Origin of the sequence: Pseudomonas fluorescens, assembly GCF_002022275.1 — a bacterium.
GTDB lineage: Bacteria > Pseudomonadota > Gammaproteobacteria > Pseudomonadales > Pseudomonadaceae > Aquipseudomonas > Aquipseudomonas fluorescens_AJ.
Genome location: NZ_MSDF01000010.1, coordinates 1 through 57,025 on the forward strand (window position 1 = coordinate 1; position 57,025 = coordinate 57,025).

General features: G+C 59.7%; 56 protein-coding genes and 1 tRNA gene (1 of these 57 cut by a window edge). 25 read left to right on the forward strand and 32 right to left on the reverse strand.

Features of this window, described 5'->3' with window-relative positions:
- Positions 1–282 precede the first annotated feature (282 nt).
- The 3 genes from BFW87_RS04850 (at position 283) to BFW87_RS04860 (ending at position 3,545) form a co-directional block, all read left to right on the forward strand.
- The gene (locus BFW87_RS04850; protein ID WP_078738832.1) at positions 283–747 is read left to right on the forward strand and encodes an LTXXQ domain protein; all 465 of its coding nucleotides are present in this window, start codon (positions 283–285) and stop codon (positions 745–747) included.
- Between the two features lie 64 nt (positions 748–811).
- Positions 812–2,155 (forward strand): sensor histidine kinase, encoded by a 1,344-nt coding sequence (locus BFW87_RS04855; RefSeq protein WP_078738833.1) that lies wholly within the window; start codon positions 812–814, stop codon positions 2,153–2,155.
- Between the two features lie 40 nt (positions 2,156–2,195).
- Positions 2,196–3,545 (forward strand): CoA transferase, encoded by a 1,350-nt coding sequence (locus BFW87_RS04860; protein ID WP_078738834.1) that lies wholly within the window; start codon positions 2,196–2,198, stop codon positions 3,543–3,545.
- 172 nt (positions 3,546–3,717) lie between these two features.
- Here the strand turns inward: BFW87_RS04860 and BFW87_RS04865 are convergent, their stop codons facing one another.
- Entirely contained in the window at positions 3,718–4,581 is an 864-nt protein-coding gene (locus BFW87_RS04865) for a DNA-3-methyladenine glycosylase family protein (RefSeq protein ID WP_078738835.1), read from the reverse strand.
- Complete coding sequence (arcD, locus tag BFW87_RS04870; protein WP_078738836.1) at positions 4,578–6,005, reverse strand: arginine-ornithine antiporter; 1,428 nt, start codon at positions 6,003–6,005, stop codon at positions 4,578–4,580. Before arcD (BFW87_RS04870) ends, BFW87_RS04865 begins: the two co-directional genes overlap by 4 nt.
- Positions 6,006–6,453: 448 nt before the next feature.
- Here arcD (BFW87_RS04870) and arcD (BFW87_RS04875) point away from each other — a divergent pair, with 448 nt between their 5' ends.
- The 12 genes from arcD (BFW87_RS04875) (at position 6,454) to BFW87_RS04930 (ending at position 20,871) form a co-directional block, all read left to right on the forward strand.
- The gene (arcD, locus tag BFW87_RS04875) at positions 6,454–7,881 is read left to right on the forward strand and encodes an arginine-ornithine antiporter (RefSeq protein WP_078738837.1); all 1,428 of its coding nucleotides are present in this window, start codon (positions 6,454–6,456) and stop codon (positions 7,879–7,881) included.
- Between the two features lie 24 nt (positions 7,882–7,905).
- The gene (gene arcA / locus BFW87_RS04880) at positions 7,906–9,162 is read left to right on the forward strand and encodes an arginine deiminase (RefSeq protein ID WP_078738838.1); all 1,257 of its coding nucleotides are present in this window, start codon (positions 7,906–7,908) and stop codon (positions 9,160–9,162) included.
- 11 nt (positions 9,163–9,173) lie between these two features.
- On the forward strand, positions 9,174–10,184 hold the full coding sequence (locus tag BFW87_RS04885; RefSeq protein WP_078738839.1) for an ornithine carbamoyltransferase: 1,011 nt from the start codon (positions 9,174–9,176) through the stop codon (positions 10,182–10,184).
- A 156-nt stretch (positions 10,185–10,340) separates the two neighbouring features.
- Positions 10,341–11,270 (forward strand): carbamate kinase, encoded by a 930-nt coding sequence (gene arcC / locus BFW87_RS04890; RefSeq protein WP_078738840.1) that lies wholly within the window; start codon positions 10,341–10,343, stop codon positions 11,268–11,270.
- Between the two features lie 18 nt (positions 11,271–11,288).
- The gene (locus BFW87_RS04895; protein WP_027605557.1) at positions 11,289–11,651 is read left to right on the forward strand and encodes a DUF5064 family protein; all 363 of its coding nucleotides are present in this window, start codon (positions 11,289–11,291) and stop codon (positions 11,649–11,651) included.
- A 172-nt stretch (positions 11,652–11,823) separates the two neighbouring features.
- Positions 11,824–13,332 (forward strand): sigma-54-dependent transcriptional regulator, encoded by a 1,509-nt coding sequence (locus BFW87_RS04900; RefSeq protein WP_078738841.1) that lies wholly within the window; start codon positions 11,824–11,826, stop codon positions 13,330–13,332.
- Between the two features lie 389 nt (positions 13,333–13,721).
- Positions 13,722–14,105 (forward strand): glycine cleavage system protein GcvH, encoded by a 384-nt coding sequence (gene gcvH / locus BFW87_RS04905; RefSeq protein ID WP_078738842.1) that lies wholly within the window; start codon positions 13,722–13,724, stop codon positions 14,103–14,105.
- 10 nt (positions 14,106–14,115) lie between these two features.
- Positions 14,116–16,965, forward strand: coding sequence for an aminomethyl-transferring glycine dehydrogenase (gene gcvP, locus BFW87_RS04910; RefSeq protein WP_078738843.1), 2,850 nt, complete (start codon positions 14,116–14,118; stop codon positions 16,963–16,965).
- Between the two features lie 174 nt (positions 16,966–17,139).
- Positions 17,140–18,516, forward strand: coding sequence for an L-serine ammonia-lyase (locus tag BFW87_RS04915; RefSeq protein WP_078738844.1), 1,377 nt, complete (start codon positions 17,140–17,142; stop codon positions 18,514–18,516).
- Between the two features lie 39 nt (positions 18,517–18,555).
- A complete protein-coding gene (gene gcvT, locus BFW87_RS04920; protein ID WP_078738845.1) occupies positions 18,556–19,680 on the forward strand; it encodes a glycine cleavage system aminomethyltransferase GcvT in 1,125 nt (374 codons plus the stop codon).
- Between the two features lie 394 nt (positions 19,681–20,074).
- Positions 20,075–20,287: a cold-shock protein gene (locus tag BFW87_RS04925; RefSeq protein WP_007253000.1), complete on the forward strand. Its 213-nt coding sequence runs from the start codon at positions 20,075–20,077 to the stop codon at positions 20,285–20,287.
- 95 nt (positions 20,288–20,382) lie between these two features.
- Positions 20,383–20,871: an RDD family protein gene (locus BFW87_RS04930; protein ID WP_078738846.1), complete on the forward strand. Its 489-nt coding sequence runs from the start codon at positions 20,383–20,385 to the stop codon at positions 20,869–20,871.
- A 136-nt stretch (positions 20,872–21,007) separates the two neighbouring features.
- Here BFW87_RS04930 and nadA read toward each other — a convergent pair whose 3' ends face one another.
- The 6 genes from nadA to BFW87_RS04960 all read right to left on the reverse strand — a co-directional run bounded on the left by nadA (position 21,008) and on the right by BFW87_RS04960 (position 27,600).
- Positions 21,008–22,066 carry a quinolinate synthase NadA gene (gene nadA, locus BFW87_RS04935; protein ID WP_078738847.1) on the reverse strand — a complete coding sequence of 353 codons (1,059 nt, stop codon included), beginning with the start codon at positions 22,064–22,066 and terminating at the stop codon, positions 21,008–21,010.
- A 236-nt stretch (positions 22,067–22,302) separates the two neighbouring features.
- Positions 22,303–23,742: a lactate dehydrogenase gene (locus BFW87_RS04940; protein WP_078738848.1), complete on the reverse strand. Its 1,440-nt coding sequence runs from the start codon at positions 23,740–23,742 to the stop codon at positions 22,303–22,305.
- 267 nt (positions 23,743–24,009) lie between these two features.
- Entirely contained in the window at positions 24,010–25,296 is a 1,287-nt protein-coding gene (locus tag BFW87_RS04945; protein WP_078738849.1) for an OmpP1/FadL family transporter, read from the reverse strand.
- A 138-nt stretch (positions 25,297–25,434) separates the two neighbouring features.
- Positions 25,435–25,917, reverse strand: a complete 483-nt coding sequence (locus BFW87_RS04950; RefSeq protein WP_078738850.1) for a RidA family protein — start codon at positions 25,915–25,917, stop codon at positions 25,435–25,437.
- Positions 25,918–26,343: 426 nt separating this feature from the next.
- A complete protein-coding gene (locus BFW87_RS04955; protein WP_016973255.1) occupies positions 26,344–26,574 on the reverse strand; it encodes a hexameric tyrosine-coordinated heme protein in 231 nt (76 codons plus the stop codon).
- A 36-nt stretch (positions 26,575–26,610) separates the two neighbouring features.
- Entirely contained in the window at positions 26,611–27,600 is a 990-nt protein-coding gene (locus BFW87_RS04960) for a catalase family peroxidase (protein WP_078738851.1), read from the reverse strand.
- A gap of 151 nt (positions 27,601–27,751) precedes the next feature.
- Here BFW87_RS04960 and BFW87_RS04965 point away from each other — a divergent pair, with 151 nt between their 5' ends.
- The 5 genes from BFW87_RS04965 to pstB all read left to right on the forward strand — a co-directional run bounded on the left by BFW87_RS04965 (position 27,752) and on the right by pstB (position 32,236).
- Complete coding sequence (locus tag BFW87_RS04965) at positions 27,752–28,372, forward strand: helix-turn-helix transcriptional regulator (protein ID WP_078738852.1); 621 nt, start codon at positions 27,752–27,754, stop codon at positions 28,370–28,372.
- A gap of 148 nt (positions 28,373–28,520) precedes the next feature.
- On the forward strand, positions 28,521–29,537 hold the full coding sequence (pstS, locus tag BFW87_RS04970; protein WP_078738853.1) for a phosphate ABC transporter substrate-binding protein PstS: 1,017 nt from the start codon (positions 28,521–28,523) through the stop codon (positions 29,535–29,537).
- 82 nt (positions 29,538–29,619) lie between these two features.
- On the forward strand, positions 29,620–30,588 hold the full coding sequence (gene pstC, locus BFW87_RS04975; RefSeq protein WP_439848374.1) for a phosphate ABC transporter permease subunit PstC: 969 nt from the start codon (positions 29,620–29,622) through the stop codon (positions 30,586–30,588).
- Positions 30,585–31,457, forward strand: coding sequence for a phosphate ABC transporter permease PstA (gene pstA / locus BFW87_RS04980; protein WP_078738855.1), 873 nt, complete (start codon positions 30,585–30,587; stop codon positions 31,455–31,457). Before pstC ends, pstA begins: the two co-directional genes overlap by 4 nt.
- The gene (gene pstB, locus BFW87_RS04985; RefSeq protein WP_078738856.1) at positions 31,457–32,236 is read left to right on the forward strand and encodes a phosphate ABC transporter ATP-binding protein PstB; all 780 of its coding nucleotides are present in this window, start codon (positions 31,457–31,459) and stop codon (positions 32,234–32,236) included. The genes pstA and pstB overlap by 1 nt, the downstream gene beginning before the upstream one ends.
- Positions 32,237–32,353: 117 nt before the next feature.
- On the opposite strand, the gene BFW87_RS04990 is transcribed toward pstB, so the two are convergent.
- From BFW87_RS04990 to BFW87_RS05075, 18 genes are all read right to left on the reverse strand, one after another.
- A tRNA-Lys gene (locus BFW87_RS04990) sits at positions 32,354–32,429 on the reverse strand.
- Between the two features lie 63 nt (positions 32,430–32,492).
- Entirely contained in the window at positions 32,493–33,170 is a 678-nt protein-coding gene (gene queC / locus BFW87_RS04995) for a 7-cyano-7-deazaguanine synthase QueC (RefSeq protein ID WP_078738857.1), read from the reverse strand.
- A gap of 1 nt (position 33,171) precedes the next feature.
- Positions 33,172–33,819: a 7-carboxy-7-deazaguanine synthase QueE gene (gene queE / locus BFW87_RS05000; RefSeq protein WP_078738858.1), complete on the reverse strand. Its 648-nt coding sequence runs from the start codon at positions 33,817–33,819 to the stop codon at positions 33,172–33,174.
- 165 nt (positions 33,820–33,984) lie between these two features.
- Positions 33,985–34,821: a tol-pal system protein YbgF gene (gene ybgF, locus BFW87_RS05005; protein WP_078738859.1), complete on the reverse strand. Its 837-nt coding sequence runs from the start codon at positions 34,819–34,821 to the stop codon at positions 33,985–33,987.
- A 6-nt stretch (positions 34,822–34,827) separates the two neighbouring features.
- Positions 34,828–35,328 (reverse strand): peptidoglycan-associated lipoprotein Pal, encoded by a 501-nt coding sequence (gene pal / locus BFW87_RS05010; protein WP_003209827.1) that lies wholly within the window; start codon positions 35,326–35,328, stop codon positions 34,828–34,830.
- A gap of 55 nt (positions 35,329–35,383) precedes the next feature.
- On the reverse strand, positions 35,384–36,664 hold the full coding sequence (tolB, locus tag BFW87_RS05015) for a Tol-Pal system beta propeller repeat protein TolB (protein ID WP_176159710.1): 1,281 nt from the start codon (positions 36,662–36,664) through the stop codon (positions 35,384–35,386).
- Positions 36,665–36,681: 17 nt separating this feature from the next.
- Positions 36,682–37,755 (reverse strand): cell envelope integrity protein TolA, encoded by a 1,074-nt coding sequence (gene tolA / locus BFW87_RS05020; RefSeq protein ID WP_078738861.1) that lies wholly within the window; start codon positions 37,753–37,755, stop codon positions 36,682–36,684.
- Positions 37,755–38,207, reverse strand: coding sequence for a protein TolR (tolR, locus tag BFW87_RS05025; protein WP_161630238.1), 453 nt, complete (start codon positions 38,205–38,207; stop codon positions 37,755–37,757). The genes tolA and tolR overlap by 1 nt, the downstream gene beginning before the upstream one ends.
- 23 nt (positions 38,208–38,230) lie before the next feature.
- Positions 38,231–38,926: a protein TolQ gene (gene tolQ / locus BFW87_RS05030; RefSeq protein WP_003209819.1), complete on the reverse strand. Its 696-nt coding sequence runs from the start codon at positions 38,924–38,926 to the stop codon at positions 38,231–38,233.
- Position 38,927: 1 nt separating this feature from the next.
- Positions 38,928–39,383 (reverse strand): tol-pal system-associated acyl-CoA thioesterase, encoded by a 456-nt coding sequence (gene ybgC / locus BFW87_RS05035; RefSeq protein ID WP_078738862.1) that lies wholly within the window; start codon positions 39,381–39,383, stop codon positions 38,928–38,930.
- Between the two features lie 139 nt (positions 39,384–39,522).
- The gene (gene ruvB / locus BFW87_RS05040) at positions 39,523–40,581 is read right to left on the reverse strand and encodes a Holliday junction branch migration DNA helicase RuvB (protein WP_078738863.1); all 1,059 of its coding nucleotides are present in this window, start codon (positions 40,579–40,581) and stop codon (positions 39,523–39,525) included.
- Positions 40,582–41,193, reverse strand: coding sequence for a Holliday junction branch migration protein RuvA (ruvA, locus tag BFW87_RS05045; protein WP_003175802.1), 612 nt, complete (start codon positions 41,191–41,193; stop codon positions 40,582–40,584).
- A gap of 66 nt (positions 41,194–41,259) precedes the next feature.
- A complete protein-coding gene (ruvC, locus tag BFW87_RS05050; protein ID WP_078738864.1) occupies positions 41,260–41,784 on the reverse strand; it encodes a crossover junction endodeoxyribonuclease RuvC in 525 nt (174 codons plus the stop codon).
- 172 nt (positions 41,785–41,956) lie between these two features.
- Complete coding sequence (locus BFW87_RS05055) at positions 41,957–42,703, reverse strand: YebC/PmpR family DNA-binding transcriptional regulator (RefSeq protein WP_078738865.1); 747 nt, start codon at positions 42,701–42,703, stop codon at positions 41,957–41,959.
- Between the two features lie 136 nt (positions 42,704–42,839).
- Entirely contained in the window at positions 42,840–44,615 is a 1,776-nt protein-coding gene (gene aspS / locus BFW87_RS05060; protein ID WP_078738866.1) for an aspartate--tRNA ligase, read from the reverse strand.
- A gap of 107 nt (positions 44,616–44,722) precedes the next feature.
- Positions 44,723–44,944 (reverse strand): FmdB family zinc ribbon protein, encoded by a 222-nt coding sequence (locus tag BFW87_RS05065; RefSeq protein ID WP_010208103.1) that lies wholly within the window; start codon positions 44,942–44,944, stop codon positions 44,723–44,725.
- Positions 44,945–45,110: 166 nt separating this feature from the next.
- Positions 45,111–45,443 carry a ribbon-helix-helix domain-containing protein gene (locus BFW87_RS05070; RefSeq protein ID WP_078738867.1) on the reverse strand — a complete coding sequence of 111 codons (333 nt, stop codon included), beginning with the start codon at positions 45,441–45,443 and terminating at the stop codon, positions 45,111–45,113.
- A gap of 181 nt (positions 45,444–45,624) precedes the next feature.
- Positions 45,625–46,098: a Dps family protein gene (locus BFW87_RS05075; protein WP_003193874.1), complete on the reverse strand. Its 474-nt coding sequence runs from the start codon at positions 46,096–46,098 to the stop codon at positions 45,625–45,627.
- 407 nt (positions 46,099–46,505) lie between these two features.
- On the opposite strand from BFW87_RS05075, the gene BFW87_RS32445 reads away from it, so the two are divergent.
- Positions 46,506–47,108, forward strand: coding sequence for a cold-shock protein (locus BFW87_RS32445; protein WP_003193875.1), 603 nt, complete (start codon positions 46,506–46,508; stop codon positions 47,106–47,108).
- A 61-nt stretch (positions 47,109–47,169) separates the two neighbouring features.
- Here the strand turns inward: BFW87_RS32445 and BFW87_RS05085 are convergent, their stop codons facing one another.
- The gene (locus BFW87_RS05085) at positions 47,170–47,376 is read right to left on the reverse strand and encodes a SlyX family protein (protein WP_024077152.1); all 207 of its coding nucleotides are present in this window, start codon (positions 47,374–47,376) and stop codon (positions 47,170–47,172) included.
- Positions 47,377–47,379: 3 nt separating this feature from the next.
- Positions 47,380–47,805, reverse strand: coding sequence for an HIT domain-containing protein (locus BFW87_RS05090; RefSeq protein WP_078738868.1), 426 nt, complete (start codon positions 47,803–47,805; stop codon positions 47,380–47,382).
- A 732-nt stretch (positions 47,806–48,537) separates the two neighbouring features.
- Between BFW87_RS05090 and BFW87_RS05095 the strand changes: the two genes are divergently transcribed.
- Positions 48,538–49,809 carry an OprD family porin gene (locus BFW87_RS05095; RefSeq protein WP_078738869.1) on the forward strand — a complete coding sequence of 424 codons (1,272 nt, stop codon included), beginning with the start codon at positions 48,538–48,540 and terminating at the stop codon, positions 49,807–49,809.
- 191 nt (positions 49,810–50,000) lie between these two features.
- Here the strand turns inward: BFW87_RS05095 and BFW87_RS05100 are convergent, their stop codons facing one another.
- Together BFW87_RS05100 and BFW87_RS05105 are read right to left on the reverse strand one after the other, a co-directional pair.
- Positions 50,001–50,843: a mechanosensitive ion channel family protein gene (locus tag BFW87_RS05100; protein WP_078738870.1), complete on the reverse strand. Its 843-nt coding sequence runs from the start codon at positions 50,841–50,843 to the stop codon at positions 50,001–50,003.
- A gap of 136 nt (positions 50,844–50,979) precedes the next feature.
- Positions 50,980–51,465, reverse strand: coding sequence for a YajQ family cyclic di-GMP-binding protein (locus BFW87_RS05105; RefSeq protein WP_076017433.1), 486 nt, complete (start codon positions 51,463–51,465; stop codon positions 50,980–50,982).
- 123 nt (positions 51,466–51,588) lie between these two features.
- Between BFW87_RS05105 and BFW87_RS05110 the strand changes: the two genes are divergently transcribed.
- Genes BFW87_RS05110 through BFW87_RS05120 form a run of 3 tightly spaced genes read left to right on the forward strand, consistent with a single transcriptional unit; the run spans position 51,589 to position 55,170 of the window.
- Entirely contained in the window at positions 51,589–52,506 is a 918-nt protein-coding gene (locus BFW87_RS05110) for a putative 2-dehydropantoate 2-reductase (protein WP_078738871.1), read from the forward strand.
- Positions 52,507–52,552: 46 nt separating this feature from the next.
- Complete coding sequence (locus BFW87_RS05115; RefSeq protein WP_078738872.1) at positions 52,553–54,589, forward strand: sensor histidine kinase; 2,037 nt, start codon at positions 52,553–52,555, stop codon at positions 54,587–54,589.
- A gap of 2 nt (positions 54,590–54,591) precedes the next feature.
- Positions 54,592–55,170 carry a cob(I)yrinic acid a,c-diamide adenosyltransferase gene (locus BFW87_RS05120; RefSeq protein ID WP_078738873.1) on the forward strand — a complete coding sequence of 193 codons (579 nt, stop codon included), beginning with the start codon at positions 54,592–54,594 and terminating at the stop codon, positions 55,168–55,170.
- 118 nt (positions 55,171–55,288) lie between these two features.
- Here BFW87_RS05120 and BFW87_RS05125 read toward each other — a convergent pair whose 3' ends face one another.
- Together BFW87_RS05125 and argJ are read right to left on the reverse strand one after the other, a co-directional pair.
- Positions 55,289–56,233, reverse strand: a complete 945-nt coding sequence (locus tag BFW87_RS05125) for a Nudix family hydrolase (RefSeq protein ID WP_078738874.1) — start codon at positions 56,231–56,233, stop codon at positions 55,289–55,291.
- 20 nt (positions 56,234–56,253) lie between these two features.
- Positions 56,254–57,025, reverse strand: partial view of a bifunctional glutamate N-acetyltransferase/amino-acid acetyltransferase ArgJ gene (gene argJ / locus BFW87_RS05130; protein ID WP_078738875.1) — the 3' portion only. Its footprint extends 446 nt past the window's final position; 772 of the gene's 1,218 nt are visible here — the last part of the coding sequence; its start codon lies off the right edge, out of view — the gene reads right to left on this strand; the stop codon is at positions 56,254–56,256.

A 57,025-nucleotide genomic window follows, 5' to 3' on the forward strand; every position in this document is an offset into this window, starting at 1 on the left:
ATTCAAGCCGGAGTGAGGGCACACCGAGCCTAGGCGAGGTGCCGAGTGGTGGGGCGAGGACCTTTTGGTTACTTTTGGGTCCTTCCAAAAGTGACCCGCTGTAAGAGCGGAACCAATAGCCGCCGTTACCGCAGAAATGGATATGTCCTCACCCCAAAAGTTTTGTCAGCCCCCACCAACCCCCTCTTTACCCAAGCTTTACCCTCCCCTGACCGCCGCTGACCTCTATCTCCTTAATCTACTCACATCCGGACTCACCGGAATAGAGACAGGAGAATCACCATGCGCAAGACCCTTATCGCTCTGATGTTCGCCGCTGCCCTGCCTACCGTTGCCATGGCCGCAATGCCAGATGGCCCAGGCCCAATGGGCGGCCCTGAAGGCCACATGATGGGTGGCCCGGGCCACGGCGGTGAACACGGTCCGCGCGGCAAAGGCGGCCCCTTCAGCCAACTGGACCTGAGCAAGGAGCAGCGCCAGCAAATCGGCAAACTGATGGGCGACCAATGGCACGCTCGCAAAGACCTGGTCAAAAAGTACCTGGACAAACTGCCAGCCGCCGACCAGAAAGCCATGCAGGATGAAATCGCTGCCGGCAAACAGAAAACCCAGGCCGATATCCGTGCCGTGCTGAAACCCGATCAACAGAAGCAATTCGACGAGATCGTGAAGAAACAGGCCGAGCGCCGTGCCGAGTGGAAGGAATTCCAGGCCTGGAAAGCCCAGCAACCGCAAAAAGCGCAATAATGATCTAGCGTTCTCGCAGCCCAGTGGCCACCGCCGCTGGGCTTTTCCTGTTTGAGGGTTTCCTGTGCGTTCATTGTTCTGGCGGATCCTGGCCAGTTTCTGGCTGGCCATCGCCCTGGTTGCCGGGTTGTCGATTCTGCTTGGGCACATGCTGAACCAGGATGCCTGGATTCTCAGCCGCCACCCGGGCCTCAACAACCTGGCGCAAGAGTGGACGCAACTCTATGACGCCCAGGGTGAGGACGCCGCCCAGGAATTGCTGCAGCAGCGCAAGCGTCAGTACCACATTGACGTGCAAGTGCTGAACGAAAGCGGCGACCCCGTAGTGCGCGGCACTTTCCCGCGCCGCGCTGCCGCCTTTGAAGCCCGGCAAAATGACAGCCAGGACGGCCACTTGCCCTGGCGGCGCCTGACCGCCGAGTACACCAGTGAAAAAACCGGCGACACGTACCTGCTGATCTACCGTATTCCTCACCCCGAACTGGATGCCTGGCACCGCAGCAGCCTGGCATGGCCGCTGAGTGCGCTGGCGATTGCCTTGGTGGTACTGACCCTGTTCAGCCTGCTGGTGACGTTGTCGATCACCCGCCCCCTCAGCCGCCTGCGCGGTGCGGTGCATGACTTGGGCCAGACCACTTATCAACAAAACAGCCTGGCGCAGCTGGCCAACCGCCGTGATGAATTTGGCGTGCTGGCCACCGACTTCAACCGCATGGGCGCGCGCCTGCAAAGCTTGATCGGCAGCCAGCGCCAGCTGTTGCGTGATGTCTCCCATGAACTGCGCTCGCCTCTGGCCCGCCTGCGCATCGCGCTCGCCCTGGCCGAGCGCGCCAGCCCCGAAGAACGTGAAAGGCTCTGGCCGCGCCTGACCCGTGAATGCGACCGCCTGGAAGCGCTGATCAGCGAAATCCTGGTGCTCGCCCGCGTGGATGCCGACAACGCCAGCGCCGAAGAGGTTGAACTCAACCCGCTGCTCAAGACCCTGCAAAAGGACGCCCAGCTCAGCGCTCCCGAACAGCTTGTACAGTTGACGGCGGAACCCGAGCTGCACCTCAAGGGCTGGCCGACCATGATCGAACGCGCGGTGGATAACCTACTGCGCAATGCCCAGCGCTTTAATCCGCTGGGCCAACCGATCGAGTTGCAGGCTCAGCGCCACGGCGAACGTATTCTGATCAGCGTGCGCGACCACGGCCCCGGCGTTGAGGCCGAGCACCTGAGCCAGTTGGGCGAACCGTTTTACCGCGCCCCGGGGCAAGTTGCACAGGGCCACGGCCTGGGTCTGGCCATTGCCCGTCGCGCGGCGGAACGCCATGGCGGCAGCCTGATCCTGGCCAACCACCCGGACGGCGGTTTTATCGCCAGCATCGACTTGCCGTTGGAACCAGGAGTTGTCACAGCGGCGTGATGATCTTCTATAGTGGCCCTTCTCTTACGGAGGGCCTTTGATGACTGACCTGCTGACACCCATCCAAGCCGAACTCGATTTACCCAACACCCCACTCAACGTGACCGAGGTCGGCGCTCTGCCCTCGACCTTTGCCGTGACCGAACTGGCGAGCGCCAGCATCGGCGCTGCGGGCCAAGCCGTCGCCGAGTTGATCAGGCAACAGACCGGACGCTTACCGGCAGTCACGGTGGATCGGCGCCTTGCCTCCTTCTGGTTTTCGTCCTCGATTCGCCCGGTGGGCTGGCAAGTACCACCGCTGTGGGACCCGGTGGCCGGCGACTACGCCAGCGCCGATGGCTGGATTCGTTTGCACACCAATGCGCCCCATCACCGTGCCGCTGCCGAGCGCGTGCTGGGCAAGGTTGCCGACCGCACCGAGATGGCGAGCAAAGTCACTGCGTGGAATGCCGCAGAACTGGAGCAGGCGATCGTCGACGAAGGCGGTTGCGCAGCGCAGATGCGCACGTGGCAGGCCTGGCAAACCCACCCGCAAGGCTTGGCGGTGAATGCCGAGGCCTTGGTGCAGCGCCAGACGTTTGCAGCGCTTGCCGACAAACCCTGGCTCGGCTCGGTGGCGCGCCCGCTGGCCGGCATCAAAGTGCTCGACCTGACCCGCGTATTGGCCGGCCCCGTGGCCAGTCGCTTCCTCGCCGGGCTAGGCGCCGACGTGCTGCGCATCGACTCGCCCGACTGGAACGAACCGGGAGTGGTGCCCGAAATGACGCTGGGCAAGCGCTGCGCCCGCCTCGACTTGAAAAGTGCCGACGGCCGACAGACTTTCGAAAGCTTGCTCAAAGACGCCGACATCCTGTTCCACGGCTACCGCGCAGACGCATTGGAGCAATTGGGCTACACCTCGACCGAACTGCAAGCCCTCGCCCCCGGCCTGATCGATGTGAGCCTCAACGCCTACGGCTGGAGCGGCCCGTGGCGCAATCGGCGCGGCTTCGACAGCCTGGTGCAGATGAGCAGCGGGATTGCCGACGCGGGCATGGCCTGGAAGCAGGCGGATAAACCGGTACCGTTGCCGTTGCAGGCGCTGGACCACGCGACCGGGTACTTGATGGCGGCGGCGGCGATTCAGGCGCTGAGCGAGCGGTTGAAAAGCGGGCGCGGCGGATCGGCGAGGTTGTCGTTGGCGCGGACGGCGAAGTTGTTGGTGGAGGCCGGGCAAGTGCCGCAGCAGCCAGCCTTGCGGGAAGAAGAGCCAAGTGATCAAGGGTTAGTGGTTGAACAAACACCCTGGGGCCAGGCGCATCGCTTACTGGCTCCGTTAACGATCAGCGGGACGCCGTTGCAATGGGATTTAGCGGCGGGGGAATTGGGGTCACACCGGGCGCAGTGGTGACCTGACAACCGCCATCGCAGGCAAGCCAGCTCCCACATTTGACCGTGTTCACACATCAAGTCCGGGGGCTGGCATGCCTGCAATGGGGCCAGTCCAGCCACCTCACATTTACCGGTGTTCACACATCCACTGTGGGAGCTGGCTTGCCTGCGATGGGGCCAGTGCAGCCAACTCAATCCCCCCGCTGCAAAGAAGTCCACAAATGCTGCGCCGCATAAGCCCTCAACGGCCGCCATGCCTCAGCCCGCACCAACAACTGCTTTGCCGAAACCGGCTCACCCTCCAACGCCGCCAGCGCATTGATCAACCCGATATCCCCCGAGGCAAACGCATCCGCCTCGCGCAGCTGGCGCATGGCGATGTACTGCGCGGTCCAGTCACCGATCCCCGGCAACGCCACCAAACGCGCCACGCCTTCCTTGAGGCTGGCTTTGGGCGCAAACAACTCCGGGTCGTCCAGCAACGCCTGAGCCACGCCAGACAACGTCCGGCCCCGCGCTTTAGGCATGCCCAACGTCGCCAGGTCTGCCGCCGCCAGCACCTCGGGCGTCGGAAATACATGAGTGATACCTGCGTGCGGCGTCGCCAGCGGCTGGCCATACTGCGCCACCAACTTGCCCGCCAGACGAATCGCTGCCACCACCATGATCTGCTGGCCCAGCACCGCGCGGATCGCCAGCTCAAGACCGTCCCAAGTCCCCGGCACCCGCAAACCAGGCCGAGCCGCCACCAATGTCGCCATCAATGGATCACTCGCCAATTGCGCGTTGATGTCCAGAGGTTGGCCGTCCAGATCAAACATCCTGCGCAACCGCCGCTCAATCTCGGGAAGAGCCGCCGTATCAGGAAAATCGACGCCCACCTCCAGCCAATCCCCCGCTCCCGGCGCAACGCTGATCCAGCCATGCCGCCCACCCACGCTGATGCTGCGCCGGTACACGCCGTCGGTCACTGTCTCCAACCCAGCGATCGCGCGCATCGACAAAAAGCCCACCATCGCTGCCCAATCGTAGGGTGGCTGATACGCCAGTCTCACAACGACAACACCCCGCTATACAGCCCATATGCCGCCAGCCCTGCGCCCGCGGCCACGCAACTGAAAATGCCTTTTTCCACGGGGGTAAACAAGGGCAGGCCCTGTTCGCGTTTAGCCAAGGCAAACAGGATGACGCCCGGCGCGTACAGCAGCGCCGAGAGCAGCAGGTATTTCAGGCCCCCGGCGTAGAGCAGCCAAACGGCATAACCGAGGGCGATCAGCCCCACCAACAAATCCTTCGCGCGCTGGCGCGGTGCGCCTGCGTAGGTTTCGCCGCGCCCGCTCAACAGCACGGCATAGGCTGCAGACCACAGGTAAGGCACCAGAATCATCGAAGACGCGAGGTAAATCAGCGTGGTGTACGTGCTTTGCGAAAACAGTGTAATCACCAGGAACAGCTGGATCATCACATTGGTCATCCACAGCGCATTGACCGGCACCTGGTTGGCGTTTTCCTTTTTCAGGAAGGCCGGCATGGTGTTGTCCTGTGCGGTGGCATAGAGAATTTCCGCACACAGCAGCGCCCAGGACAGCAACGCGCCAAGCAGCGACACGGCCAGGCCGATGCTGATCAACACCGCGCCCCACGGCCCGACAATATGCTCCAGCACGCCCGCCAGGGACGGGTTTTGCAGCTGCGCCAATTCCGGCTGGCTCATGATCCCCAGCGACAACACGTTCACCAACACCAGTAGCGCCAGCACGCCGAGAAAGCCGATCACCGTGGCGCGGCCCACGTCCGAGCGTTTTTCGGCGCGCGCCGAATACACGCTGGCACCCTCGATACCGATAAACACAAACACGGTGACCAGCATCATGTGGCGCACCTGCTCCACCACACTGCCGATGCCCGGACTGCTCAGGCCCCAGATGTCACGGGTGAAAATGTCGGCCTTGAACGCCACGGCGGCAATCACGATAAACATCAGCAACGGCACGATCTTCGCCACCGTGGTGATCTGGTTGATAAACGCGGCCTCTTTGATGCCGCGCAGCACCAGAAAATGCACGGCCCACAGCAGCAGCGACGCGCAGGCAATCGCAACGGGTGTATTGCCTTGGCCGAACACCGGAAAGAAGTAGCCGAGGGTACTAAATAGCAACACGAAGTAACCGACGTTGCCCATCCACGCGCTGATCCAGTAACCCCAGGCGGATGAAAACCCCATGTAATCGCCAAAGCCCGCCTTGGCGTAGGCATACACACCCGAATCCAGTTCAGGCTTGCGGTTGGCCAGGGTCTGGAACACAAAGGCCAGGGTCAACATGCCGACGGCGGTAATCGCCCAGCCGATCAACACCGCGCCCACCTCGGCGCGCGCGGCCATGTTTTGCGGCAAGGAGAAGATCCCGCCGCCGATCATCGAGCCGACCACCAGCGCGATCAGGGCGCCAAGGCGAAGTTTCTGGACGGGTTGGGACATGCACACTCCAGGCTTTAAAAACGATTGAGTCGACAACTGTGTACTCAACTAAATATCCAGCCGAGTGTAGCGTTTATTAATCACCACGAATAAAACCGACACCCTCATAACTTAATCGCATGTCAATTAATCGCGTTTAGGCTTATTTGAAATTTGAATAAAGCTAGCACTTCGCCAGTTCTCCGCCAAACAGGACGGCTTATGGAAAAAGTTTGCACATTCGGGAAAACGGACTAGCTTCAAACGTCCATACCCCTGACTAATTAATTAACCACAACGGGCACAAGGCTCTGGAAAGCGCCTTTGCGAGGCCTTGTATCGCCCACGAGTTTCCATCCCAAGTCATTAATTCACAATGGAATGTGCCAATGAAGTGATCTGAGTCAGCTGTTTGATTAGCGCACGGAATTATTCTGTGGTCTCTCTTCTCCTGCATTGGAGTCACGCAATGTCTGAAACTCCCGGAAAACTTCGATTAGGCGCACTCGTCGCACTTGTCGTCGGCTCAATGATTGGCGGCGGGATCTTCTCACTGCCGCAAAACATGGCCGCCAGCGCCGACGTCGGTGCGGTGTTGATCGGTTGGGTGATTACCGCCATCGGCATGCTGACCCTGGCCTTCGTGTTCCAGACCCTCGCCAACCGCAAGCCTGACCTCGACGGCGGGGTATACGCCTATGCCAAGGCCGGCTTCGGCGACTACATGGGTTTCTCATCCGCCTGGGGTTACTGGATCAGCGCGTGGCTGGGCAACGTCGGTTACTTCGTGTTGCTGTTCAGCACCCTCGGTTACTTTTTCCCGGTCTTCGGCGAAGGCAACACGCCAGCGGCGGTGATTGGCGCGTCGGTGTTGCTATGGGCCGTGCATTTTTTGGTGCTGCGCGGGATCAAGGAAGCCGCGTTCATCAACCTGGTCACCACTGTCGCCAAAGTGGTGCCGCTGGTGCTGTTCGTGTTGATCGCGCTGTTCGCGTTCAAGCTGGACATCTTCACCGCTGACATCTGGGGCGTGAAAAATCCCGACCTGGGCAGTGTGATGAACCAGGTGCGCAACATGATGCTGGTCACCGTGTGGGTGTTTATCGGCATTGAGGGCGCGAGCATCTTCTCGTCCCGTGCGGAAAAACGCTCTGACGTGGGCAAGGCCACGGTGATCGGGTTTATCACCGTGCTGCTGTTCCTGATGCTGGTGAACGTATTGTCCCTGGGGATCATGACCCAGCCGGAACTGGCCAAGCTGCAGAACCCGTCGATGGCCGCCGTGCTGGAACATGTGGTGGGGCATTGGGGCGCGGTGCTGATCAGCGTCGGCCTGATCATCTCCTTGCTGGGGGCACTGCTGTCGTGGGTGTTGCTGTGTGCGGAGATCATGTTCGCCGCCGCCAAGGACCACACCATGCCGGCGTTTTTGCGCAAGGAAAACGCCAACCACGTGCCGGTCAACGCCCTGTGGCTGACCAACGCGATGGTGCAGATTTTCCTGGTCATCACACTGTTTTCCGCCAGCACCTACCTGTCGCTGATCTACCTCGCCACGTCGATGATTCTGGTGCCTTACCTGTGGTCGGCCGCCTACGGGCTACTGCTGGCGGTGCGCGGCGAGACCTACGAACACGCCCTGCGCGAACGCAAGAAGGACCTGGTCATCGGCGCCATCGCCTTGGTCTACGCGGTGTGGCTGCTCTACGCCGGTGGCACCAAATACCTGCTGCTTTCCGCCCTGCTCTACGCCCCCGGCGCGATTCTGTTCGCCAAGGCCAAGCGTGAACTCGGCAAACCGATTTTCACCAACGTCGAGAAGCTGATTTTCGCCGCAGTGGTCATTGGCGCCCTGGTGGCGGCCTATGGGCTCTACGACGGTTTCCTGACCTTGTAATTGATGTTCCTTGGAGGATCTGTAATGACCACCGAAAAAGTGAAGTACGGCGTACATTCCGAAGCCGGCAAACTGCGCAAAGTCATGGTGTGCTCCCCAGGCTTGGCCCACCAGCGGCTGACCCCCAACAACTGCGATGAACTGCTGTTCGATGACGTGCTGTGGGTGGCCCAGGCCAAGCGCGACCATTTCGACTTCGTGACCAAGATGCGCGAGCGCGACATCGATGTGCTGGAAATGCACAACCTGCTGACCGACATCGTCGCCATTCCTGAAGCGCTGGACTGGATACTTGAGCGCAAGGTCACCGCCAACCAGGTTGGCCTCGGCCTGGTCAACGAAGTGAACTCATGGCTGCGCAGCCTGGAGCCGCGCAAAATCGCCGATTTCCTGATTGGCGGCGTGTCGGCCGATGACCTGCCGACCAGCTTCGGCGGCAAGACCATCGAGATGTTCCGCGACTTCCTCGGCCATTCGAGCTTCATCCTGCCGCCGCTGCCGAACACTCAGTTCACCCGCGACACCACCTGCTGGATCTACGGCGGCGTGACACTCAACCCGATGCATTGGCCGGCGCGACGTCAGGAAACCTTGCTCGCCAGCGCCATCTACAAATTCCACCCCGAGTTCGTCAATGCCGACTTCCAGGTGTGGTACGGCGACCCGGATCAGGAACACGGCAACGCCACGCTGGAAGGCGGCGACGTGATGCCGATCGGCAACGGCGTGGTGTTGATCGGCATGGGCGAGCGTTCCTCGCGCCAAGCCATCGGCCAGTTGGCACTGAACCTGTTCAAGCACAAAGCCGTGGAACGCGTGATCGTCGCCGGCCTGCCGAAATCCCGCGCAGCGATGCACCTGGACACCGTGTTCAGCTTCTGCGACCGCGACCTCGTGACCATCTTCCCGGAAGTGGTCAACCAGATCGTCGCCTTCAGCCTGCGCCCTGACGAGAGCAAGCCCGGCGGCATTGACGTACAGCGCGAAAAAACCAACTTCCTCGACACGGTGGCCGCCGCCCTCAACCTCAAGGCCCTGCGCGTGGTGGAAACCGGCGGCAACAGCTTCGCCGCCGAGCGCGAGCAATGGGACGACGGCAACAACGTGGTGGCCGTGGAGCCTGGCGTGGTGATCGGTTATGACCGTAACACCTACACCAACACCCTGCTGCGCAAGGCCGGGGTGGAAGTCATCACCATCAGCGCCGGTGAACTCGGCCGGGGGCGTGGCGGCGGCCACTGCATGACCTGCCCGATCATCCGCGACCCTATCGACTATTAAGGAGATCCATCATGGCTTTCAACATGCGCAACCGCAGCCTGCTGTCGCTGATGCACCACACCACGCGCGAGCTGCATTACTTGCTGGACCTGTCCCGCGACCTCAAGCGCGCCAAATACACCGGCACCGAGCGTCCGCACCTGAAGGGCAAAAACATCGCGCTGATCTTTGAAAAAACCTCGACCCGCACCCGTTGCGCCTTCGAAGTGGCGGCCCATGACCAGGGCGCCCACGTCACCTATATCGACCCGGTGTCGTCGCAGATCGGCCACAAGGAAAGCATGAAAGACACGGCCCGCGTGCTCGGCCGCATGTTCGACGCCATCGAGTACCGTGGCTTTGAACAGGAAATCGTCGAAGAGCTGGCCAAGTTCGCCGGTGTGCCGGTGTTCAACGGCCTGACCGCCGAATTCCACCCGACGCAAATGATCGCCGACACCCTGACCATGCGCGAACACAGCGACAAGCCGCTGCATGACATCAGCTATGCCTACCTGGGCGATGCGCGTTACAACATGGGTAATTCGCTGCTGATGATTGGCGCCAAACTCGGCATGGACGTGCGCATCGGCGCGCCAAAAGCCCTGTGGCCCCACGAGGATTTCATCAAGCAGTGCCAGGCCTTTGCCGAAGAAAGCGGCGCGCGCATCACCATCACCGAAGACCCGAAAGAGGCGGTGAAAGGCGTGGACTTCATCCACACCGATATCTGGGTGTCGATGGGTGAGCCGGTGGAAGCGTGGGATGAGCGTATCGAGCAACTGCTGCCGTATCAGGTCAACACCAAAATGATGAAAGCCTCGGGCAACCCGCGCGTGAAGTTCATGCACTGCCTGCCGGCGTTTCACAACAGCGAAACCAAGGTGGGCAAGGACATCGCGGCGCGCTATCCGAACCTGGCGAATGGGGTGGAGGTGACGGAGGAAGTGTTTGAGTCGCCCGCCAACATAGCCTTCGAGCAGGCGGAAAACCGCATGCACACCATCAAGGCGATTCTGGTGTCGGCGTTGGCGGATATCTAACCCTTAAGTTGGCAATGAGGACAAATGTGGGAGCCGGGCTTGCCCGCGATGCAGGCACCTCGGTCTATCAAGCAGACCGCGGTGATGCTATCGCAGGCAAGCCAGCTCCCACATTGACCGAGTTCCTTCATCAGAACTTTCAGAAGGACACTTTGTATGCGCATCGTCGTTGCACTGGGCGGTAACGCCCTGCTCCGCCGTGGTGAACCCATGACCGCGGACAACCAACGCGCCAATATCCGGATCGCCACCGAACAGATCGCCAAAATCTACCCCGGCAACGAGCTGGTGATCGCCCACGGCAATGGTCCGCAGGTCGGCCTGCTGTCGTTGCAGGCAGCGGCCTACACCCAGGTTTCGCCTTACCCGCTGGATGTTTTGGGCGCGGAAACCGAAGGCATGATCGGCTACATCATCGAACAGGAACTGGGCAACCTGCTGGACTTTGAAGTGCCGTTCGCCACCTTGCTCACCCAGGTTGAAGTGGACGCCAAGGACCCGGCCTTCCAGAACCCGACCAAGCCCATCGGCCCGGTCTACTCCAAAGCCGAAGCCGAAAAACTCGCCGCCGAAAAAGGCTGGGCCATCGCGCCCGACGGCGACAAATACCGGCGCGTGGTCGCCAGCCCGCGTCCGAAACGCATCTTTGAAATTCGCCCGATCACCTGGTTGCTGGAAAAAGGCAGCATCGTGATCTGCGCCGGCGGCGGCGGTATTCCGACGATGTACGGTGAAGACGGCAAGCTCAAAGGCATCGAAGCCGTCATCGACAAAGACCTGTGCTCGTCCCTGCTCGCCGGGCAATTGCACGCCGATCTGCTGGTAATCGCCACTGACGTCAACGCGGCGTTTATCGACTTCGGCAAGCCGACCCAAAAAGCCATTGGCCAGGCCCACCCCGACGCCATGGAAAAACTCGGCTTCGCCGCCGGCTCCATGGGCCCCAAGGTGCAAGCCGCCTGCGAGTTCGCGCGCCAGACTGGCAAAACCGCGGTCATCGGTTCACTCTCGGACATCGAAGCCATCGTCCAGGGCAGCGCCGGCACCCGCATCAGCACGGCAACACCTGGCATCACCTACCTGTGAAGCAGAGGAGAAACGCCTATGGCCACTTTTGAACCCGGTCACTTGCACGTCGAACGTCACGCGCTGAATAAGGACGACTACAGCTACAACCTGTGCATCGACTATGAAGTTAGCCAGGACCCCAAGGAAGGCAAGGGGATGCTGTTCAAGCTGCATGGCTCGGTGCAGGGCAAGGACCTCAAGGAAGAGTTCTTTCTACCCAAGGACCAGGCGTTCGACTTCGCCCGGCATGCGATGAACATTGCGCAGAAATACGGGATGCCGAAGATCGCGGTGCTCAATGGCTCGATGCACAAGCAATATGACTTGATGTTTGAGGATGTGCGGCATCAGTTGGATGTGAAATCAGGCGATCCGATCAAGCCTGAACACCTGGAATAGGAACACCGCAAATCCCCTGTGGGAGCTGGCTTGCCTGCGATAGCGGTGTATCAGCGACAGAAATGTTGCCTGACCCACCGCCATCGCAGGCAAGCCAGCTCCCACATTTTTGATCTGCATCGCCTGTCAGGCATACTTGCCGCCTCCAGCTCCCCAGAATTGCTAGCACCCCATGCGTATCCACGTCAGCTTCATCGACCGCGTCGGCATTACCCAGGAAGTCCTGGCCTTGCTCGGTGGGCGCAATCTCAACCTGGATGCGGTGGAGATGGTGCCGCCCAACGTCTACATCGACGCGCCGACATTGAGCGCCGATGTCCTCGAAGAACTGCGCGACGCCCTGTTCAGCGTGCACGGTGTGCAGGCGGTCACGGTGGTGGACATCCTCCCCGGCCAGCGCCGCCACCTGCAACTCGACGCCCTGCTGGCCGCCATGACTGACCCGGTGCTGGCGCTGGACAGCGCGGGCACAATTCTTTTGGCCAACCCGGCGCTGATCGCGCTCTATGGTCGCGAGCCTGCCGGGGAAAGCATCAGCGAGCTGTTCAACGACCCGGCGCTGCTCGACACCTTGCTGGAGCATGGCTTTCGCCTGGCCCTGCGCGAGATCAGCGTCAACGGCCAGACCCTGCTGCTGGACGCCACGCCGATTACCGACGCCGGTGCCCTGCTCACCCTCTACCAACCCAACCGCATCGGCGAGCAACTCTCGGCGCTGCACCATGACCATGCCGAAGGCTTTGATGCGCTGCTCGGCGAGTCCCCGGTGATTCGCACCCTCAAGGCGCGAGCGCAACGAGTGGCGGCGCTGGATGCACCGTTGCTGATCCAGGGCGAAACCGGCACCGGCAAAGAGCTGGTGGCACGTGCCTGCCATGCGATCAGCGCGCGTCACAGTGCGCCGTTTCTGGCGCTGAACTGCGCGGCGCTGCCGGAAAACCTCGCCGAAAGTGAGCTGTTTGGTTACGCACCCGGCGCTTTTACCGGTGCGCAACGCGGCGGCAAACCGGGCCTGATGGAACTGGCCAACCAGGGTACGGTGTTTCTGGATGAGATCGGCGAGATGTCGCCGTACTTGCAGGCCAAGTTGCTGCGTTTTCTGAATGACGGCAGCTTCCGGCGCGTCGGCGGCGACCGTGAAGTGAAGGTCAATGTGCGCATCCTCAGCGCCACTCACCGCGACCTGGAAAAGATGGTCAGCGAAGGCACTTTCCGCGAAGACTTGTTCTACCGACTCAATGTACTCAATGTAGAAGTGCCACCGCTGCGTGAACGCGGCCAGGACATTCTGTTGCTCGCGCGCTATTTCATGCAGCAGGCCTGCGCGCAGATCCAGCGCCCGGTGTGCCGTCTGGCGCCCGGCACTTACCCGGCCCTGCTGGGCAACCGTTGGCCGGGCAATGTGCGCCAGTTGCAGAACGTGATCTTCCGCGCGGCGGCCATCTGTGAAAGCACGTTGGTGGACATTGGTGACCTGGACATCGCCGGTACTTCGGTGGCGCGTCAGAACGACGGCGAAGTCGACAGCCTGGAACAGGCGGTGGAAGACTTTGAGCGTGAATTGCTGGAGAAGCTCTACACCAGCTACCCCTCGACCCGGCAGTTGGCCAGCCGCTTGCAGACCTCCCACACGGCCATTGCCCATCGCTTGCGCAAATACGGCATCCCGAACAAGCCTTAACTGACAAAGCGCAGTCCAAAATGTGGGAGCTGGCTTGCCTGCGATAGCGGTGTGTCAGGTAAACCGCTATCGCAGGCAAGCCAGCTCCCACAGTTGATCGCATTGCAAATTGAGTCCAGGAACGACATCCAGTGTACTGAAAGCGCTACAGCGTAACGATATCGCTACAACCCTGCTTTTTGCGCGCCATGCAAGGCTTTGATCCACATAGGCTTTTTTTCTTCGCTACAGCTGTATCGAAATCGCTACAGCCAACGGCTATAAATATATAACAAATATTTACAAATCGTTGATTTATAACGATTTATTAATATTGGCCGCAATTTTGCTTTGTAACTCCCATTATTCCAATCCCGTCCACCAGACGAATCTGGCCTTGAGGAGTTTCCATGAGCGAGTTGCGTTTTACTGAAGACCACGAATGGCTGCGCGCCGAAGCTGACGGCAGCGTCACTGTGGGTATCACCGCTTTCGCGCAGAACGCGCTGGGTGATGTGGTTTTCGTGCAACTGCCGGAGTTGCAGGCCTACGACAAGGGCGCTGAAGCGTCCACCGTGGAATCGGTCAAAGCCGCCAGCGGCGTGTACATGCCCCTGACCGGTGAAGTGCTGGAAGTGAACGACAAACTGAGCGACAGCCCGGAACTGGTCAACGAAGACCCGATGGGCGAAGGCTGGTTCTTCCGCTTTAAACCGGCTGACGCCGATGCAGTGGCTAAGCTGTTGGATCAGGATGCGTACGACCGCCTGATCAAAGCCAACGCTGAAGCCTGAGGAGCGCACCATGACCATCAATCTCAGCACCGCCAACGAATTTATCGCCCGCCACATCGGCCCGCGCCAGGAAGATGAGCAGCAAATGCTCGCAAGCTTAGGCTTTGACTCCCTGGAAGCCCTGAGCGCCAGTGTGATCCCGGAAAGCATCAAGGGCACCAGCGTGCTCGGCCTGGAAGACGGCCTGAGCGAAGCCGAGGCCCTGGCCAAGATCAAGGCCATCGCCAGCAAAAACCAACTGTTCAAAACCTACATCGGCCAGGGCTACTACAACTGCCACACGCCGTCGCCGATCCTGCGCAACCTGCTGGAAAACCCGGCCTGGTACACCGCGTACACCCCGTATCAGCCAGAGATTTCCCAGGGTCGCCTGGAATCGCTGCTGAACTTCCAGACCCTGATCAGCGACCTCACCGGCCTGCCGATCGCCAACGCCTCGCTGCTCGACGAAGCCACCGCTGCCGCCGAAGCCATGACCTTCTGCAAGCGCCTGAGCAAGAACAAGGGCAGCAATGCGTTCTTCGCCTCCGTGCACAGCCACCCGCAAACCCTCGACGTGCTGCGCACCCGTGCCGAGCCGTTGGGCATCGACGTGGTGGTGGGCGATGAACGCGAACTGACCGACGTCAGCCCGTTCTTCGGTGCCCTGCTGCAATACCCGGCCAGCAACGGTGATGTGTTTGATTACCGCGAGCTGACCGAGCGTTTCCACGCCGCCAACGCCCTGGTCGCCGTCGCCGCTGACTTGCTGGCCCTGACCCTGCTGACCCCGCCGGGTGAGTTCGGCGCCGACGTGGCCATCGGCAGCGCGCAACGCTTCGGCGTGCCGCTGGGCTTTGGTGGCCCGCACGCGGCCTACTTCTCTACCAAGGATGCGTTCAAGCGCGACATGCCGGGCCGCTTGGTCGGTGTGTCGGTGGACCGTTTCGGCAAGCCGGCCCTGCGCCTGGCCATGCAGACGCGCGAGCAACATATCCGTCGCGAGAAAGCCACGTCGAACATCTGCACCGCCCAGGTGCTGCTGGCCAACATCGCCAGTATGTACGCCGTGTACCACGGCCCCAAAGGCCTGACCCAGATTGCCCAGCGTGTGCACCAGTTGACCGCGATCCTGGCCAAGGGCCTGACCGCCCTGGGCCTGAAGGTCGAGCAAACCAATTTCTTCGACACCATTACGCTTAACACTGGCGCCAACACCGCCGCCCTGCACGACAAGGCCCGCGCCCAGCGCATCAACCTGCGTGTGGTCGACGGTGAGCGTCTGGGTGTGTCGGTGGACGAAACCACCACCCAGGCCGATATCGAAACCCTGTGGTCGATCTTCGCCGACGGCAAGGCCCTGCCAGCCTTCACCGCTCTTGCCGAAAGCGTCGAAAGCACCCTGCCCGCCGCGCTGCTGCGTCAGTCGCCCGTCCTCAGCCACCCGGTGTTCAACCGCTACCACTCCGAAACCGAGCTGATGCGTTACCTGCGCAAGCTGGCCGACAAGGACCTGGCGCTGGACCGCACCATGATCCCGCTGGGCTCGTGCACCATGAAGCTCAACGCCGCCAGCGAAATGATCCCGGTGACCTGGGCCGAGTTCGGTGCCCTGCACCCGTTCGCACCCGCTGAGCAAAGCGCCGGTTACCTGGAGCTGACCTCGGACCTGGAAGCCATGCTCTGCGCGGCCACCGGTTACGACGCCATCTCGCTGCAGCCAAACGCCGGTTCCCAGGGCGAGTACGCAGGCCTTCTGGCCATTCGTGCCTACCACCAGAGCCGTGGCGATGAGCGCCGCGACATCTGCCTGATTCCGTCGTCGGCCCACGGCACCAACCCGGCGACCGCCAACATGGCCGGTATGCGTGTGGTGGTGACCGCGTGCGATACGCGTGGCAACGTGGATATCGAAGACCTGCGCGCCAAGGCGATCGAGCACCGCGAGCACCTCGCCGCGCTGATGATCACCTACCCGTCCACCCACGGCGTGTTCGAAGAAGGCATCCGCGAAATCTGCGGGATCATTCACGACAACGGCGGCCAGGTGTACATCGACGGCGCCAACATGAACGCCATGGTCGGCCTGTGCGCACCGGGCAAGTTCGGCGGCGACGTGTCCCACCTGAACCTGCACAAAACCTTCTGCATCCCCCACGGCGGCGGCGGCCCGGGCGTTGGCCCGATTGGCGTCAAATCCCACCTCACGCCCTTCCTGCCAGGCCACGCGGCCATGGAACGCAAGGAAGGCGCGGTGTGCGCGGCGCCGTTTGGCAGTGCGAGCATTTTGCCGATCACCTGGATGTACATCAGCATGATGGGCGGCGCAGGCCTCAAACGCGCTTCGCAGTTGGCGATTTTGAATGCCAACTACATTTCCCGTCGCCTCGAAGAGCACTACCCGGTGCTCTACACCGGCAGCAATGGCCTGGTGGCGCACGAATGCATCCTCGATTTGCGCCCGCTGAAAGACAGCAGCGGCATCAGCGTGGATGACGTGGCCAAGCGTCTGATCGACTTCGGTTTCCACGCGCCGACCATGTCGTTCCCGGTGGCAGGCACCTTGATGATCGAGCCGACCGAAAGTGAATCCAAAGAAGAACTGGACCGCTTCTGCGACGCGATGATCGCCATCCGCGAAGAGATCCGCGCGGTGGAAAACGGCACGCTGGACAAGGACGACAACCCACTGAAAAACGCGCCGCACACTGCCCAGGAATTGGTCGGTGAGTGGAGCCATCCGTACAGCCGTGAACAGGCGGTGTATCCGGTCGCGTCGTTGATCGAGGGCAAATACTGGCCGCCGGTTGGCCGGGTCGACAACGTGTTTGGTGATCGCAACCTGGTGTGTGCGTGCCCGTCGATCGAGAGCTACGCGTAACACGGTCAAGTGTGGGAGCTGCTTGTGTGGGAGCTGGCTTGCCTGCGATGCAGGCACCTCGGTGTATCAGTGATACTGAGTTGATGCTATCGCAGGCAAGCCAGCTCCCACATGGACCTCCTGCACAGTTGGATCGGGTACACCCAAACCATAATAAGAAACCGGAGAACAACCATGTCCCTTAGCGTGTTCGACCTGTTCAAGATTGGCATCGGCCCCTCCAGTTCCCACACCGTCGGCCCGATGCGCGCCGCTGCCCGGTTTGTCGAAGGGTTGCGACGTGACGACCTGCTGAGCGCCACCACCTGCGTCAAGGTGGAGCTCTACGGTTCACTCGGCGCCACCGGCAAAGGCCACGGCAGCGACAAGGCCGTGCTCCTCGGCCTGGAAGGCGAACACCCGGACACCGTAAACACTGAAACCGTGGCCACCCGCCTGGCGCAAATGCGTAAGGACGGCCGCCTGAATTTGCTCGGTGAACACAGCATTGCGTTCAACGAGAAAGAACACCTGGCGATGATTCGCAAACCCCTCGCCTACCATCCCAACGGCATGATTTTTCGTGCCTTCGACGCCGCCAACATCCAGATCCGCAGCCGCGAGTATTACTCCGTCGGCGGCGGTTTTGTGGTGGATGAAGACGCCGCCGGCGCCGACCGGATTGTCGAAGACGCCACACCGCTGACCTTTCCGTTCAAACACGCCAAGGACTTGCTCAGCCACTGCAACACCTACGGGCTGTCGATCAGCCAGGTGATGCTGACCAATGAAAGTGCCTGGCGCCCGGAAGCGGAAACCCGCGCCGGCCTGCTGAAAATCTGGCAAGTGATGCAGGACTGCGTGGACGCGGGCTGTCGCAATGAAGGGATTTTGCCCGGCGGCTTGAAGGTCAAGCGCCGCGCGGCTGCGCTGCATCGGCAACTGTGCAAGCACCCGGAATCGGCGTTGCGCGACCCGTTGTCGGTGCTCGACTGGGTCAACCTCTACGCGCTGGCGGTCAACGAAGAAAACGCCAACGGCGGGCGCGTGGTCACTGCGCCCACCAACGGCGCGGCCGGGATTGTGCCGGCGGTGCTGCATTACTACATGCGCTTCATTCCCGGCGCGAACGAAGATGGCGTGGTGCGCTTTCTGCTCACTGCGGCCGCCATCGGCATTCTGTACAAGGAAAACGCATCGATCTCCGGGGCTGAAGTCGGCTGCCAGGGTGAGGTCGGCGTGGCCTGTTCGATGGCCGCCGGTGCCTTGTGTGAAGTGTTGGGCGGCAGCGTTTCCCAAGTGGAAAACGCCGCCGAAATCGGCATGGAGCACAACCTCGGCCTGACCTGCGACCCTATCGGCGGGCTGGTGCAGGTGCCGTGCATCGAGCGCAATGCGATGGGCTCGGTCAAGGCGATCAATGCGGTGCGCATGGCGTTGCGCGGCGATGGGCAACACTTTGTCTCGCTGGACAAGGTCATCCGCACCATGCGCCAGACCGGCGCCGACATGAAAAGCAAATACAAGGAAACCGCCCGTGGCGGTTTGGCGGTCAACATTATCGAGTGCTGATGCCTAAAGGCGCGTCGGCACGTTTTTCAGGAGCTGAATATGTCCACCGAAACCCTGTTGAAAACCCCTCTGCACGCGCTGCATATCGAGCTCGGCGCGCGCATGGTGCCCTTCGCCGGCTACGACATGCCGGTGCAATATCCACTCGGCGTGATGAAGGAACACTTACACACCCGTGATCAGGCCGGGCTGTTCGACGTGTCCCACATGGGCCAGATCCGCCTGACCGGCGCCAATGCTGCCAAAGCCCTGGAAACCCTGGTGCCGGTCGACATCATCGACCTGCCGGTGGGCATGCAGCGCTATGCCATGTTCACAGATGATCAGGGCGGCATTCTTGACGACCTGATGGTGGCCAACCTGGGTAACGACGAACTGTTCCTGGTGGTCAACGCGGCTTGCAAGGATCAGGACCTGGCGCACCTGCGCAAACACATTGGCGACCAATGCACCATCGAGCCACTGTTCGAAGAACGCGCCCTGCTGGCCCTGCAAGGCCCAGCGGCGGTGAAGGTGCTGGCGCGCCTGGCGCCTGAGGTCACCAAAATGACCTTCATGCAGTTCGCCACCCTGCGCCTGCTCGGCGTGGACTGCTACGTCAGCCGCTCGGGCTACACCGGTGAAGACGGCTTTGAAATCTCCGTACCGGCAGCCAATGCAGAGAGCCTGGCCCGCAGCCTGCTGGCCGAGACCGAAGTACAGGCCATTGGCCTTGGCGCACGTGACTCGCTGCGCCTGGAAGCCGGCCTGTGCCTGTACGGCCACGACATGAACACCGACACCACGCCGATCGAAGCCAGCCTGCTCTGGGCCATTTCCAAGGCCCGTCGTGCCGATGGCGCGCGTGCTGGCGGCTTCCCGGGCGCAGATCGCATCTTCACCCAGCAACAAGCCGGTGTGAGTCGCAAACGTGTCGGCCTGCTGCCGCAGGAGCGTACGCCCGTGCGTGAAGGCGCTGAAATCGTCGACGAATATGGCACTGTCATCGGCAGCGTGTGCAGCGGTGGTTTTGGTCCGACCCTGGGTGGTCCGCTGGCCATGGGTTACCTGGACAGCGCATTCATTGCACTGGACACCGAAGTGTCTGCGTTGGTGCGTGGGAAAAAGGTGCCACTACGTGTAAGTAAAATGCCATTTGTACCGCAACGTTACTATCGTGGTTGATTGACTGTTCCTATAAGTAACGCGGTTGCGACAGCGTGCACTAAACTGTAACGCAACCGCCATAAAACAGTGCATTGATGATAGTTAACACACAGGGCAAACACCTATAACAAGTGATCAACTCTATCGAATAAGTGGGATCCACATTGTGCACAAAAGTCTCATCAGCCCAAGCAAACGCTGGGCTTTTGGCAGGGCTTGTTTTTTCTGCATTAGTTGGCGTAGAGTTTGATCACTGTGTTTGCATGGGTCGCTTTGAACCTGGACCTGGGCAGTAGCTGAAGTAGTTGTGCTACAACCCGTTCGACGTCTCTTACTTTCCTGCAACTCAGCCCAGTACTCTTTCATTTGAAAGGGGCTGTCATTAATTTTTAGCGTCAAAGGAAAGAAGAAAATGGCTGAACGTCAGAGCGGTACCGTCAAGTGGTTTAACGACGAGAAAGGGTTTGGTTTTATCACTCCAGAAAGCGGTCCGGATCTGTTCGTCCATTTCCGCGCTATCCAGGGCAACGGCTTCAAGAGCCTGAAAGAAGGCCAGAAAGTCACCTTCGTTTCGGTCCAGGGCCAAAAAGGTCTGCAAGCAGACGAAGTACAAGCAGAAGGCTGATCCTTCCTGCGACAAAAAGCCCCTGATGGTGACATCAGGGGCTTTTTTATGCGCGTTTGTTCGTAGAATGGCTGTTTTATTCAGAGCGCCCTGCCATGTCCAAACCCTTGCTGAATCCCCAAGGCGACTTCCCCGCCGTTAGCCTGGGCCGTCGTCTGGCAGCCATGTTCTACGATTTTTTGTTGTGCACTGCCCTGCTGATCGTCACCGCGTTTATCTACAAGCTGGTGTGGATCGCGTGTGTGGGCGAAGCCAAAATGCGCACGCTCACCGAGTCCGGCGCGCTGGACGGTGACCCGTTGCTGTCGACGATTCTGTTTTTTGTGTTGTTTGGTTTTTTTGCCAAGTTCTGGACGCACTCGGGGCAAACCCTGGGCATGCAGGTGTGGGGCGTGCGGGTGCAAAACGCCGACGGTTCGCGGATCAGCCTGTGGCAGGCGCTGCTGCGTTTTGTGGTGTCGATTGCGTCGTGGTTGTGCGTGGGGTTGGGGTTTATCTGGTCGTTGATTGATAAGCGCAAGCGCAGCTGGCATGACATCTACTCGGACACGCAGTTGGTGCGGATTCCGAAGCAAAAGAAGTAATCACAGCCTAGTGAAGATCCAAATGTGGGAGCGGGCTTGCTCGCGAAGGCGGAGTGTCAGTCGACACATTTATTGACTGATACACCGCATTCGCGAGCAAGCCCGCTCCCACATTTTTAATTGTGCTCGCTCTGGATTACGCGTTGCCCGCCAGTTTCAGGCGCGCAGCCTGGGTGAAATCCAGCATGCGCTTGAGCGGGCGCACGGCGTGGGGGATCACCGACGGCTCGACGAAGATCTCATTGCTGCCCTCACGCAGGCACTGCAGCGTGCGCTCCAGCGTATTCATTGCCATCCACGGGCAGTGTGCGCAACTGCGGCACGCGGCGCCGTTGCCGGCGGTAGGCGCCTCAACAAAAACCTTGTCCGGGCACAGCTGCTGCATCTTGTAGAAAATGCCGCGATCGGTGGCGACGATGAAGGTTTTATTCGGCAAGCGCTGCGCCGCCGCGATCAGTTGGCTGGTAGAACCCACCGCATCCGCCAGCTCAATCACTGCCGTCGGCGATTCCGGGTGCACCAGAATCGCGGCATCCGGGTACAGCGCCTTCATGTCCTCAAGCTGCTTGGACTTGAATTCCTCGTGGACGATGCACGCGCCGTCCCACAGCAACATGTCCGCACCCGTCTGGCGCTGGATGTAAGTACCCAAGTGCTTGTCCGGGCCCCAGATGATCGTCTCGCCGTTATCCATCAGGCTTTCGACGATTTCCAGCGCGCAGCTGGAGGTCACCACCCAATCCGCCCGGGCTTTGACCGCTGCCGAGGTGTTGGCGTAGACCACCACCGTGCGCTCGGGATGTTGGTCACAGAACGCTGAAAACTCATCCACCGGGCAGCCAAGGTCCAGGGAGCACGTGGCTTCCAGGGTGGGCATCAGGATGCGTTTTTCGGGGGTGAGGATTTTGGCGGTCTCGCCCATGAAACGCACGCCGGCCACCAGTACAGTCTTGGCCGGGTGAGCAGCGCCGAAGCGCGCCATTTCCAGGGAGTCGGAGACACAGCCGCCGGTTTCTTCGGCCAGGGCCTGAATCACCGGGTCACAGTAGAAGTGGGCAACCAGCACCGCGTCTTGAGCTTTCAGCTCGGCAGCGATGGCGGCCCGCAGGCTCGCCTCTTCTTCGACGCTAAGGGCCTTGGGCTGCTTGGCGTCGAGGTGGGCTTGAACCAGAAGGCGTTCGGAGATTTGCGTCATGTTCGCAAGACCTGCAGGCGCAGTTGCGCGAAAGTCGAGTGTACCACCGGCTCTGGAGCCCTTCGGGCGCCGCCGGACGAAGTGATTGTGTTCATCAAGCACGGGTGAAGCTGCGCAAGGCTACAGAATATCCAATCGATTCAAAAGCCTAATCTGGCATCCAGGCGCACGCCTGTCGGGCAAAAAAAAACGGGAAGGCCCCGTGATGAGCCTTCCCGCTTTCATGGCGCGCAACCTCAGTGCATCAGTACAGCGGGATAGTCATGTAGCAGCACCGAATCCTGCATGGCCGCCAGGGCTTCCTTCAAGGTTGATTGCTCCAGCGCGTCCTTGGACTTTTTAACCTCCTGGGCTGCGTGCTCCAGCAACGCCAGGTAGTCGCGTTTGGACGAGCCATCTTTCGGCTCCACCGTGTCTGACACCAACTGGGCCATCTCGTACTTCTGGGTCCGGGTGTTCTGCACCGCCGACTGCGACACAGAAGCACTCGCCAGTTGGCCATCCTTATAGGAGAAGCTCGCGGTGCTGCTGGCCTTGTCCTGCACGTGCACATACAGGTAGTTCTGCGATTTGCGGGTACCATCCAACACCGGTGGCTCGCCACCGCCGAGGCTTTTGTGGAAGTTTGCCGACAGCACCGACTGCTGGTTCTGGGTCACGCTGCGGTCCGCGCTGCTGCGGCCATTGACCTGGGTCTTCTGCGACACGGTGTAGGAGAAGCTGTCGACTTCCTTAGGACGCATTTCGTTGGACGCACCGACGGCCTGCTTGATCGAAGCCTTGAAGTCCGCCAGCCCTGTCAGCAAACCTTTGTCGGTCGGGTTGTTGCTCAATGCATTCGTTGCGCCAGCGCCTTGGGGATAGTTGCTGTTCATGGCGCTGAACGCATCCTTGAACATCGCCATCAAATCAGCATTGGCACTACCGCGCTCTTGCACCCGGTCGAACTGGGCGAGGTAGGTTTTCATCGCCTTGGCCTGCTGTTTGGCGTCACCCTGGATTGCGCTGTTTTTCAGGTCCACAGACAGGTCGACGTCGCCGGCCGGGCCACTCATACGTGTGGTGCGGCTTCGGCTGTCGGCGTGGAACGCCAGGCTCAGGTCCTCGTCCGCCTGGTTTTTGACTTTGGCGTTGAGGTCCACCGACGCCAACATGCTGGTGTCGAACTGGGTCAGTTTGCTCAGGTCGAGTTTCGGCGGTACGGCGGTCAACCCATCGACCGACGCCTGGAACGCCGCCCCCAATTGGCCGACGGCTTTGAGTTCATCCGCGGTCAAATCGCCGCCGTCGACGGTGGCCTGCACGCCCAAGCCGTGTTTCTGACTGAACAGGCTGAACGTCACCGTCTTGCCGCTGGCGGTCTTGATGCTGAGGCTGATTTGGTTGTCGGGCTTGCTGTGCAGCACCGCCTGGTCGGCCTTGATCCCGCCCGTATCACCGGCACGCTCTGCCGTGGTGTTGAGCACCGATTGTAAAATCCCCGCCCCACCGCCCCCGGTGAACTGATCCACCAACGCAGCACCGAGGCCGCTGTAACGGCTGGCCGTGGAGATTGAACCGAAGCGTTGGCTGATCGCCTGGGTGACTGCGTCCTGATTATCGTTTTCCCAGGCCCACACGGTTTCGCGTCCGGGGAGCTGCCCGTTTTTGGAATAGAGATCGATAACGTCGGCCACCGGATTTCCGAGGCTGACCACGGAAGACGGCCGGGCCGGTGAGACGTCGAGGGTGTTCGCAAGCGCTGCAGGCGGTGAGGTCGTGGCGGCGCGAAGAATGAGGGGATTGATCGCGATGATCGGCGTTAGCGTAGTCATGACAGTCCGTGTCCTAAAAGCTGATTAGCCTTCAATTTAACCAAGACACGCCGCGATTGACAGCATTGAGGTCAAAACTTACGGCAAAGGACCACGCCAAAAAACCGGCCCTTTGCCGTTATCCACAGGTCAGAAGCGGTAAGTCACCGACCCACCAAAACCATTGGCACTGTTTTCATATTTGGCGTCGTAGGTCAGCGCCAACTGAGGGTTGTTGTCGCGGATCTTGATCGGCTCTTCCTTGAGGTAGGAATAAGCCACGTCGAAGGTCAGATTATCCACTGGCGTCCAGCCCGCACCCAGACTGAATACGGTACGGTCGCCTGTAGGAATTCGCACGGAACGATCGGTGTTGTTGGTCGGGGTCTGGTCCACGGAGAAGCCCGTACGCAGAACGATTTGCTTGTTGAGCTGATACGACAAGCCGATGGCGTGGGACCAGGTGTCGTGCCAGTGCTGCTCTTCGGTAATGGAACCCAGGCCTGCCAGCTCAGCGGTAATGTCGGACACGCCGCTGTTGTTCACCGTGATTTTCTTCAACTGGCTCCAGCGGGTGTAGGTGCTGCCCACGTAGAGGGTCAAGGCATCGGTCAATTGGTGAGTGACCGAGAAGTCCACGGAGGACGGGGTAGTAACGTTCAGCTTGGCGTCATATTTCTGCGGCCCGCCGTCCAGAATATCGGACAGCACGCCGGAGGCGTCTGTATGACCGCTCAAGTGATAGACCACTTGCGAATGGTAAGTGAGGCCGATACGCGTGGTGTCCAGGGCCTGCACCAGGATACCGGCGTTGAAGCCCATCGCGGTGTCGTCACCCTTGATCTTGACGGCTTCCGTGCCCAGGCCGAACGCCGGGACTTTGGAGTCCAGCTCGCCGTTGATCTTGTTGAAGGTCGGGCCGAAACCTACCGAAACCTTGTCGTTGAAGGCATAGCTGACCGTCGGCTGCACGGTCATGACCTGAACCTTGCTTTTGTTGCCAAAGCCATTGCCCTGGAAGCTGTGTTCATAGTCCGTCACCAAGCCGAACGGCGCGTAGATCCCCAGGCCAAACGCCCAGTGTTCGTCGATCGGCGTAACCAGGTAGCCCATCGGCACGGCAATGCCGGGAACCATGTCGCCCTTGTTGGTACCCGGGTTGTCGACGCCGCCCTGGGAAGAGCTGGCGTTCTTGATATCTGTTTTAGCGTCGAGGTAGGTCGCCCCGATGCTCACTTCATTGTGCTTGAGGCGGGACATGCCCGCCGGGTTGCCGAACACCGTGCTGGCGTCATCGGCCGAGGAAGAGCGACCGGCGTAGCCTGTTCCCATTGAACTCACGCTTTGTTCATTGAGTGCAAAACCACCGGCGAACAGCGGTGTGGAGGCGAGCGAAATGGAGAGCGCCAAAGCGCCTTTAAGAGTTTTGTTATTCATTATTAGGACTCGAATTATTGGGCAGCGATGAGGAAGCTACCAACGATCGAGCGAGGCGATTATGAAGAGTTTTTCATCCATGGAGTTGTCCGACAATCGTATGTATTTCAACGACTTTTCTGGATTAGTTGTTACTCGTTATGACCTTTTATCCTGATCGTGACCCATCGGTTTCACTTCAAAAACGCTGTCAATTTCAACAGGAATACCCATTGGCAACGAGTACACGCCAAGCGCGCTGCGGGCCGGCAGTTGGTCTGCGCCAAACAGGTCCAGCAGCAGGTCACTGGCGCCATTGGCGACACTCGGGTGCTGAGTGAATGACTGGGTGGCACGTACGTAAACCGTCAAGCGGACGCAGCGCTGGATAGTGTCCAGGCCATAGGTTTGTTCGATGCACGCCAGAATCATCAACAGGGTCAATCGCGCAGCATGTTGGCCCTGCTCTATCGACAGGTCGTCGCCGACGATGCCGGTCAGCGGCTTGCCGTTTTCAAACGGGCCGAGGCCGGAAACATGCAATTGGTTGCCCGACAAGCTCAGGGTTTTGTAAGAGCCCAAAGGGTTGATGGGTTCGGGCAACACAATGCCCAGTTGCTGTAAACGCTGGATCACACTCATCGGTAATTCCCCTGCTGAAGACGAAGTGGTGACCACTTTCCAATAAAGTCACACCCCTTGCACGCACGATATTTTTCAACTTGCCGGGAATAAAACCGCGCCAGGGCAATCATCTCCATGTGGTTAATAAGAAAGCCTGAAGGCATCGCATCCCTGTGGCGAGCGGGCTTGCCCCGCGTTGGGCTGCGCAGCAGCCCTATGGAAGACGCCGAGTCCTTTCAGACAGGCCTCGGCGTCAGGTTTTGGGGCTGGTCACATAGTGTCAGGTAAACCGCGGTGGCTTTCGGGGGGGCCGCTGCGCAGCCCAACGCGGGGCAAGCCCGCTCGCCACAGCAAGCCCGCTGACCACAACAAGTCCGCTCGCCACAAATGCTGTGCTAACCCATAACGGATCGGCATTACTTTGCGGTGGCTGCGCTTTTTGCGTTATGGGTTCCAGTACTTGTTGGCCGCCGCAATGGTCGCAAATTCCGTCGCGACTACTTGGCCAATGCTGATCAGCATCGCCGCATCATTGGCGTACACATCGCGCAACCTGCCACGCACCGCTTCGTCCGGTTGCGTGGCCTTGATGACCAGGCGCGCCATTTTGATCGCCAGCTCACGCCCCTCTTCCGGGGTCGCGGTGATCAGTGAATTGTTCGGTATCAGACTCATCAGGGCTTCCTCTTTTTTATCAGGCAGGGCGACGGCTTATTGCCGACGACCGAATGAAACAGGATAGGCGGCGGAACGCGCATTGATCATCGGGTCTTGCGGTTCGATACCCGTTGGCACGTTGTTGGGCAGGAACATCAGGCTTTTTTGCGCGGCGACGTTATCGGCCACGGCACGCGTGATTTCCAGGGTGCCCAGTTCCACCAGTGGGCGGCTGGCCGGCCAGGCGATCGACGGGTCGTCGAGTTTGTCACCCGGCGCGGCTTCCTGGACCACCAGTTTGAAGCGCACGGCGCCTTTGCTGACGCGCTGCTGAATCTCTTCGCTCAGGTAATTCGGCTCTGCCTTGGCGGTTTGCGCGTCGCTCAAGAAATGGCTGCCGCTGACCGGCAGGAACTGGTAGCGGCCAAAGGTGACGGTGCCCGCCGCGTTGATGAACTTGAAGGTATTCACGCCGTAGTAAGGCAGCGTGGCGAAGCTCTGCGGTGCAGGCTTGGGCGCAGTGAGGAAGGCTGTGGCCACCGGGTGGGTGCCGAGGTAGCCGTCCAGCGGCGTGGGTTTGGCCACGTCGGGGCCACTGGTGCCGAGGGCGATCAGCAGATCACGGAAATCATCCGCCGTCGGCGACGGAAACCCGTTGAACGAGTGGGCGACGATATCGGTGCTGCCGCCGTTCGGCAGTGCAAAACGGATGGCCAGGCCGCGTGGGCTGGCCAAGCCGTGGTTGTCCGGAATGTCCGGAATCCCGGCGAAGTTGGAAAAACGCACGGTGACTGGCACGGCCGTGGCCTGCAAATGCGGCGCCTGGCTGATGGACGCGGCAGACGGGCTTGGGGTGAAGCGCCCTTCCAGCACGATGCCCTTGGCGTGTACCGCACGGGCGCCAGCGTGCTGGCCGAACACGCCGTTGAGGGCATCGACCAACTGGGTGGGGGTGGATTGCTGCGGCGCATCTTGCGCCATGGCGCTGCCGATAGACGCGAAGGCGAATGGGAGCGCGATCAATAAACGCTGGGCTTTTTTCATGCTGATGTCCTGCGGGTGGGTGATTTTGGCGAATTCTAATCACCTCACAACAATAATGACAATATTATTTGTCATTATTGTTTTTCCTCATCGTCAGACGTTTTATGGCGTTATACTCAAGCCCCCAAACTGCCAGTGAAGCCCGCCGCTCGTGAGTACCAAAAGTGACATCCTGCAGCTCCTCCAGCGCGAGCCCCTGACCGTGGTGCAGCTCTGCGAACACTTGGCCGTCACGCGTAACGCGGTGATCGTGCAGCTCAAGCAGCTGGAGTCCGAGGGATTGGTGCGCCGCAGCAAAATTCGCCCGCCCAACACGGTCGGCAAGCCGCCGGTGGTGTTCGAAGCGGCGCCCGGCAGTGAAGACGTCACGTCCACCGCCTATCAGGTGTTGCTGACTCAACTGCTGGCCACGCTCAAGGACCGCTACGACGTCGACGAGCTGGGCGATGTGCTGGAACAGACCGGTCGCCAACTGGCGCAACGTGCCGGCCTGGCCAACCCTGTGACGTTCGACAGCGGCCTGCGCGCCGCCATGGCCGCCGCCGACGCATTAGGCGCCAGTACCGAGGCCATGCCGCAGGAAGGCGGTGTGATGGTGCGCAACTTCACCTGCCCGGTGGGCAGTGTGGTGCGCGAGGAGCAATGCGTGTGCCGGGCGATGGCGGCGTTCTTTTCCGAGGCCACGGGGATGCCGGCAAGTGAACAATGTTTGCGCGAAGACCGGCTGATCTGCCAGTACTTCATTGAGACAGAGGAAGCACCCTCAGCGTAAATCCGTAGCGGCCATCCGCCACAAACATTTCTAAATGTTTCTTCATAAAGCCAAACCGTCATTAAACAGACATATATCAGGAATTAAATCGTCACGTCTTAGACAGGTGGACCCTTCCACTTACCCCTTCCCCTGAGGTGTTGTCGTGATGTTGCCGAGCAAAAAAAGTCTGTCCGTTTTGTTGACCGCCCTGTGCCTGAGTGGCGTGGCCCACGCCACCGACGTTACCGGTGCCGGCTCCAGCTTCGTCTACCCGGTGCTGTCCAAGTGGTCGCAGGACTACAGCAAGAACGCCAGCGACCGCATCAACTATCAATCGATCGGTTCCGGTGGCGGTATCGCCCAGATCAAGGCGGCCACCGTGGACTTCGGCGCCTCTGACGCGCCCCTCTCGGCCGATGAACTCAAAGCTGGCGGCCTGGGCCAATTCCCCAGCGTGATCGGCGGCATCGTGCCGGTGATGAACGTCGAAGGCGTGACAGCAGGCCAGTTGAAACTCGACGGCGACGTGCTGGCGAAAATCTTCCTCGGTGACATCAAGGCCTGGAACGACCCGGCCATCGCTGCCCTTAACCCGGGCCTGAACCTGCCAGTCGCAAACATCACCGTGGTGCACCGCTCCGACGGTTCAGGCACCTCCTACAACTTCACCAACTACCTGGCCAAGGTCAGCGACAGCTGGAAAACCAAAATCGGTTTCGGCACCACCGTGCCGTGGCCAGTGGGTGTGGGCGGCAAAGGCAACGAAGGTGTTTCGGCCTACGTGAAGCAGATCAAGAACTCCATCGGCTTCGTGGAATACGCCTACGCCCTGCAGAACAAAATGACCTACACCCAGCTGAAGAACGCCTCGGGCAAGTTCATCTCGCCTAACGCGAAGGCCTTCCAGGCAGCCGCTGACACCGCCGACTGGGCCAGCGCCAAAGACTTCAACCTGATCATGACCAACGCGCCGGGCGAAGGCGCATGGCCGATCACCGCCACCACCTGGATCATCATGTACAAGCAGCCAAAGAACGCCGAGCAAAGCCAGGCGGCCTTCAACTTCTTCAAGTGGTCACTGGAAAAGGGCCAGCAACAGGCCGCTGCGCTGGACTACGTAGCCCTGCCGGACTCCCTGGTGTCGCGAATCGAAGGTTACTGGAAGTCTGACTTCACTCACTGATTCGCCCTACGACCGCCTTCCCCGGTGATCGGGGGAGGCGGTGAGCACATCTGATATGAACGACACCGTCCAGCCTTTGGTTATGACTACTCACGCGAGCGACATACACAGCGACAACCGCGCCGCTCGCGATCAACGCCACGATCTGTGGTTTAAACGCTCGATGTTCGGGGCCGCCATGCTGGTGCTGCTATTGCTCGCCAGCATCGCGGCTTCGACACTGTGGGGTGGCAGCCAGGCGTTTCGCACCTTTGGTTTTGGCTTCATTACCAGCACCGAGTGGGATGCGGTCAACAATCACTTTGGTGCCGTGGTGCCAATTTACGGCACGCTGGTCACGTCGTTTCTGGCGCTGCTGATTGCCGTGCCGGTCAGTTTTGGCATTGCGATTTTTCTCACGGAAGTCGCGCCGCCCTGGCTGAAAATGCCGGTCGCATCGGCCATTGAATTGCTCGCCGGTATTCCCTCGATCATCTACGGCATGTGGGGCCTGTTTGTATTCGGGCCGTTTATGGCCGAGTACCTGTCGCCCTACATCAATGATTACCTGGGCGCCCTGCCCTTTGTTGGCTCGCTGTTCCAGGGGCCGCCGCTGGGGATCGGCATGCTCACCGCCGGCATCGTGCTGGCGGTGATGATCATGCCGTTTATCACCTCGGTGATGCATGAGGTGTTTCGCAGTGTGCCCACTCAGCTAAAAGAATCCGCCTACGCGCTGGGTAGCACCACGTGGGAAGTGGTATGGGACATTGTCCTGCCCTACACCCGCTCGGCGGTGGTCGGTGGCATCTTTCTCGGCTTGGGCCGTGCCCTTGGCGAGACCATGGCAGTGACCTTCGTGCTGGGCAACGCCCAACAGTTTTCCGCCTCGCTGCTGATGCCGAGCAGTTCGATCGCCTCGGTCATCGCCAACGAGTTCAGCGAGGCCTACACCGACCTGCATCGCTCCGCGCTGATTGCCTTGGGCTTTCTGCTGTTTATCGTGACGTTTGTGGTGCTGGCACTCGCGCGACTACTGCTGATGCGTCTGTCCCGTAAGGAAGGTCTATGAACGCCAACGAACGCCTGTATCGCAAGCGCGCGCTGAAAAACGGCGTGGCGATGCTCCTCAGTTGCGGCGCGACAGCCTTTGGTTTGCTGTGGCTGGCGTGGATTCTGCTGACGACCATCATCAACGGTTTCCAGGCCCTGAACCTGCGGCTGTTCAGCCAGATGACCCCGCCGCCCGGCACCGAAGGCGGGCTGGCCAACGCGTTTTATGGCAGCGCACTGATGTCCGGCATCGCCTTGCTGATCGGCACGCCGATCGGGTTGATGGCTGGTATCTGGCTGGCCGAATTCGCACGGCACTCGCGCCTGGGTACTACGGTGCGTTTCATCAACGACATCCTGCTCTCCGCGCCGTCGATTGTGCTGGGGTTGTTTGTGTATACCGCTGTAATCCTGCCGCTGAATCAACTGACCAATCACCAGGTGGGCTTCTCTGCCCTCGCCGGTGCGCTGGCCTTGGCGTTGCTGGTGATTCCGGTGGTGGTACGCACCACCGATGAAATGCTTCAGTTGCAACCCTCGACCATGCGCGAAGCCGCATTGGCCCTCGGTGTACCGCAATGGAAGCTGACGCTGCAGATTGTGCTGAGGGCCGCCAAGGCTGGCGTGGTCACCGGCATCCTGCTCGCCCTGGCCCGCATCACCGGGGAAACCGCGCCCCTGCTGTTCACCGCGTTCGGCAACCAGTTCTGGAGCAGCAACCTGCTCAAGCCGATCGCCAGTGTCCCCGTGGTTATTTTCCAGTACGCCATGAGCCCGTTCGACGACTGGCACGCCCTCGCCTGGGCCGGTGCGCTGGTCCTGACGCTGTTCGTGCTGGTACTGAGCCTGGCATCTCGCCTGATCCTTTTACGCAATAGGTCTCACTGATGGACGCCACTGGCATTGATCCTGAAAAAACCAAAATCCGTGTGCGTGGGTTGGAGTTTTTCTACAACAACCAACGCTCCCTGAAGTCCATCGACATCGACATTCCGGAAAAACGCATCACCGCGATCATCGGCCCTTCGGGCTGCGGCAAGTCCACGCTGCTGCGCGTGTTCAACCGCATTTACTCGATGTACCCCAAGCAGGAGGCGCGCGGCGAAGTGTTGCTCAACGGCGAAAACATCCTCGCCCCCGGCTATTCGATGAACCGCCTGCGCAGCCACGTCGGCATGGTGTTCCAGAAGCCGGTGCCGTTTCCGATGTCGATCTACGACAACATCGCCTACGCCGTTCGCCATCACGAAAAACTGTCCCGTCGCGAAATGAACGACCGCGTCGAGCAAGCCTTGCGCGGCGGCGCCTTGTGGGACGAGGTGAAGGACAAACTCAACCAGAGCGCACAAAGCCTCTCGGGCGGGCAGCAGCAGCGGTTGTGCATTGCACGCACCATTGCACTGCGGCCACAGGTGCTGCTGCTGGACGAACCGACCTCGGCGCTCGACCCCATCTCGACCGGGCGCATCGAGCAATTGATTACCGAGCTGAAGACGCAGTACACGGTGATCATCGTGACGCACAACATGCAGCAAGCCGCGCGGGTGTCGGACAGCACCGCGTTCATGTTCATGGGGGAATTGATTGAGCATGGCAAGACAGACCAGATCTTTACCACGCCGAAGATGAAGCAGACGGAAGATTACATTACGGGACGATTTGGCTAAGCGTGCCTGATGCCAGGCCACGGGCCGCCTCTTGCAGGCGGCTTTTTTTACAAGGCAAAAAAAAACCCGGAAATCCTCACTTGCGTGGGCCTTCCGGATTTTCTAAACCGCCAAATATGGTGGGTCGTGTGGGATTCGAACCTACGACCAATTGGTTAAAAGCCAACTGCTCTACCAACTGAGCTAACGACCCGCTGTGTGGTGGCGCGTATAATACTGATTTCTAAGGATTATTCAACACCTTATTTGAAATAAATCAGAAATAACGCGTTGGGTCCGCAATATCGGCGTTTTTGAAGCCTTCAGCGCGCAGTCTGCAGGCGTCACATTTCCCACATGCACGGCCGGAATCGTCTGCCTGGTAGCAGGAAACTGTCTGCGCATAATCGACGCCAAGTCCTACACCAGCCTTCACGATATCGGCTTTGCTCAGGTTCTGCAGCGGCGCCCGGATACGGAAGCCCTGCCCTTCTACGCCCGCTTTGGTAGCCAGGTTCGCCATGCGTTCGAATGACTCAATGTACTCGGGGCGGCAGTCCGGGTAGCCGTTGTAGTCCAGTGCGTTGACGCCGATGAAGATATCGCGGGCATTGAGTACTTCGGCCCAACCGAGGGCCAGAGACAGAAACACCGTGTTGCGTGCCGGCACGTAGGTCAGCGGGATGCCTTCGCTCGGCGCCTCGGGCACACCGATACTGCTGTCGGTGAGGGCCGAGCCGCCAATGCCATTGAGGTTGAGGCCGATCACCTTGTGCTCGACCGCGCCCAGGTCGCGAGCGACACGGGCGGCGGCGTCCAACTCGGCGCGGTGACGCTGGCCGTAGTCGAAGCTCAGGGTGTAGCAGCGGTAGCCTTCGGCGCGGACCATGGCCACCAGGGTGGCGGAATCAAGGCCGCCAGACAGCAGGATGACTGCGCGCTTTTGATCGCTCATCTCAGCGCCCCGGCTCGTCATTCCACAGGTATTTGTGCAGCTGCAATTGCAGGCGCACCGGCAGGTTGTCGGCCACCACCCAGTCGGCGAGGTCACGGGCGTTCAGGTCGTGATGACTGGGAGAGAACAGCACCTCGCCTGCGCGGCGATCCAGGCCGTACTGGATCAGCTTGGAGGCCGCCCAGTCGTAGTCGTCGCGCGAACAGATCACGAACTTGACCTGATCGTTGGGCGTCAGCAGGTCCATGTTCTGGTAGAGGTTGCGGTGTGCTTCCTTGGAACCCGGGGTCTTGAGGTCGACCACACGACTGACACGCGGGTCTACCGCAGAGATGTCCAGGGCGCCGCTGGTTTCCAGGGAGACTTCATAACCGGCGTCACACAGCTGCTTGAGCAACGGGATGGCGTTGGGCTGGGCCAACGGCTCGCCGCCGGTCATACAGACGTAGCGCGGCTTGAAGCCGGCAACCTGTTCCAGGATGTCGTCGAGGGTGCGCACGGTGCCGCCACTGAAGGCGTAGGCGCTGTCACAGTATTGGCAACGCAACGGGCAGCCGGTCAGCCGTACAAATACGGTGGGCAGGCCAGCGGTTCGCGTTTCACCCTGTAACGAGTAAAAAACTTCGGTGATGCGTAATGTGTCTTGCATATTCGCCACGGGCGTAACAGCTAAACAGGCTGTCCGCCTCCGTCAGGCACTTCAAGCGATCCCGCCAACGCGTAGACCGCAAAAAGCGTGTTTCATAAAAGGGCGTGGATTCTAACGAAAAAACCCGCGACAGGCGCGGGTTTCTTCTAAACGGGAGTGCAGCGCTTACAAGCGTTGCAGGTCCCGCTGGGCCAACTGGGCAGCGGAGGTACCCGGATACTGGGAAACCACCTGCTGCAGAATGCCTTTGACCTTGTCGGTATGACCCAGGCGGCGTTCTACGTCAGCGAGTTTGTACAGCGAATCAGGCACCTTGGCGTGCTTTGGGTAAAGCTGGCTGACCTTGGCAAATGCCTGACCGGCACCTTGCAGATCACCCTTGGCCAGGTTGACTTCGCCCAACCAGTACTGGGCGTTGCCCGCGTACTGGCTGTTCGGGTACTTGCGCAGGAATGCGGTAAAAGCCTGGCTGGCCTTATCGAAATCCTTGGCTTTGATCAGGTCGAAGGCTGCATCGTAATACAGTTTTTCCTTCGCCGGATCACCCGGTTCGCTGCTCGCGGCAGGGGCTTGGCTTGCGGCCGCGGCCCCCACTGCTGCACCACCGGCGGCCGCAACAGGCGCGCCACCGGCAGAAGAATTATCAGGAGTAGCGGCAGGTGTAACGCCGGCTCCAATGCGTCGATCAAGATCCTGGTAACGCTCCAGGCCTTCTTGCTTCAGCTGGTTCACTTGATTCTGCAAAATCTCAATGGTGCCTTGTTGCTGCGCCAATTGATCCTGCATGCGTTGCAGCTGGTTGAACAGTTCGCCCTGTGCCGAGGGGGCGGCAGTTGCCGGCCCCCCAGCATAGGCGCCGTTCGTGCCATAACCTGCTGGCGGATAGCTGCTCCCGCTATTGTTATAGCCAGAGTTGCTATCTTCCACAGGAACCGCAGCCCACACCGCAAGCGGTGCGAGGCTGAGAGCCAATACAGTTAGAGCACGACGGCACGTTCGCATGACGAATTACTTACGCAGTTCGACGCGACGGTTTTGAGCCCAGGACTGCTCGTCGTGGCCAGTAGCAACTGGACGCTCTTTACCGTAGGAAACCAGTTCCAGTTGGCCTGGAGCAACACCTTGCAGTACCAGGTAGCGTTGAACGGCTTTCGCACGACGCTCGCCCAGTGCCATGTTGTACTCGCGAGTACCACGTTCGTCGGTGTTACCTTCCAGAACAACGCGAGCGCCGTTAGCTTTCAGGTCCTTCGCGTGAACGTCCAGAGCGCGCATGGCTTCTGGCTTCAGGTCCGAACTGTCGTATTCGAAGTAGAAAGTGGTGATAGCGCGCAGAGCAGCTTCTTCGCTCAGGGAGCCGTCAACTGCACCAGTGTTAGCGCCGTAACCAGCGTTTGGATCAACAGCTGCGCCTTCACCGGCATTGTCGCCGCCTTTAGACGAGCAACCAACGGCTACGGACAGAGCCAGAGCCAGAGCAGCAAACTTACCAAACTTCAGCATTTCCATCGTGAAACTCCTAATGAACCCCAGTGTGTTAAGCAATTCTTTTTGTAGCGCCGCGTCAGTTCAGGTAAGGGGACCAGGACGGTTCTCTGACTTCGCCTTGTGCGGTAGGAAGCGGGAGCCTTACGCGTCCATTAATGGACACGAGCATCAAGACTCCCCGGCCCTGCTGGCGGGTGGCGTAGATTACCATGGTGCCGTTGGGCGCAACAGTAGCTGACTCATCAAGGTTGGTATCTGTGAGGATTTTTACCGTTCCACGCTGCAAATCCTGGGCCGCAACCCGGAAATTAGTGAAACCATCCTGACGGTGAATCATCACCAACGTCTTTTCATCAGCCGAAAGTTTAGGGTTGGCGTTGTAGTTACCGATAAAGGTCACACGTTCAGCGCCCCCACCACTCACGCTCGTTTTATAGATTTGTGGCTTGCCGCCGCGGTCGGAGGTGAAGTAGATGGTCGAACCATCCTTACCCCAGAACGGTTCGGTGTTGATGCCCGGGCCACTGGTCACGCGGCTGATCTGGCGCGAAGCCATGTTCATCACGTAGATGTCCGGGTTGCCGTCTTTAGACAGTACGAACGCCAGGCGCGAACCATCCGGCGACCACGCTGGTGCACCGTTCAGGCCTTCAAAGTTGGTGATCTGCTCGCGACGACCCGTATCGATGTGCTGCACGAAGATACGCGGACGACGCTGTTCGAACGACACGTAGGCAATACGCTTGCCGTCCGGCGCGAAGCGCGGCGACAGAATTGGCTCACGCGATTGCAGCAGGGTCACTGCACGTGCACCGTCGTAATCCGAACGCTGCAGGGTGTAACGCGTGTTGTCGACGGAGAAACGCTCAGCGGTTACATAAAGCAGGCGTGTCGAGAACGCCCCCTTGATACCGGTGAGCTTTTCAAACGACTGGTCCGAGATGTAGTGGGCCATGTCCCGCAGTTGTTCGGCGGTACCCGAAACGCTGCCGGTCAAGACCTGCTGTTCGGTAGCCACGTTGAACAACGCGTACTGGATCTGCAAGCGACCGCCGGCTGGCGTGATGCTGCCGACCATCAGGTACTGGGCGCCTACGGCTTTCCAGTCACGGAAGATGACTTCGCTGGCCTGGGTCGGCTGGCTGATCATGTTGCCTTTCGGAATCGGCGCGTAGTAACCGGAGTTGCGCAGGTCGTCACTGACAATCTGGGCCATGTCGTCCGGCAGCACGCTGCCGCCCTGCCAACCGAACGGTACTACGGCGATCGGGGTGGCCCGATCACTGCCGCTGGTGACCAAAATGTTCTTTTCATCCGCCGCCGCTATCCCTGCCATACAGCAAATAACGACAAGCATTCCTCGAAGAAGGTTTCTCACAAGGCTAGATCCTCAGGTGTGAATGTCATCTTGAATGAACGATAAGGAGCGAAATCGCTCGATTTCATTCCCTGCATCTCGGTCAACCGGCCAATGTTCTTGACCGCTGCTACCGCCGAACTGTCGAACGAGCCATCACCACTGGACTTGGCGACGCTGACCGAAGTCACCGTACCGTCCGGCAACATGCCGATCTGCAGCACTACTGTCATACCTTTGCGTGCCGAAGGTGGACGTGTCCAACCTTCCGCTGCCCGCGACCGAATCAGGTCATCGAAACTGCCCGCGACTTCATCACCGCGCTCATCGGCCAAGGCCTGCTGACGCTGAGGCGTGTCGGAAAGCAAGTCTGCCAAGGCCTGGGCCTTTTTCTCTTCGGCGGATTTGCGCGCTGCTTCCTGGGCCTTTTTCTTGGTGGCGTCGGCGGCAGCTTTCTTCTTCGCGTCGTCGGCGATTTTCTTCTTCGCCTCGTCTGCATCAGATTTTTTCTTGGCGTCTTCGGCGGCTTTCTTCTTCGCGTCTTCGACAATCTTTTTCTTGGCGTCTTCAGCGGCCTTTTTCTTGGCCTCTTCTTCGGCAGCTTTTTTGGCTTCTTCTTCAGACTTCTTCTTGGCTATATCAGCCAATTGTTTCTCTTCGGCTTTTTTGGCTTCGGCAGCTTTGTCGGCTTTTTTGGCTTCATCAGCCTTTTTCGCCTCGTCAGCTTTCTTCGCTTCGTCAGCCTTTTTCGATTCCTCGGCCTTTTGAGCCGCCTCTTCTTTCTTTTGTTCCGCAGCAGCCTTCACCGCTTCCTGCTCGACCTTTTTCTGTTCCATCTGCTCGACTTCAGTCTGGCGCGCAGCCGACTTCTGGGCCTCACCCGCAATCTTCTGATTGGTCTGGGTGGTGGCCTGACTTTTCGATTTCAGCTGATACAGGGTCGCCTGCACGATCGGCTTGGCTGGCGGCAGGTCCGGGGTCATGGCAAAGCTGACGAACAGCATGCCAAACACCAGGACATGCAGGGCAATTGCCCAGACGCTAGGCCAGAAGAAGCTTTCCGAGGCGGACGGCTCTCGCTGTTGCTGCATCAGGGCGCCTCGGTAATCAGGCCAACGTTACCCACGCCGGCCTTCTGCAGCCCGCCCATGGCGCCCATGACGGAACCATAGTCGACCACTTTGTCGCCGCGGATGAACACCTGCGTATGCTTGCCGCCTTCGTTGCCGGACCGGATGATCTTGGTCACGGCATCCGTCATCTGCGGCAAGGTCATGGCCTTGTCCTGCTGTTTCTGGGTGTCGACTTCGCTGCCAAGGTTCCAGTAATAGGTCTTGTCAGCCTTGATCGAAATGGTCAGGACCTGAGTGTTGTTGTCTTGCGGCAAGGCTTCGCTGGAAACCTTGGGCAGATCAACCTTCACGCCCTGATTGAGCATCGGCGCGGTCACCATGAAGATAACCAGCAGCACCAGCATCACGTCGATGTAAGGCACTACGTTCATCTCGGCGACCGGCTTGCGCTTTTTGCGAGCTCGAGCGATTAAAGCCATTGGGAATTACCTGCTTATTCTTCGCTGGTGTGCACTTTACGGTGCAGGATCGCCTGGAATTCGTCGGCGAAGGTGTAGTAACGGCTGATCAAGGTTTCGCCGCGAGCAGCAAAACGGTTGTAAGCGATTACTGCGGGGATAGCAGCGAACAAGCCGATCGCGGTGGCGATCAGGGCTTCGGCGATACCCGGGGCCACGGTGGCCAGGGTCGCTTGCTGGGCCTGGGCCAGGCCGCGGAAGGAGTTCATGATCCCCCACACGGTACCGAACAGGCCGATGTACGGGCTCACGGAACCGACGGTGGCGAGGAATGGCAGGCTTTGCTCAAGCTTCTCTTCTTCGCGGGAAATGGCCACGCGCATGGCACGGGCCACGCCTTCCATGACCGCTTCCGGGTCAACGCCCGGTTGCTGGCGCAGACGCGAGAATTCCTTGAAACCGGCGCGGAAGATTTGCTCTACACCCGAATCCGGGTCCGGGTTGCTGCCGGCCTGACGGTACAGCTTGGACAGGTCGATACCCGACCAGAAGCGCTCTTCAAAGCTCTCCAGGGCACGTCGACCGGCACGCAGCAGGTTGCTGCGCTGAAAAATCATGACCCAAGAGGTAACCGATGCGGCTACCAGGACCAGCATCACCAGTTGAACCACAACACTGGCATTGCTGACCAGGCTCCACATGGAGGAATGGTCGACGACGGTAGGTTCCACGCTAAATCTCCTGCTTTGATTGTTTACCCGCGCCGCTTACGCCGGCAAAGGCCGCACGTAGAGCTTCGGGAATGGCCCGGGGTTTCAAACTATTGGTGCGCACACAGGCCACCAGGAACTGCCCCTCACAGAGCAGCGTTGCATCCGTTGCCCGCCTGACCTGCTGTTTAAAGCGCAGGCTGGCACGGTTCAATTCGATTACTTCCGCGCTGACCAGCAGTTCATCGTCCAGCCGCGCCGGCGCGTGGTAACGCGCCTCGCTGGAATGCACGACAAACAACAGGTCCTCCCCCGCAAGCTGGGATTGGGCAAAGCCCAGCTCCCGTAGCCGCTCGGTTCGAGCCCGCTCCATGAACTTGAGATAGTTGACGTAATACACGATGCCGCCAGCATCGGTGTCCTCGTAATAAACGCGACAGCGATGTGCGAACGACTGATCCCCGTTTTGCGCGCGCATACTCTAGTGCTTACTCCTCAGGTTGCCAATCCGGCCAAGCAACTGTTTTCTGATTCTATTCAACATTTCCAACGACTGAATGACGACGCCAGCCACTAGGACAGCACAAACTTCAGATAAATCGACTGGCGTGACCTTTTTAATCGTCCACTGCATCGAGGAATTCGTCTACCACGGGCATCTCACCCAATCGTGACGGAATGTTTAACCCGAAGTGCAAATAGGCGTGCCGGGTCACTACGCGCCCTCTCGGCGTACGCATGATATAGCCCTGCTGGATCAGGTACGGTTCCAGCACATCCTCAATGGTATGGCGTTCCTCGCTGATGGCCGCAGCTAGGCTGTCCACCCCCACCGGGCCACCGTCGAACTTCTCGATCATGGTCAACAGCAGGCGCCTGTCCTGATGATCAAAGCCGTGTTCATCCACATCCAGCAGGTTCAGGGCCAGGTCCGCCACCGCTTTGGTGATATGCCCTTTGGCACGCACCTCGGCAAAGTCACGCACACGGCGCAGCAGTCGGTTGGCGATCCGCGGCGTGCCACGGGCCCTGCGGGCAATTTCAAACGCGCCCTCCGGGTCCAGCGGCAAGCCGAGAATGCCCGCCGAACGGCTGACGATGGTCGCAAGGTCAGCGGTGCTATAGAACTCTAGACGTTGAACAATGCCGAAACGGTCTCGCAGCGGGTTGGTCAACATGCCCGCTCGGGTGGTGGCGCCCACCAGGGTGAACGGTGGCAGGTCGAGTTTGATCGAGCGTGCCGCCGGGCCTTCGCCGATCATGATGTCGAGCTGGAAATCTTCCATGGCCGGGTACAGCACTTCTTCGACAATCGGCGACAGCCGGTGGATCTCGTCGATGAACAGCACGTCATGGGGCTCAAGGTTGGTCAGCAACGCCGCCAAATCACCCGGGCGTTCCAGAACCGGGCCGGACGTGGATTTGATCGATACGCCCATCTCATTGGCGATGATCATCGCCAAGGTGGTTTTACCCAGGCCAGGCGGGCCGAAGATCAGCGTGTGGTCCAGGGATTCACTGCGCCCGCGGGCGGCCTGGATAAACAACTCCATCTGCTCACGCACGGTGGGCTGGCCGATGTAGTCAGCCAGGCTCAGCGGGCGAATGGCCCGGTCCTGGACTTCTTCACGGTCGCGCGGGCCAGTGGCCGCGATCAGACGATCAGCTTCAATCACTTAAATCATTCCCTTCAGGGCTCGGCGGATCATGTCTTCACTGCTCAGGTTCTTGTCCTTGATGGCCGACACTGCCTTGCTGGCTTCCTGCGGCTTGTAGCCCAGGGAAATCAACGCGCTGACGGCATCGCTTTCGGCGCTGGCCACCTGGCCCGCCGGCATATCCGGCTGGTTCGGCACCAGGGCAAACATGCTCGGCACCACTTCCCAGGCCTTGAAACGGTCCTTGAGTTCCACCAGCAGGCGCTCGGCGGTCTTCTTGCCGACACCCGGCACCTTGGTCAGCGCCGAGGTGTCCTGGGCCGAAACGGCGCGCACCAGTTCATCCACTTCCAGGCTCGACATCAGCGCCAGCGCCAGCTTGGGACCCACGCCGTTCAGGCGAATCAGCTCACGGAAGAAGTCGCGGTCACGCTTGCCAATGAAACCATAGAGTAATTGCGCGTCTTCGCGCACCACCAGATGGGTATGCAAGGTGATCGGTTCACCGACCGACGGTAGGCGATAGAGGGTGGTCATGGGCACTTCCAGCTCATACCCCAACCCGTTTACATCCAGAATCAGGTGCGGCGGCTGTTTTTCAGCCAGGGTGCCGCGCAAGCGTCCAATCACGGTTCGATCCTTAAAGCTTGAGGTCAGATCAAGGCCTGACCGGAAAATACGATTGCGCTGATGCTATCAGAGACGCAGCCGCCCGCCACGACTGCGTGCAGTACCCAAGCCGTGCGGCAACAGGCTGGAGCGGGTGTGCGCATGGCAAATGGCAATGGCCAGGGCGTCGGAGGCGTCGATTTGCGGTTTTGAAGTCAGTTTGAGCATGTGCATGACCATCATCTGCACCTGCTCTTTATTCGCCGCACCGGTGCCGACCACCGCCTGTTTGACTTGGGTGGCGGTGTATTCGGCGATTTCCAGGCCTTCTTCGGCGCCGGCAACAATGGCAGCGCCACGCGCTTGGCCGAGCTTCAATGCGGAGTCGGCGTTTTTCGCCATGAATACTTTTTCGATGCCCATGGTCACGGGGCCGTAGGTCTGAATCACTTCACGCACGCCGCGATAGACGATCTGCAGGCGCTCGGCCAACTCGCCCGCGCCGGTGCGGATGCAGCCCGAAGCGACGTAGATACAGCCGCGAGGGGTGTGTTGCACCACGCCAAAACCGGTGATGCGCGAACCGGGGTCGATGCCTAGGATTAAAGTCATAACGCCTGCAAAGTGGGGAAAAACACAAATCTTGCGGCCAACACCTAACAACTGTGGGAGCTGGCTTGTGTGGGAGCTGGCTTGCCTGCGATGCAGGCACCTCGGTTTTTCAGTTGCGCTCAGGTGATGCTATCGCAGGCAAGCCAGCTCCCACAGGGGGTTTTCATCGTGCTTAAGTCAGCTGTTCGGCCACGTCTTCCGGGATGTCGGCATTCGAATACACGTTTTGCACATCATCCAGGTCTTCGAGCATATCCAGCATCTTCAGCACTTTCTGCGCGCCGTCCAGGTCCAGCTCGGCGCTGGTGGTCGGCAGCATCACGATTTCCGCGTCGGTGCCTTTGAACCCGGCCGCTTCCAGCGCGTTACGCACGGCGTAGAACCCGGCGAATGAGGTAAATACGTCAATGGAACCGTCTTCATTGGTCACCACGTCGTCAGCGTCCGCCTCCATGGCAGCCTCGATCAGGGCATCTTCATCCACACCCGGCGCGAAGGAAATCTGACCTTTGCGCTCAAACAGATAAGCCACCGAACCGTCGGTGCCAAGGTTGCCACCGCACTTGCTGAAGGCATGACGCACGGCTGCGGCAGTACGGTTGCGGTTGTCGGTCATGCACTCGACCATCACCGCCACGCCGCCCGGGCCGTAGCCTTCGTAGCTCAGCTCGACCATGTCGTCAGTGTCGGCAGCGCCTGCACCACGAGCCACGGCGCGGTCGATGATGTCGCGGCTCATGTTCGCGCCCAAGGCCTTGTCCAGCGCCAGGCGCAGACGCGGGTTGGAGCCTGGATCACCGCCGCCCTGACGGGCCGCAACGGTCAGTTCGCGAATCCACTTGGTGAAAATCTTGCCTTTCTTGGCATCCTGACGCTCTTTGCGGTGCTTGATGTTCGCCCACTTGGAATGGCCAGCCATAACACAACTCCGAAATTCTCTAGAAACCTTATCAATCCCGCCCCAGGCAGGAATTCCTTCTTTTAAACGCAAAGGCGCATCCGAAGATGCGCCTTTTTGACTGCCTACCACTTTATTGCGCTTTCACGCAGCAGCCTTACTCAGCCTTCGGCGTCTCGCGCAGACGGATGTGCAGTTCGCGCAGTGCCTTGGCATCCACCACACCCGGAGCCTGGGTCATGACGTCCGCAGCACTCTGGGTTTTCGGGAAGGCGATCACTTCACGGATCGACTGGGCGCCGGTCATCAGCATCACCAGACGGTCCAGACCGAAAGCCAAGCCACCGTGTGGCGGCGCGCCGTATTTCAGGGCGTCGAGCAGGAAGCCGAACTTCTCTTCCTGTTCCGCTTCGTTGATGCCCAGCAGGCGGAAGACCGACTGTTGCATTTCCTTGCGGTGGATACGGATCGAACCGCCACCCAGCTCGGTGCCGTTCAAGACCATGTCATAGGCACGCGACAGCGCGCCGGCCGGGTTGGCTTCGAGCTCGGCAGGCGTGCACTTCGGCGCGGTGAACGGGTGGTGCAAGGCGCTGAAGCTGCCGTCGTCGTTCTCTTCGAACATCGGGAAGTCGACGACCCACATCGGAGCCCACTTGCAGGTCAGCAGGTCCAGGTCGTGGCCCAGCTTGATGCGCAGTGCACCCAGTGCTTCGCTGACGATCTTGGACTTGTCGGCGCCGAAGAACACGATGTCGCCATCGACTGCACCCACGCGATCGAGGATCGCGTTGAGGTTGTCCAGCGGGATGTTTTTAACGATCGGCGATTGCAGACCGTCAACACCGTTGGCGCGCTCGTTGACCTTGATGTACGCCAGGCCCTTGGCACCGTAGATGCCGACGAACTTGGTGTAGTCGTCGATTTGCTTGCGCGGCATGCTCGCGCCGCCAGGCACGCGCAGGGCGGCAATGCGGCACTTGGGGTCGTTGGCCGGGCCGCTGAACACCTTGAAGTCGACTTCTTTGAGCTGATCGGCCACGTCCACCAGTTCCAGCGGGTTACGCAGGTCTGGCTTGTCGGAACCGTAGCGGCGCATGGCTTCTTCGAAGGTCATGTGCGGGAACTCGCCGAATTCCAGGTCCAGCACTTCCTTGAACAGGTTGCGGATCATCTGCTCGGTCAGGCCCATGATCTCTTTTTCATCGAGGAAGCTGGTTTCGATGTCGATCTGGGTGAATTCAGGCTGACGGTCAGCGCGCAAGTCTTCATCACGGAAGCACTTGGCGATCTGGTAGTAACGGTCGAAGCCGGCCACCATCAACAGTTGCTTGAACAGCTGCGGCGATTGCGGCAGGGCGAAGAACGAGCCGGCGTGGGTGCGGCTCGGCACCAGGTAGTCACGCGCGCCTTCCGGGGTGGCCCGGGTCAGGATCGGCGTTTCCACGTCCAGGAAGCCGTTTTCATCGAGGAAGCGGCGGATGCTGGTGGTCATGCGCGAACGCAGGCGCAGCTTCTCGGCCATTTCCGGACGACGCAGGTCCAGGAAGCGGTAGCGCAGGCGAGTTTCTTCGCCGACGTCGGAGTATTCGTTCAGCGGGAACGGCGGGGTTTCCGACTCGTTCAGCACTTCCAGCTCGTAACCCAGCACTTCAATGCCGCCGGACGCCATGTTCTTGTTCACGGCGCCGGCCGGGCGCAGGCGCACCTTGCCGGTGATTTTCACGACGTACTCGCTGCGCACGCGGTCGGCGGCGGCGAAGCTCTCGGCGCGGTCCGGGTCGAACACCACCTGGGCCAGACCATCACGATCACGGATATCGAGGAAGATCACCCCGCCGTGGTCGCGGCGACGGTGAACCCATCCGCAAAGAGTGATTTCCTGACCTTCCAGGGTCTCGTTCAGTTGGCCGCAATAGTGGCTGCGCATCATGGTAGTGGTTTCACTTCTCGTAATTCGAAATTCGGTGGAGGCCTGCCTCGTCACCGTACATTAAAGCAGGGGACGGATAATGCAGGAGCCTGCGCGTAGAGTTCAACTCAGTCTGCTTTGTCGCCGCCCGCCAGGTTCTTCTTCGAGCCGGTCTTGAAGTCGGTCTCGTACCAGCCACTGCCGCTCAGGCGAAAGCCCGGCATGGACAACATCTTCTTCAGCTCAGGCGCCTGGCAGGCGGGGCAATCGACCAGCGGCGCTGCGCTGATCTTCTGAATGGCTTCCAACTGATGACCACAGGAAGCGCATTGATAGTCGTACATGGGCATGGAGATGTCTCGGCGATCAGGTCGTTACCGCGCCGTGCCCTTCGGTTACAGACCCGGCACGCACAGCAAAGCGCGGGATTATATCTGGTAAATCGAGGCAGTGCAGCCGGCTTTCTGCCCGGAGGCCAGCCAGCCTTGACGGCGGGCCGGCTACCGAGCCACTGGATCATTCGGGACTCGTGCGGCCTTTTAATACATGAACCACACACACCACCCTGACCAACCCACTGAAGTTCTTCACGCCGCCATAGCGCAAATGCACTTCGCGATCGACATAAGACAGCAATGCACTGACTGAACAGGCATTGATCATGGCGATCTCCGTGAGGATATTCCAATAGATCTGTTCCAGCCGCAGGCAGGTGGAAAAGCCGTTGAGCCTGACTGACCGGGACAATGGCTTGGCCAACCCCATATCGAACCCTTTCGCAAAGGGATCGACTTTTATCTTATGAAAACCACCGATTTCCATCACTCCATTACCCACTGCGCGTGACATACACCTGACACTCCATTGCCAAACAGCAGCCCATGGGCTTCTCCCATTAGGCAGTGAGCCTATAAAACAGCAGGACGCGCGGAGCAACCAGAAGACGGGTATTGGAAAGTCGTAGGACAACGCCAGGAAATGCGGGGAAACGAGCGAGCGGCGCCAGGACGGCGCCACTGCGCGGGGGTGGTTACTGGTTTTCGAGCAAGGAACGCAGCATCCACGCGGTTTTTTCGTGAACCTGCATGCGCTGGGTCAGCAAGTCGGCGGTCGGCTCATCGCTGACCTTGTCGAGCAAGGGGAAGATACCGCGCGCGGTGCGCGTCACGGCTTCCTGACCGGCCACCAGTTGCTTGATCATCTCTTCAGCGCTCGGCACACCCTCTTCTTCCTTGATGGAAGACAAACGGGCGTAGATCGAATAGGCACCCGGCGCCGGGAAACCAAGGGCGCGGATACGCTCGGCGATGGAGTCCACCGCCAGCGCCAGCTCGTTGTACTGCTCTTCAAACATCAAGTGCAGCGTACGAAACATGGGGCCTGTGACGTTCCAATGGAAATTGTGGGTCTTCAGATACAGCACATAGGTATCGGACAGCAGGCGTGAAAGTCCGTCGACGATGGATTTACGGTCTTCTTCACTGATACCAATATCGATTGCCATGTTTTTCCCCTTCAATTGATGAGCATTTCATTGATCAGGTGCTGAACCACTCTAGCAAGAGTGCCGGCTATGTGCAGCCACACCCACCCAGGTGGCGTGCGGCAAATCGTCCCTCTGCGGCCATGAACGAGGCAGGAAACCTCTGAAAAGCTCGCCCGAAATACCTGCACCTGTCTAGGACAAGCGTTTGACGCAGAAATGCCCTGCCCCTCGCAACACCCCGAAATGCTTGATTTGAGTAGGCACAGCCTTTGCTGTTAAATAGGCGCGGTGTGGTTGCCGTTAATGTCTGCGGCACACCCCATAGGCTGATACCCCGCGCACGTGCTCAACGCCTCCCATTGTTCTGAAGCGAACCGTGCCAGTCAGCTCTTCCTTGTGATCCGTCTTAACGTGAGTTAATCAAAATGTTGAAAATCGTCCACCTGCTAACGGGCGTTGCAGCTTTGCTGCTGTCCTTTATCCCGAGCCTGCAGCCTGAAAGCCTGCCGTATCTGGAACAACACGACGCTCTGTACCTGGCCTTGTTCGGCCTTCTTAACCTGACGCTCGCACCGGTGATCCCTTACTGGAACAAAGGCACGCGTCATCAACTGCAAAACCTGGTCAGCGCGCTGCTGGTGCTGACTGTTGTCGTTCAAACCCTCACCCTCCTGGCACCTATGCCTGAAGTGGGCGGCCACCCGGCCATCCTGCTCAGCCTGGTGATTGCTGTGGTCGCCATCGTTCTTCACCTGGCCATCAGCTTCTACCGTTCGTCCCCTGCGGCCGCGTCGCAAAACTACGACATGACCAACCGGGATACCGGTACCGTCAAGTGGTTCAACACCTCCAAAGGCTTCGGCTTTATTTCCCGCGATTCGGGCGACGATATTTTCGTCCACTTCCGGGCCATCCGTGGCGAAGGCCATCGCGTTCTGGTCGAAGGCCAGCGCGTGGAGTTCTCCGTCATGAACCGTGACAAAGGCCTGCAAGCCGAAGATGTGATTGCGGCACTGCCGCGTCGCTGATTTCGGCGTAAAAAAAACCGCGATCCGGCAGTGCCGGGTCGCGGTTTTTTTATGCCCGCTGTTAATAGTGAGGCGGCGGTGCTTCTTCTTCGGAGGTTTCGAACTGGCCACCCATCTCTTCCTGGCGCTTGAGCAAAGCGGCCATCTGCAATTGCAGGCGTTCAACCGCACGCTGCTGGGTGACGAGGATGTCATTGAGGGTTTCGATGGTGTCGTCCTGGAATGCGAGGCGGCTTTCCAGGTCAGTGACGCGGTCTTGCAAATCCATGGTTCAGTCCTGGGTAAAGATGAAGTCGGCGGGCAATAACGTGCGCAGTCGAGCGCGAATAGCCGCCACTTGCTCCTGCGTATAAGGCTGTGCCGGGTGTTTGCCCCAGACCGGTGCTGGCCAAGCGGCGTCATCGCGTTTACGCACAATCACATGCACGTGCAATTGGCTGACGACGTTACCCAGCGCCCCAATGTTCATCTTGTCGGCACCCAACCCCTCGTTAAGCCACTGCGCGAGTGCCGTCGTCTCCTGCCACAGCGTGTGCTGATCGGCGACATCCAGTTGAAACACTTCGCTGATACCGTCGATGCGCGGCACCAGGATGAACCACGGATAATTTGAATCATTGGACAGCAACAGGCGGCAGAGCGGGAAGTCCCCAATGGCCAGTGTGTCTTGTTGCAGGCGTTGATCTAAAGCGAACACGTGGGCACTCCGGTCGGCAAGTCAATTTCAGGCGCCCAGCATACCTTTGAATGCGTGCGGCTTCACGACCATTGCGGGCGGCCCTCGAGCCATCCAGCAAAAAAACACGCACCTTTTCGAGGCAATTAAATATTTGAGCTACGCTAAACCGGGCCTCAACGGCACGCACCAAAATGACCCACCTGTGCCTCAAATTACCCACTGAGGAGTGTGAACCGGTAACGTTTTGATCCGTCAGCTGGTTTGTGTATCAACGCAGAGGCGTAAAACCCTGGCGCCAAACCCAAACCAAACGGCGCAAAAAGCCCGTGCTTATGCGGTTTTTACACGGCCGTAACGTTTTTCACGAAAAAATGACATTCGGTTACCGCTTTGTGCACGCTTGTTGCATTAACACTCGTATCGTCGGCAACGGCACCCGTTTGGAAGCAGGTGTTTCGCGATAAAAAACAGTAGCGTTTCGATGTGTATCAAGGAAGAGTTCAAACTTTGAAAGGGGTTTGAAAACAGCATTGAAGTTGTCAGCCCGGATACACTCGGGCTGTGAATTTGCGACACGGATCTAGCAATTTACGACAGCCTCGTAAAGAAGCTGAAAGGAAAGATGGGTAAGTATCGTCAATAGAGTCTGCGTGATATAACTTTGCGCCGACACAATAAAGAAAGAGCCGCCCAGATAAAAATACAGGTGGGACGGCAGTACTCTTCCTAAAACCAAAGGAGCAAATCACGATGCGCGTGATGAAGTGGAGCATGATCGCACTGGCTGTTTCAGCCGGCGTTTCGCAGTACGCAATGGCGTCCGCCCAGGACGATTCCAAGGGCTTTGTTGAAGACAGCACTTTCAGCATCAACACTCGCCTGCTGAACTTTGGCCGCGACTTCCGTAACAACGACACAGGCAAAAGCCGTGTCAATGAAACCGGCCTGGGCTTCAATGGTTTGTTCCAATCGGGCTACACCCAAGGCACCATCGGTGTCGGTGTTGATGTCATCGGCCTGCTGGGCGTGAAACTGGACAGTGGCAAGGGCCGCTCGGGCACTGGCCTGTTCCCTACCGGTTCTGACGGTCGCTCGCAAGACGACTACTCCAAAGGCGGCGGCGCTGTTAAGTTCCGTTTTTCCGATACCGTGCTGAAAATCGGCGACCAATACACCACCGCACCGGTATTTGCCTCCGATGACAGCCGTTTGCTGCCAGAGCTGCCGCAAGGTATCTCGATCACCAGCAACGAAATCAAGGGCCTGAAACTCGAAGGCGGTCACTTCACTTCGAGCGTGGCACAGAACCAGACCTTCCGTGACAGCCTTGGCCTGACCAAAACCGACTTCATCGGTGGTGTCTACGCCCTGACGCCGGAAGTCAGCGCCAGCCTGTACTACGCGAAGACTGAAGACTACTGGAAGAAAACCTACGCCAACCTGAACTGGACTCACGCGCTGAGCAACGAGCAGTCCCTGGCCGTTGACTTCAACATCTACAGCACCAAGAGCGATGGCGCCGGCCTGCAACGCGCAGAAAAAGACGGCACCACCAAACTGGATAACCGTGCGTACAGCTTGCAAGGTGCGTACACCATCCAGGCTCACACATTCACCCTGGCCTACCAAAAGGTTAGCGGTGACGGTGACTACGGCTACGGCGTAGACGGCGGCGGCACGATTTTCCTGGCCAACTCCATCGCCCGTTCCGACTTCAACGCTGAAGACGAGAAATCGTTCCAGGCTCGCTACGACCTGAACATGGCCACCTTCGGCGTGCCAGGCCTGAGCTTCATGACTCGCTACGTTAAAGGTACCGGCGCCAACACTGGCGAAACCTCGAACGGCAAAGAGTGGGAACGCGATATCGAAGCCAAATACGTGATCCAGAGCGGCCCAGCCAAAGACCTGAGCCTGCGCGTACGTCAAGCGACCTATCGTTCGTCTGACGGCGTGTACTACGGTTCGGCGTCGATCGACGAACTGCGTCTGATCGCGCAATACCCGCTGAACATCTTGTAATTAGCAGTTTGATTACAACGATGGCTTAAGGCTCACGCCTTAAATAAAAAGCCGCTCCCTTATTCACAAGGGAGCGGCTTTTTTATTACCGCGTTATTTCATTGAAGAAATAACTAGCAAGCTAACTATCGAGCTTGAACTTCTGCTATCGAACCTGACCCATCAGCCAAGTTCGACAGCCTTTGACTTAGTTACTTCGTAACACTTTCCTGCATCACTCGAATAACCCGCTGCGGAAATGGAATATCGATTCCCGCCGCTTTCAAGCGATCACGTGCCAATTCATTGAGCATGAACACCACGTCCCAATAATCCGCTGTCTTGGTCCAGCAGCGCAGGGAAACGGTGATGGAACTGTCGCCCAACGTTGAAACCACTGCCACTGCCGCCGGGTCAGCCAGCACTCGCGGGTCTTTCGCCAGTTCCAACAACACTTCACGGGCTTTCTGCAGGTCGGCTTCGTAGTCGACACCCACGTCAAACACCACCTTGCGGGTCGGCTGACGGTTGGTGTTGGTGATCAGGCCGTTGGACAGGCTGCCGTTGGGGATGATCACGGTCTTGTTGTCACCGGTGCGCAACACGGTGTGGAAGATCTGGATGCTGTCGACCGTACCGGACGTGCCCTGGGCTTCGATCCAGTCACCGATGCGGAAAGGGCGGAACAACAGAATCAGTACACCACCGGCGAAGTTCGCCAGGCTGCCTTGCAATGCCAGGCCGATGGCCAGAGTCGCGGCACCAATGGCGGCTACGAACGAGGTGGTGGCCACGCCGATCATCGAAGCCACGTTGACGACCAGCATGACTTTGAGCGCGATGTTGGCAAGGCTGGTGATGAAGTGTTGCAGCGCCAGGTCTGCATTGCGCAGCGCCAGCAAACGCCCGACTCGGTGGGTCAACACGTTGATCAGCCACCAACCGATGGCCAGGGTGACCACTGCCAGCAAAAACCGGCTGCCATATTCCATGATCATCGGGAGCCAAGACTCGGAGGTCTTGATCAGGTGATCCATTTCAGCATTCAAATCCATCTATCTTCTCCTGTTGCGCGGATGTGCGGCTTTATTGACTGCCTAAAAACGCAAATGAGCCCCGGAGGGCTCAAGTGTAGGCACAAACTCTGGGGCGTGGGACGTCAAAAACGCCGGCGGGTTCCCCAAAGTGCCATCAGTCGCGGAAGTTATTGAACTGCAATGGCATGTCGAAGGTCTTGGCGCGCAGGGCCGCGATCGCCTCTTGCAAGTCGTCACGCTTCTTGCCGGTGATGCGCACTTGTTCGCCCTGAATGGAAGCCTGGACTTTGAGCTTGGCATCCTTGACGTGAGCAACGATTTTCTTCGCCAGCTCCTTGTCGATGCCTTCCTTGAGCACGGCTTCCTGCTTCATCAGCTTGCCGGAGGCGTAGGCATCCTTGATTTCCAGGCATTGCGCGTCGATCTTGCGCTTGACCAGGGACAGCTTGAGGATCTCGATCATCGCTTCCAGCTGGAAATCGGCTTCCGCGGTCAGGTTGACGGTCAGGTCCTTTTCCTTGAATTCGAAGCTGCCCTTGCCTTTCAAGTCATAGCGACGGTCCAGTTCCTTGACGGCGTTCTCGACGGCGTTGGTGACTTCGTGTTTGTCCAGTTCGGATACCACGTCGAACGAAGGCATGTCATTTCTCCAATATAAGGGGCGGGCTCAGTAGAGATGGAGCGCGCCCGAGCTAAAATGCCGAGGCATTATAGCGGTTCTTTCGCCCCGTTCACTCTGAGCGACCTTACGGAGCACAAACTGATGTCGACCCCCTGGCACATTCTCGGCGCTGGCAGCCTGGGCACACTCTGGGCGACCCGTCTGGCGCGCAGCGGTGCGCCCGTGCGGTTGATCCTGCGCGATGCCGCGCGCCTGGCAAGCTATCAAGCCGGTGCCGGGCTGACGCTGGTGGAGCACGGTGTAGAACAGACTTACCGCGTACCCGGCGAAACGGCTGACAGCTCCGAGCCGATTCATCGCCTGTTGGTGGCGTGCAAAGCCTACGATGTGCAAAGCGCTATCGCACAGCTGCAACATCGCCTGGTGCCAAACGCCGAACTGGTCCTGCTGCAAAACGGCCTCGGCAGCCAAGACGCGGTCGCCGCCCAACTGCCCCAGGCCCGCTGCATCTTTGCCTCCAGCACCGAAGGTGCATTTCGCGACGGCGATTGGCGCGTGGTGTTTGCCGGCCATGGCTACACCTGGCTGGGCGACGCCGCCCACCCTACTGCGCCGCTGTGGCTGGATGACCTGCACGCTGCCGGCATTCCTCACGAATGGAGCACAAACATACTCACGCGCCTGTGGCGAAAGCTGGCGCTGAATTGCGCAATCAACCCGCTGACGGTGCTGTATCAATGCCGCAACGGCGGTTTGCAAGACCATCAATGTGAAGTCGCCACCCTGTGCGCCGAGCTGGCCGAACTCCTCGAATGCTGCGGCCAACCGGCCGCCGCAGAAGGTTTGCATGGCGAAGTGCAACGGGTGATCCAGGCCACTGCCGCCAACTATTCCTCGATGTATCAGGACGTGGCCAACGCGCGGCGCACCGAAATCAGCTATTTGCTCGGTTATGCCTGTCAGGCGGCGGCTCGTCATCAATTGGTCCTGCCTCATCTGCAACAAGTGCAAACGCGACTGGTCGACTATCTGGCTGCACACGGATTGGCCAGCAACTGAGGCACGCGCTACCCTGCCTACCTGTCTATCACCTGGAAAAACCCTGATGCCACTGCGCCAGCGTCTTGAAAACCTACCGGTAGGGCAGAAATTGCTGGCCGCCTTGCTGGTGTTGTTGACCACCGTATTATTGGTAGCCAACCTGACGTTTATCAGCGCCGCGTACTGGATCTCCCAGGAGAGCATGGCGCCTCAGGCGTTGCAGGCCATTGGCCGGCTGGTATCCAACCCCTCGCTGGCCGCCGACGCCATCGAGTCGCCTGCCAAAGCCGAAGCGCTGCTCAATGAACTGACCAGCTACTCGCCGTTGCGCGCCGCCGCGCTTTACGACGGTGATGGCAACCGCCTGGCGCAGATGCAACACGGCAACCGCCTGCACCTGCCGGACAACTACCGGCATATCGAAGCCTGGCGCATTACCGAGTTTCGCAGCAACCAGGTCATCACCCTGCCCCGCAACGGCCAGCCTTCCGGGCACTTGCTGTTGGTCGCCAGCAGTGAGTTGCCGGTAGCGTTCTACACCGGCACGCTGACGGCCAGCCTGGGTATTCTGATTTTCAGTGTGTTGCTGTGGCTGGTCATCGCCCGGCAGATCAAACGCCTGATCACCCGCCCGATCCACGAACTCGAAGAGCTCTCGCGGCAAGTGACCCGCGAAGAGAACTACGCCCTGCGCGCCCGCCGGGGCAACCATGATGAAATCGGCAGCCTGGCGGAAGCCTTCAACACCATGTTGTCGCGTATCGAGGCCCGCGAGCAACAGCTCAAACGCGCGCGCGATGATTCCCAAGCCGCCTATGATCAGGCTCAGGGGTTGGCCGAAGAAACCCGCCACACTAACCGCAAGCTGGAACTGGAAGTGCAGGTTCGCAGCAAGATCGAGAAGAAACTCACGGGTTTTCAGAACTACCTGAACAGCATCATCGACTCCATGCCCTCGGCGCTGATCGCCCTGGACGAACAGCTCTACGTAACCCAATGGAACCAGGAAGCCAGCGCACTTTCCGGCACACGCCTGGATGAGGCGCTGAACCAGCCGATCTTCCTCGCGTTCCAGCCGCTCAAGCCGTACCTGCCGCAAATCAAGGCCACAGTGGAGCAACACACGGTGGAACGGATTGAGCGCGTGACTTGGATCAAGGGCGATGAGGCCAAGCATTACGCCCTGACCTTTTACCCGTTGATGGGCGGCGCCGGGCGCGGCGTGGTAATCCGGATCGACGACATCACTCAGCGCCTGTCCCTGGAAGAAATGATGGTGCAGTCGGAGAAAATGCTCTCCGTCGGCGGCCTCGCTGCGGGCATGGCCCATGAAATCAACAATCCGCTGGGAGCGATCCTGCATAACGTGCAGAACATCCGCCGCCGCCTGTCGCCCGACCTGCCGAAGAACCTGGAGCACGCCGAACAGGCGGGCATCGAGCTGGACACCGTCAACCGTTACCTGCAAGGCCGCGAAGTGCCACAACTGCTCGACGGCATTCAACAGGCCGGTGCGCGTGCGGCGAAGATCGTCACCCATATGCTCAGTTTCAGCCGCCTGAGCAATCGCCAGATGGCGCCCTGTGATTTGCCGGCGCTGATCGATCAGGCAGTAGACATTGCCGGTAACGACTTTGACCTGACCATCGGCTTCGACTTCAAGGGCCAGGCGATCATCCGTCAGTTCGACCCACAACTGGGCCCGGTGCCCGGCACCGCCAACGAGCTTGAGCAAGTGTTGCTCAACCTGCTGAAAAACGCCGCCCAGGCGATCCACCTGCGTGAAGACGACAGCGAGCCGGGGCGCATCATTCTGCGCACCCGCCTGAACCCGCCATGGGCGGAGATCCAGGTGGAAGACAACGGCATCGGCATGAGCGAGAACGTGCGCAAACGCACCTTCGAGCCGTTCTTCACCACCAAGGAAATCGGCCAGGGCACCGGGCTCGGGCTGTCAGTGTCGTATTTCATCATTACCAACAACCATAAGGGCCAGATGGAGGTGCACTCCACCGTCGGCCAGGGCACCTGCTTCACCCTGCGCCTGCCCTTGGCCGGCAGCCAATTACCCTCCCACGAACTCACCAGACTGGAGCAATGACCATGGGCTTTCGCCTGTCGAAGATCTACACCCGTACCGGCGACAAGGGCGAGACCGGCCTGGGCGACGGCCGCCGCGTGCCCAAGGACCACCCGCGTGTGGAAGCCATAGGCGAAGTCGACACGCTGAACAGCCAGCTGGGTTTGCTGTTGGCCAACCTGGAAGAACAAAGCGGCCAGCATCCGGAATTGAAGGATGTCATCGAGGTGCTCACACCCTGCCAGCATCGGCTGTTTGACCTCGGCGGAGAGCTGGCGATGCCGGTGTACAAAGCGCTGAATGCGGCGGAAGTCGATCGGCTGGAAGCGGTGATTGACCGCTGGAACGAAGAAGTCGGGCCGCTAGAGAACTTCATATTGCCCGGTGGCTCGGCGCTGATCGCCCAAGCTCATGTGTGCCGCAGCCTGGCGCGAGGTGCGGAGCGGCGGTGTCAGCAGTTGAATGCGGTGGAGCCGCTGGAAGGCGTGGGGCTTTCGTATATCAACCGGTTGTCGGATTTGTTGTTTGTGGCGGCCAGGGTGATTGCCAAGCGTCAAGGAGTCGCGGAAGTGCTGTGGCAGGCGGCGGCTAAGCCCCACTGATGTTTATAGATCGTTCCCACGCTCCGCGTGGGAATGCAGCCCAGGACGCTCCGCGTCCCGAAGCGTGACGCAGAGCGTCACAAGAGGCATTCCCACGCGGAGCGTAGGAACGATCGCATCAAACCTCAGGCCAAAACGCCCGAATCCCCGCCACACCCTGAGCCCCAGCCTCCCAAGCCTTCTCCCGCTCGGCAGGCCCAACCCCGCCCAGCAAAAACACCGGCTTGCTGAAGCCCTGGATCAACTCCGCCGCCTGCTCCCAGCCCAACGGCTGAGCATCCGGATGCGTCTGGGTCGGCTGCACCGGCGACAGCGTGACAAAATCCACGTCCATCATTTCTGCCAGCGCCAGCTCTTCGGCGTTATGACACGACGCCGCCAGCCAGCGATCCTTCGGCAGCGGCCGGCCCTTGCTTGCGTATTTACGCAGTTGCGCCGACGTCATGTGCCAGCCGGCTGAAGGAAAATCCCCCAACCATTCAAATGGCCCCTTGAGCATCAGTTGCGCCTTGCCCGCGCACAGCCCTGCCGCGTCCACCGCCAGGTCACGGTATTTGGGGTCATAACCGTTGGGCGCACGCAGTTGAACCAGCTTGATGCCACCGGCAATGGCTTTCTGGATACCGCGCAACAGTGTCGGCGTTTCCAGTTCGCCCGGCGTAATCAGGTACTCGGCAGGTAAACGCGCGGCCGCCACAATCGGGGCATTGGCCGCCGGGAACTCGTAGTTGATCAGATCCCGAGGCGCGACCCATTCCAGCGGCTGCCCTTCGACACCCTGGGGTTCACCGGAAAAGGCCGAAACTTCCCAGACGTCCAGCAACACCTGCTTGTCCGGGTAGTCATGTTGCACCTTGATCAATGGCCGCGCCGTGGTGACCTGAATACCCAACTCTTCCTGCAATTCGCGGGACAAGGCCGTAGCGACCGATTCATCGGCCTCCACTTTTCCGCCGGGAAACTCCCACAGGCCGCCCTGGTGCTGAGTATCGGCGCGGCGCGCCAGCAGTATCCTGCCGTCAACGCCGCGGATCACCGCTGCTGCTACATGCACTCGTTTCACCGCGCTTATCCTCTCTGCTATCAGGTACGGTATTCCGCGTTGATCTTCACGTACTCGTGGGACAGGTCGGTGGTCCAGATGGTTTCGCTGCATGCGCCGCGACCCAGCTCGATGCGGATGGTGATTTCTTCCTGCTGCATCACCGCCGAGCCCTGGGCTTCGGTGTAGGTTTCAGCACGGGCGCCACGGCTGGCGATGCACACATCACCCAGGAACACGTCAATTTTGCTCACGTCCAGATCCGGCACACCCGCACGGCCAACGGCTGCCAGGATACGGCCCCAGTTCGGGTCGGAGGCGAACAACGCAGTCTTGATCAGCGGCGAGTGAGCCACGGTGTAGCCCACGTCCAGGCATTCCTGGTGGTTGCCGCCGCCATTGACTTCAACGGTGACAAACTTGGTCGCGCCTTCGCCGTCACGCACGATGGCCTGGGCCACGTCCATGCACACTTCAAACACCGCCTGCTTCAACGCAGTGAACAGCGGGCCGCTGGCCGAGGTGATTTCCGGCAAGTCGGCCTGGCCGGTGGCGATCAGCATGCAGCAGTCGTTGGTCGAGGTGTCGCCATCGATGGTGATGCGGTTGAACGACTTGTTGGCGCCGTCCAGGATCAGGCTGTGCAGCACGTCGCGGGAGACTTTGGCGTCGGTGGCGATGTAGCCGAGCATGGTCGCCATGTTCGGGCGGATCATGCCCGCGCCTTTGCTGATACCGGTCACGGTCACGGTTACGCCATCGTGCACAAACTGACGGCTCGCGCCCTTTGGCAAGGTGTCGGTGGTCATGATG

Bases quoted from the DNA above. Each gene is read 5' to 3' on its own strand.
- BFW87_RS04850 (WP_078738832.1), top strand. From the start codon at position 283: ATGCGCAAGACCCTTATCGCTCTGATGTTCGCCGCTGCCCTGCCTACC.
- BFW87_RS04860 (WP_078738834.1), top strand. From the start codon at position 2,196: ATGACTGACCTGCTGACACCCATCCAAGCCGAACTCGATTTACCCAAC.
- arcD (WP_078738836.1), bottom strand. From the start codon at position 6,005: ATGTCCCAACCCGTCCAGAAACTTCGCCTTGGCGCCCTGATCGCGCTG.
- arcD (WP_078738837.1), top strand. From the start codon at position 6,454: ATGTCTGAAACTCCCGGAAAACTTCGATTAGGCGCACTCGTCGCACTT.
- arcA (WP_078738838.1), top strand. From the start codon at position 7,906: ATGACCACCGAAAAAGTGAAGTACGGCGTACATTCCGAAGCCGGCAAA.
- BFW87_RS04885 (WP_078738839.1), top strand. From the start codon at position 9,174: ATGGCTTTCAACATGCGCAACCGCAGCCTGCTGTCGCTGATGCACCAC.
- arcC (WP_078738840.1), top strand. From the start codon at position 10,341: ATGCGCATCGTCGTTGCACTGGGCGGTAACGCCCTGCTCCGCCGTGGT.
- BFW87_RS04895 (WP_027605557.1), top strand. From the start codon at position 11,289: ATGGCCACTTTTGAACCCGGTCACTTGCACGTCGAACGTCACGCGCTG.
- BFW87_RS04900 (WP_078738841.1), top strand. From the start codon at position 11,824: ATGCGTATCCACGTCAGCTTCATCGACCGCGTCGGCATTACCCAGGAA.
- gcvH (WP_078738842.1), top strand. From the start codon at position 13,722: ATGAGCGAGTTGCGTTTTACTGAAGACCACGAATGGCTGCGCGCCGAA.
- gcvP (WP_078738843.1), top strand. From the start codon at position 14,116: ATGACCATCAATCTCAGCACCGCCAACGAATTTATCGCCCGCCACATC.
- BFW87_RS04915 (WP_078738844.1), top strand. From the start codon at position 17,140: ATGTCCCTTAGCGTGTTCGACCTGTTCAAGATTGGCATCGGCCCCTCC.
- gcvT (WP_078738845.1), top strand. From the start codon at position 18,556: ATGTCCACCGAAACCCTGTTGAAAACCCCTCTGCACGCGCTGCATATC.
- BFW87_RS04925 (WP_007253000.1), top strand. From the start codon at position 20,075: ATGGCTGAACGTCAGAGCGGTACCGTCAAGTGGTTTAACGACGAGAAA.
- BFW87_RS04930 (WP_078738846.1), top strand. From the start codon at position 20,383: ATGTCCAAACCCTTGCTGAATCCCCAAGGCGACTTCCCCGCCGTTAGC.
- nadA (WP_078738847.1), bottom strand. From the start codon at position 22,066: ATGACGCAAATCTCCGAACGCCTTCTGGTTCAAGCCCACCTCGACGCC.
- BFW87_RS04945 (WP_078738849.1), bottom strand. From the start codon at position 25,296: ATGAATAACAAAACTCTTAAAGGCGCTTTGGCGCTCTCCATTTCGCTC.
- BFW87_RS04950 (WP_078738850.1), bottom strand. From the start codon at position 25,917: ATGAGTGTGATCCAGCGTTTACAGCAACTGGGCATTGTGTTGCCCGAA.
- BFW87_RS04955 (WP_016973255.1), bottom strand. From the start codon at position 26,574: ATGAGTCTGATACCGAACAATTCACTGATCACCGCGACCCCGGAAGAG.
- BFW87_RS04960 (WP_078738851.1), bottom strand. From the start codon at position 27,600: ATGAAAAAAGCCCAGCGTTTATTGATCGCGCTCCCATTCGCCTTCGCG.
- pstS (WP_078738853.1), top strand. From the start codon at position 28,521: ATGTTGCCGAGCAAAAAAAGTCTGTCCGTTTTGTTGACCGCCCTGTGC.
- pstC (WP_439848374.1), top strand. From the start codon at position 29,620: ATGACTACTCACGCGAGCGACATACACAGCGACAACCGCGCCGCTCGC.
- pstA (WP_078738855.1), top strand. From the start codon at position 30,585: ATGAACGCCAACGAACGCCTGTATCGCAAGCGCGCGCTGAAAAACGGC.
- pstB (WP_078738856.1), top strand. From the start codon at position 31,457: ATGGACGCCACTGGCATTGATCCTGAAAAAACCAAAATCCGTGTGCGT.
- queC (WP_078738857.1), bottom strand. From the start codon at position 33,170: ATGAGCGATCAAAAGCGCGCAGTCATCCTGCTGTCTGGCGGCCTTGAT.
- queE (WP_078738858.1), bottom strand. From the start codon at position 33,819: ATGCAAGACACATTACGCATCACCGAAGTTTTTTACTCGTTACAGGGT.
- ybgF (WP_078738859.1), bottom strand. From the start codon at position 34,821: ATGCGAACGTGCCGTCGTGCTCTAACTGTATTGGCTCTCAGCCTCGCA.
- pal (WP_003209827.1), bottom strand. From the start codon at position 35,328: ATGGAAATGCTGAAGTTTGGTAAGTTTGCTGCTCTGGCTCTGGCTCTG.
- tolB (WP_176159710.1), bottom strand. From the start codon at position 36,664: ATGCTTGTCGTTATTTGCTGTATGGCAGGGATAGCGGCGGCGGATGAA.
- tolA (WP_078738861.1), bottom strand. From the start codon at position 37,755: ATGCAGCAACAGCGAGAGCCGTCCGCCTCGGAAAGCTTCTTCTGGCCT.
- ybgC (WP_078738862.1), bottom strand. From the start codon at position 39,383: ATGCGCGCGCAAAACGGGGATCAGTCGTTCGCACATCGCTGTCGCGTT.
- ruvC (WP_078738864.1), bottom strand. From the start codon at position 41,784: ATGACTTTAATCCTAGGCATCGACCCCGGTTCGCGCATCACCGGTTTT.
- BFW87_RS05055 (WP_078738865.1), bottom strand. From the start codon at position 42,703: ATGGCTGGCCATTCCAAGTGGGCGAACATCAAGCACCGCAAAGAGCGT.
- aspS (WP_078738866.1), bottom strand. From the start codon at position 44,615: ATGATGCGCAGCCACTATTGCGGCCAACTGAACGAGACCCTGGAAGGT.
- BFW87_RS05065 (WP_010208103.1), bottom strand. From the start codon at position 44,944: ATGCCCATGTACGACTATCAATGCGCTTCCTGTGGTCATCAGTTGGAA.
- BFW87_RS05070 (WP_078738867.1), bottom strand. From the start codon at position 45,443: ATGTCACGCGCAGTGGGTAATGGAGTGATGGAAATCGGTGGTTTTCAT.
- BFW87_RS05075 (WP_003193874.1), bottom strand. From the start codon at position 46,098: ATGGCAATCGATATTGGTATCAGTGAAGAAGACCGTAAATCCATCGTC.
- BFW87_RS32445 (WP_003193875.1), top strand. From the start codon at position 46,506: ATGTTGAAAATCGTCCACCTGCTAACGGGCGTTGCAGCTTTGCTGCTG.
- BFW87_RS05085 (WP_024077152.1), bottom strand. From the start codon at position 47,376: ATGGATTTGCAAGACCGCGTCACTGACCTGGAAAGCCGCCTCGCATTC.
- BFW87_RS05095 (WP_078738869.1), top strand. From the start codon at position 48,538: ATGCGCGTGATGAAGTGGAGCATGATCGCACTGGCTGTTTCAGCCGGC.
- BFW87_RS05100 (WP_078738870.1), bottom strand. From the start codon at position 50,843: ATGGATTTGAATGCTGAAATGGATCACCTGATCAAGACCTCCGAGTCT.
- BFW87_RS05105 (WP_076017433.1), bottom strand. From the start codon at position 51,465: ATGCCTTCGTTCGACGTGGTATCCGAACTGGACAAACACGAAGTCACC.
- BFW87_RS05110 (WP_078738871.1), top strand. From the start codon at position 51,589: ATGTCGACCCCCTGGCACATTCTCGGCGCTGGCAGCCTGGGCACACTC.
- BFW87_RS05115 (WP_078738872.1), top strand. From the start codon at position 52,553: ATGCCACTGCGCCAGCGTCTTGAAAACCTACCGGTAGGGCAGAAATTG.
- BFW87_RS05120 (WP_078738873.1), top strand. From the start codon at position 54,592: ATGGGCTTTCGCCTGTCGAAGATCTACACCCGTACCGGCGACAAGGGC.